The organism is Leptospira fluminis (assembly GCF_004771275.1).
Taxonomy (GTDB): Bacteria; Spirochaetota; Leptospiria; order Leptospirales; family Leptospiraceae; genus Leptospira_B; species Leptospira_B fluminis.
In genome coordinates this window covers 115344-173014 of sequence record NZ_RQEV01000008.1, presented here as the reverse complement: position 1 = coordinate 173014, position 57671 = coordinate 115344, and the positions used below count along the sequence as shown (strand labels likewise).

The 57671-nt window shown below is 47.7% G+C and carries 49 protein-coding genes (2 of these 49 cut by a window edge); 26 read left to right on the top strand and 23 right to left on the bottom strand.

From position 1 onward, the window contains the following. The 5 genes from EHO61_RS07565 to EHO61_RS07545 form a co-directional block, all read left to right on the top strand. Positions 1-1607, top strand: partial view of an ATP-binding protein gene (locus EHO61_RS07565; RefSeq protein WP_135813023.1) — the 3' portion only. It extends 58 nt beyond the left edge of the window; the window shows 1607 of its 1665 coding nt (coding positions 59-1665); the start codon falls outside the window, past its left edge; its stop codon occupies positions 1605-1607. Between the two features lie 2 nt (positions 1608-1609). Further along, the gene (locus tag EHO61_RS07560) at positions 1610-2242 is read left to right on the top strand and encodes a response regulator (protein ID WP_135813022.1); all 633 of its coding nucleotides are present in this window, start codon (positions 1610-1612) and stop codon (positions 2240-2242) included. 207 nt (positions 2243-2449) lie between these two features. Continuing rightward, on the top strand, positions 2450-7450 hold the full coding sequence (locus EHO61_RS07555) for a hybrid sensor histidine kinase/response regulator (RefSeq protein ID WP_135813021.1): 5001 nt from the start codon (positions 2450-2452) through the stop codon (positions 7448-7450). A 10-nt stretch (positions 7451-7460) separates the two neighbouring features. Then, positions 7461-8636, top strand: coding sequence for a histidine kinase dimerization/phosphoacceptor domain -containing protein (locus tag EHO61_RS07550; RefSeq protein WP_135813020.1), 1176 nt, complete (start codon positions 7461-7463; stop codon positions 8634-8636). Beyond that, positions 8633-9394 carry an ATP-binding response regulator gene (locus EHO61_RS07545; protein WP_135813019.1) on the top strand — a complete coding sequence of 254 codons (762 nt, stop codon included), beginning with the start codon at positions 8633-8635 and terminating at the stop codon, positions 9392-9394. Before EHO61_RS07550 ends, EHO61_RS07545 begins: the two co-directional genes overlap by 4 nt. A gap of 70 nt (positions 9395-9464) precedes the next feature. Here EHO61_RS07545 and EHO61_RS07540 read toward each other — a convergent pair whose 3' ends face one another. After that, complete coding sequence (locus EHO61_RS07540) at positions 9465-10514, bottom strand: hypothetical protein (RefSeq protein ID WP_135813018.1); 1050 nt, start codon at positions 10512-10514, stop codon at positions 9465-9467. A gap of 384 nt (positions 10515-10898) precedes the next feature. Here EHO61_RS07540 and EHO61_RS07535 point away from each other — a divergent pair, with 384 nt between their 5' ends. Together EHO61_RS07535 and EHO61_RS07530 are read left to right on the top strand one after the other, a co-directional pair. Then, positions 10899-11600 carry an LBL_2463 family protein gene (locus EHO61_RS07535; RefSeq protein WP_135813017.1) on the top strand — a complete coding sequence of 234 codons (702 nt, stop codon included), beginning with the start codon at positions 10899-10901 and terminating at the stop codon, positions 11598-11600. Continuing rightward, the gene (locus EHO61_RS07530) at positions 11564-12490 is read left to right on the top strand and encodes an LIC10906 family membrane protein (RefSeq protein WP_135813016.1); all 927 of its coding nucleotides are present in this window, start codon (positions 11564-11566) and stop codon (positions 12488-12490) included. Before EHO61_RS07535 ends, EHO61_RS07530 begins: the two co-directional genes overlap by 37 nt. Positions 12491-12495: 5 nt before the next feature. Here the strand turns inward: EHO61_RS07530 and EHO61_RS07525 are convergent, their stop codons facing one another. After that, entirely contained in the window at positions 12496-12891 is a 396-nt protein-coding gene (locus EHO61_RS07525) for a hypothetical protein (RefSeq protein ID WP_135813015.1), read from the bottom strand. Between the two features lie 238 nt (positions 12892-13129). Here EHO61_RS07525 and EHO61_RS07520 point away from each other — a divergent pair, with 238 nt between their 5' ends. The 5 genes from EHO61_RS07520 to EHO61_RS07500 all read left to right on the top strand — a co-directional run bounded on the left by EHO61_RS07520 (position 13130) and on the right by EHO61_RS07500 (position 19450). After that, complete coding sequence (locus tag EHO61_RS07520) at positions 13130-13516, top strand: hypothetical protein (RefSeq protein WP_135813014.1); 387 nt, start codon at positions 13130-13132, stop codon at positions 13514-13516. 293 nt (positions 13517-13809) lie between these two features. After that, complete coding sequence (locus tag EHO61_RS07515; protein WP_135813013.1) at positions 13810-16935, top strand: ATP-binding protein; 3126 nt, start codon at positions 13810-13812, stop codon at positions 16933-16935. A gap of 12 nt (positions 16936-16947) precedes the next feature. Continuing rightward, positions 16948-17352, top strand: coding sequence for a response regulator (locus EHO61_RS07510; RefSeq protein ID WP_135813012.1), 405 nt, complete (start codon positions 16948-16950; stop codon positions 17350-17352). Between the two features lie 25 nt (positions 17353-17377). Further along, positions 17378-18481 carry a helix-turn-helix domain-containing protein gene (locus tag EHO61_RS07505; protein WP_135813011.1) on the top strand — a complete coding sequence of 368 codons (1104 nt, stop codon included), beginning with the start codon at positions 17378-17380 and terminating at the stop codon, positions 18479-18481. A gap of 105 nt (positions 18482-18586) precedes the next feature. Continuing rightward, the gene (locus EHO61_RS07500) at positions 18587-19450 is read left to right on the top strand and encodes a sterol desaturase family protein (protein WP_135813010.1); all 864 of its coding nucleotides are present in this window, start codon (positions 18587-18589) and stop codon (positions 19448-19450) included. A 50-nt stretch (positions 19451-19500) separates the two neighbouring features. Here EHO61_RS07500 and EHO61_RS07495 read toward each other — a convergent pair whose 3' ends face one another. Then, a complete protein-coding gene (locus EHO61_RS07495) occupies positions 19501-22668 on the bottom strand; it encodes a SpoIIE family protein phosphatase (RefSeq protein ID WP_135813009.1) in 3168 nt (1055 codons plus the stop codon). 111 nt (positions 22669-22779) lie between these two features. On the opposite strand from EHO61_RS07495, the gene EHO61_RS07490 reads away from it, so the two are divergent. The 5 genes from EHO61_RS07490 to EHO61_RS07475 all read left to right on the top strand — a co-directional run bounded on the left by EHO61_RS07490 (position 22780) and on the right by EHO61_RS07475 (position 28098). Next, positions 22780-23025, top strand: a complete 246-nt coding sequence (locus tag EHO61_RS07490) for a hypothetical protein (protein WP_135813008.1) — start codon at positions 22780-22782, stop codon at positions 23023-23025. Positions 23026-23270: 245 nt separating this feature from the next. Continuing rightward, positions 23271-23441, top strand: coding sequence for a hypothetical protein (locus EHO61_RS17210; RefSeq protein ID WP_167884828.1), 171 nt, complete (start codon positions 23271-23273; stop codon positions 23439-23441). 226 nt (positions 23442-23667) lie between these two features. Beyond that, positions 23668-25647, top strand: a complete 1980-nt coding sequence (locus tag EHO61_RS07485; RefSeq protein WP_135813007.1) for an LTA synthase family protein — start codon at positions 23668-23670, stop codon at positions 25645-25647. A gap of 82 nt (positions 25648-25729) precedes the next feature. Beyond that, entirely contained in the window at positions 25730-27724 is a 1995-nt protein-coding gene (locus EHO61_RS07480) for an adenylate/guanylate cyclase domain-containing protein (protein ID WP_135813006.1), read from the top strand. 170 nt (positions 27725-27894) lie between these two features. Then, positions 27895-28098: a YgaP family membrane protein gene (locus EHO61_RS07475; RefSeq protein ID WP_135813005.1), complete on the top strand. Its 204-nt coding sequence runs from the start codon at positions 27895-27897 to the stop codon at positions 28096-28098. Between the two features lie 82 nt (positions 28099-28180). Here EHO61_RS07475 and EHO61_RS07470 read toward each other — a convergent pair whose 3' ends face one another. Further along, positions 28181-28987, bottom strand: a complete 807-nt coding sequence (locus EHO61_RS07470) for an enoyl-CoA hydratase-related protein (RefSeq protein WP_135813004.1) — start codon at positions 28985-28987, stop codon at positions 28181-28183. Between the two features lie 212 nt (positions 28988-29199). Here EHO61_RS07470 and EHO61_RS07465 point away from each other — a divergent pair, with 212 nt between their 5' ends. Then, positions 29200-29760 carry a YbhB/YbcL family Raf kinase inhibitor-like protein gene (locus EHO61_RS07465; protein WP_135813003.1) on the top strand — a complete coding sequence of 187 codons (561 nt, stop codon included), beginning with the start codon at positions 29200-29202 and terminating at the stop codon, positions 29758-29760. Positions 29761-29816: 56 nt separating this feature from the next. Here the strand turns inward: EHO61_RS07465 and EHO61_RS07460 are convergent, their stop codons facing one another. Both EHO61_RS07460 and EHO61_RS07455 read right to left on the bottom strand, forming a co-directional pair. Further along, positions 29817-31280, bottom strand: a complete 1464-nt coding sequence (locus tag EHO61_RS07460; RefSeq protein ID WP_135813002.1) for a PilZ domain-containing protein — start codon at positions 31278-31280, stop codon at positions 29817-29819. After that, complete coding sequence (locus EHO61_RS07455; protein WP_135813001.1) at positions 31261-33072, bottom strand: PP2C family protein-serine/threonine phosphatase; 1812 nt, start codon at positions 33070-33072, stop codon at positions 31261-31263. The genes EHO61_RS07460 and EHO61_RS07455 overlap by 20 nt, the downstream gene beginning before the upstream one ends. 335 nt (positions 33073-33407) lie before the next feature. Here EHO61_RS07455 and EHO61_RS07450 point away from each other — a divergent pair, with 335 nt between their 5' ends. Next, complete coding sequence (locus EHO61_RS07450; protein ID WP_135813000.1) at positions 33408-34340, top strand: MBL fold metallo-hydrolase; 933 nt, start codon at positions 33408-33410, stop codon at positions 34338-34340. Between the two features lie 62 nt (positions 34341-34402). Here the strand turns inward: EHO61_RS07450 and EHO61_RS07445 are convergent, their stop codons facing one another. From EHO61_RS07445 to EHO61_RS07425, 5 genes are all read right to left on the bottom strand, one after another. Further along, positions 34403-35368, bottom strand: a complete 966-nt coding sequence (locus EHO61_RS07445) for an NAD-dependent epimerase/dehydratase family protein (protein WP_135812999.1) — start codon at positions 35366-35368, stop codon at positions 34403-34405. A 45-nt stretch (positions 35369-35413) separates the two neighbouring features. Further along, on the bottom strand, positions 35414-36076 hold the full coding sequence (locus EHO61_RS07440) for a dienelactone hydrolase family protein (RefSeq protein ID WP_246032046.1): 663 nt from the start codon (positions 36074-36076) through the stop codon (positions 35414-35416). Between the two features lie 30 nt (positions 36077-36106). After that, positions 36107-36814 carry a Crp/Fnr family transcriptional regulator gene (locus tag EHO61_RS07435; RefSeq protein WP_135812998.1) on the bottom strand — a complete coding sequence of 236 codons (708 nt, stop codon included), beginning with the start codon at positions 36812-36814 and terminating at the stop codon, positions 36107-36109. Positions 36815-36943: 129 nt separating this feature from the next. Beyond that, a complete protein-coding gene (locus EHO61_RS07430; RefSeq protein WP_135812997.1) occupies positions 36944-37675 on the bottom strand; it encodes a LytR/AlgR family response regulator transcription factor in 732 nt (243 codons plus the stop codon). A 1-nt stretch (position 37676) separates the two neighbouring features. Then, entirely contained in the window at positions 37677-39080 is a 1404-nt protein-coding gene (locus EHO61_RS07425; RefSeq protein WP_135812996.1) for a PAS domain S-box protein, read from the bottom strand. Between the two features lie 292 nt (positions 39081-39372). Here EHO61_RS07425 and EHO61_RS07420 point away from each other — a divergent pair, with 292 nt between their 5' ends. Genes EHO61_RS07420 through EHO61_RS07410 form a run of 3 tightly spaced genes read left to right on the top strand, consistent with a single transcriptional unit; the run spans position 39373 to position 42154 of the window. Beyond that, positions 39373-40188: an efflux RND transporter periplasmic adaptor subunit gene (locus EHO61_RS07420; protein WP_135812995.1), complete on the top strand. Its 816-nt coding sequence runs from the start codon at positions 39373-39375 to the stop codon at positions 40186-40188. Positions 40189-40194: 6 nt separating this feature from the next. Continuing rightward, positions 40195-41454, top strand: coding sequence for an ABC transporter permease (locus tag EHO61_RS07415; protein WP_135812994.1), 1260 nt, complete (start codon positions 40195-40197; stop codon positions 41452-41454). Between the two features lies 1 nt (position 41455). Next, entirely contained in the window at positions 41456-42154 is a 699-nt protein-coding gene (locus tag EHO61_RS07410) for an ABC transporter ATP-binding protein (protein WP_135812993.1), read from the top strand. Between the two features lie 25 nt (positions 42155-42179). Here the strand turns inward: EHO61_RS07410 and EHO61_RS07405 are convergent, their stop codons facing one another. Both EHO61_RS07405 and EHO61_RS07400 read right to left on the bottom strand, forming a co-directional pair. Further along, entirely contained in the window at positions 42180-44435 is a 2256-nt protein-coding gene (locus tag EHO61_RS07405) for a hybrid sensor histidine kinase/response regulator (RefSeq protein ID WP_135812992.1), read from the bottom strand. Positions 44436-44613: 178 nt separating this feature from the next. After that, complete coding sequence (locus tag EHO61_RS07400; RefSeq protein ID WP_135812991.1) at positions 44614-44880, bottom strand: helix-turn-helix domain-containing protein; 267 nt, start codon at positions 44878-44880, stop codon at positions 44614-44616. A gap of 278 nt (positions 44881-45158) precedes the next feature. Here EHO61_RS07400 and EHO61_RS07395 point away from each other — a divergent pair, with 278 nt between their 5' ends. Further along, positions 45159-45434: a hypothetical protein gene (locus EHO61_RS07395; protein ID WP_135812990.1), complete on the top strand. Its 276-nt coding sequence runs from the start codon at positions 45159-45161 to the stop codon at positions 45432-45434. 2 nt (positions 45435-45436) lie between these two features. On the opposite strand, the gene EHO61_RS07390 is transcribed toward EHO61_RS07395, so the two are convergent. The 3 genes from EHO61_RS07390 to leuC all read right to left on the bottom strand — a co-directional run bounded on the left by EHO61_RS07390 (position 45437) and on the right by leuC (position 48506). Continuing rightward, on the bottom strand, positions 45437-46369 hold the full coding sequence (locus EHO61_RS07390; protein WP_135812989.1) for a lysophospholipid acyltransferase family protein: 933 nt from the start codon (positions 46367-46369) through the stop codon (positions 45437-45439). A gap of 104 nt (positions 46370-46473) precedes the next feature. Then, complete coding sequence (gene leuD, locus EHO61_RS07385) at positions 46474-47100, bottom strand: 3-isopropylmalate dehydratase small subunit (protein WP_135812988.1); 627 nt, start codon at positions 47098-47100, stop codon at positions 46474-46476. Continuing rightward, positions 47097-48506 (bottom strand): 3-isopropylmalate dehydratase large subunit, encoded by a 1410-nt coding sequence (gene leuC / locus EHO61_RS07380; protein ID WP_135812987.1) that lies wholly within the window; start codon positions 48504-48506, stop codon positions 47097-47099. Before leuC ends, leuD begins: the two co-directional genes overlap by 4 nt. Positions 48507-48611: 105 nt before the next feature. On the opposite strand from leuC, the gene EHO61_RS07375 reads away from it, so the two are divergent. Then, on the top strand, positions 48612-49493 hold the full coding sequence (locus tag EHO61_RS07375) for a LysR family transcriptional regulator (protein ID WP_135812986.1): 882 nt from the start codon (positions 48612-48614) through the stop codon (positions 49491-49493). A gap of 35 nt (positions 49494-49528) precedes the next feature. On the opposite strand, the gene EHO61_RS07370 is transcribed toward EHO61_RS07375, so the two are convergent. From EHO61_RS07370 to EHO61_RS07355, 4 genes are all read right to left on the bottom strand, one after another. Continuing rightward, complete coding sequence (locus EHO61_RS07370; RefSeq protein ID WP_135812985.1) at positions 49529-50527, bottom strand: alpha/beta hydrolase; 999 nt, start codon at positions 50525-50527, stop codon at positions 49529-49531. An 89-nt stretch (positions 50528-50616) separates the two neighbouring features. Further along, positions 50617-51003 (bottom strand): fluoride efflux transporter CrcB, encoded by a 387-nt coding sequence (gene crcB, locus EHO61_RS07365; protein WP_135812984.1) that lies wholly within the window; start codon positions 51001-51003, stop codon positions 50617-50619. 118 nt (positions 51004-51121) lie between these two features. Next, on the bottom strand, positions 51122-51760 hold the full coding sequence (locus EHO61_RS07360) for an NAD(P)-dependent oxidoreductase (protein WP_135812983.1): 639 nt from the start codon (positions 51758-51760) through the stop codon (positions 51122-51124). A gap of 124 nt (positions 51761-51884) precedes the next feature. Then, positions 51885-52316, bottom strand: a complete 432-nt coding sequence (locus tag EHO61_RS07355) for an Rrf2 family transcriptional regulator (protein ID WP_135812982.1) — start codon at positions 52314-52316, stop codon at positions 51885-51887. A 188-nt stretch (positions 52317-52504) separates the two neighbouring features. Here EHO61_RS07355 and EHO61_RS07350 point away from each other — a divergent pair, with 188 nt between their 5' ends. Both EHO61_RS07350 and lsa20 read left to right on the top strand, forming a co-directional pair. After that, a complete protein-coding gene (locus EHO61_RS07350) occupies positions 52505-53992 on the top strand; it encodes a discoidin domain-containing protein (RefSeq protein WP_135812981.1) in 1488 nt (495 codons plus the stop codon). 5 nt (positions 53993-53997) lie between these two features. After that, the gene (gene lsa20, locus EHO61_RS07345; RefSeq protein WP_135812980.1) at positions 53998-54588 is read left to right on the top strand and encodes an LIC11469 family lipoprotein adhesin Lsa20; all 591 of its coding nucleotides are present in this window, start codon (positions 53998-54000) and stop codon (positions 54586-54588) included. 13 nt (positions 54589-54601) lie between these two features. On the opposite strand, the gene EHO61_RS07340 is transcribed toward lsa20, so the two are convergent. The 3 genes in view from EHO61_RS07340 to EHO61_RS07330 are tightly spaced (at most 42 nt apart) and all read right to left on the bottom strand, a layout consistent with a single transcriptional unit that may run on beyond the window. Continuing rightward, on the bottom strand, positions 54602-55198 hold the full coding sequence (locus EHO61_RS07340; protein ID WP_135812979.1) for an MORN repeat-containing protein: 597 nt from the start codon (positions 55196-55198) through the stop codon (positions 54602-54604). Positions 55199-55240: 42 nt separating this feature from the next. Further along, complete coding sequence (locus tag EHO61_RS07335) at positions 55241-56959, bottom strand: glycosyl hydrolase family 67 (RefSeq protein WP_135812978.1); 1719 nt, start codon at positions 56957-56959, stop codon at positions 55241-55243. A gap of 6 nt (positions 56960-56965) precedes the next feature. Continuing rightward, positions 56966-57671, bottom strand: the 3' portion of a protein-coding gene (locus EHO61_RS07330) for a DMT family transporter (protein WP_135812977.1). It continues 161 nt past the right edge of the window; the window shows 706 of its 867 coding nt (coding positions 162-867); the start codon falls outside the window, past its right edge — the gene reads right to left on this strand; its stop codon occupies positions 56966-56968.

Here is a 57671-nt window from a genome sequence, read left to right as displayed (position 1 = left end):
CCTTTGCCGAAGAACTTCTGCATAAGATTTCCCTATTGAATCTACTGCAGCAGGTCGCCACAGCTGCAAACGAGACGTCCGATCCGGAATCCCTACTTCAATTCGCTATAGATCGCATTTGCAGGATCGCTGATTGGGAATTGGGTAGAGGATATTTATTGAATCGGAACGGAGAATTGGAGCCCGTTTCGGTATGGTATTCCCGAGAGAAGGATTTCCCGAACGATTTAAGGGAGGTTCTCGAACTCGACGGGCGTTCGAAATTCGAATCGATTGCAAGGAGAGCGGAGAGGGAAGGAAAACCTCTTTGGGTGGAGGATTTACGGGAAGAACCTCAATTCGATAGGATTTTTTCCGTAGGAAAAACAAGCGTGAAGTCCGCCTATGTGATCCCTATCCGAGTTCGAAAGCGGGTGGTGGGCGTTCTCGAATTTTTGTTTTCGGCTTCCGCTCCGGAGGCCTCCTTAATCGAAGTTCTTTTTAATGTCTGCTCCCAGATCGGGCGGGTTTTCGAAAGATGTGAATCGGAAGAACTGTTAAGAGAAGCGGAATCACATTATAGAAAATTTGTGGAGCAGATACACGCGATTTTCTGGGAGGGTGAACTAAAGCCCTTGCGTGTCGGTTACCTGAGTAGTGAAGCGGAAGGACTCCTCGGTTTCCGGTCAGTACGTTGGACCGGAGACGATCTTTCCTGGCTTTCCCGCCTGCACCCGGCCGATCGGAAAAAAGTCGTTCTCTGTTTGGAATCCCTGTCGGAAGGGGATTCCATCGAAATCATGTTTCGTATTCTCGCACAGGACGGAAGAGTGCTTTGGTTCCGAAATATCGTCCGAGCGGTGAAGGAGAAGGGGATTTTTCCCAAGCTGATCGGAGTGATGATAGATATCACCGAACAAAAGTCTGTTGAGGAGGAACTCCGCAGTTCCAGGGAACAGTTGAGAGCGCTATCTGCGAGATTGCAGGACGCTAGGGAAGATGAGAGGATCAAAATTTCCAGGGAAGTTCACGACGATCTTGGACAATTGCTTACCGCCTTAAAGATAGATATTTCTCTTCTCCGTGGCAATCTATCGAACGACGCGAAAGAAAGCGCCCGTATCTCCCGTGAATTGAAATCCATGGACGGACTCGTCGAGAAGGCGATAGACTCCGTCAGAAGGATAGCGACGGAGTTGCGACCCTTGGTTTTGGAAGACCTCGGATTTTTAGAAGGGATCCGTTGGTTCGGTAGGGATTTTCAGGACAGGACCGGAATTTTTCTAAGCGTCGAGAAGAAGGGAAACGACGAGAAGTTCGGTAAGGATATTTCCGTCGCCCTATTCCGTATTTTTCAGGAAACGCTGACAAACGTTGCACGTCATTCCGGAGCTTCTAACGTAAGAGTATCGGTCGAAGGATCCGAATCCGATGTGGTATTAACGATCAGTGATAATGGAGTAGGTATTTCGGAAACGGATCTTGTAAGCTCGAAATCCTTGGGATTGATCGGGATGAGAGAACGCGCGATCTTTTTGGGTGGGGAATTGAGGATTCGCTCCGAGCAAGGCGGCGGCACTACGATTTCCGCGAAGGTTCCTTTGGAAAAAAGGGGTAGGAGGCTTTAAATATGATTTCTGTGGTTTTGGCGGACGATCATGCATTGATCCGGGAAGGATTGAAAAAAGTATTGGAAAAAGAAAACGACATATCCGTCGTTTTTGAAGCGGAACGCGGACAGCAGGTTTTGGATTTCTTGGATCAAGAGAAACCGAATGTCGTAATTTTGGATATCAACCTGCCTGACATGAGCGGTTTGGATGCGATTCATTCCGTTCAGGATCTTTCTCCTGGCACGTTCGTTCTTGTGCTAAGCGTATATTCCGAGGAAAGATTCGCGGTCAGGGCCTTGAAATCGGGAGCGGCCGGATATCTTTCCAAAGCGAGTGCGGCGGATGAGTTGATCTCGGCGATTCGAAAGGTTTTTTCCGGGGAAAGATACATCAGCCAGGCGACTGCAGAGACCATCATTCGGGAAATGTCCCGGCCTCAGGACAAAATGTCGCACGAATCCCTTTCCAATCGCGAATTTCAGATCATGTTCATGTTGATCAAGGGAAAAAGCGTTCGGGATATCTCCTCCGAGCTGGAGTTGAGCATCAGCACGGTTCATACTTATAGAGGTCGCATCCTTGCCAAAATGAATTTAAAGTCCACGCAGGAATTGGTATTTTACGCCTTCGATCAGGGATTGATCCAATAGTAGGCAAACTGTTCGTTTCGCAGAATTCGGATTTTCGCCAAACCGATATTCGACGCATTGTAGTAATTATTGCGACGTAAAATAAATCATATAACGTATATTAGGCGAAACTACGTTCTTTTTGGATTCCTGATTCTTTTTTTCTTTTCATTTCTCCATTACGGTGTTTAATAGATCTCTCGGTTTCTTCGGATCAACGGAGACTATATGGCTAGTACTAAAACCATCGAAACAACCGGTAATGAAACTCTAAATCTGAAACAATTATTGGAAGTCCTCTCCGCTTTAAAACGAGGGGATCTTTCGAGACGTATGCCCGTAGATAACGTAGGGATAGCGGGTAAGATCGCGGATCTGTTAAACGATATCATAGACCAAAACGACAGGATGGTAAAGGAATTCGAGCGAATCGGAAACGAAGTGGGACAGGAAGGAAAGATTTCCCAGAGGATCAATTCCGTTTCCGCTCGGGGGTCTTGGGCGGCTTGTATGAATTCCGTCAACTTTCTGATCGGCAATTTGGTTCAACCGAATACGGAAGTGACTCGTGTGATCAGTGCCGTGGCCGGTGGGGACCTTTCGCAAAACATGTCGCTTGCGATAGACGGTAAACCTTTAAAAGGGGAATTTTTGAGAACAGCGAAAATCGTGAACACGATGGTGGACCAGTTGAACTCCTTCGCATCTGAGGTGACCCGTGTTGCCCGAGAAGTGGGAACGGAAGGAAAGTTAGGCGGTCAAGCCGACGTTCGCGGAGTTGCTGGGACTTGGAAGGACCTCACGGACAGCGTGAACTCCATGGCTTCCAACTTGACGGGCCAAGTGAGGGATATCGCCGAGGTGACTAAGGCGGTTGCAACGGGAGACCTTTCCAAGAAGATCACAGTGGACGTAAAGGGAGAGATCCTAGAACTCAAAAATACGATCAACACGATGGTAGACCAGTTGAATTCCCTTGCATCCGAAGTGACCCGTGTTGCCCGAGAAGTGGGAACGGAAGGAAAGTTAGGCGGTCAAGCGGACGTTCGCGGAGTTGCGGGAACTTGGAAGGACCTGACGGACAGTGTGAACTCCATGGCCGGAAATTTGACGGGCCAAGTGAGGGATATCGCCGAGGTGACTAAGGCGGTAGCACGCGGGGACTTGTCGAAGAAGATCACTGTGGACGTAAAGGGAGAGATCCTAGAACTCAAAAATACGATCAACACGATGGTGGACCAGCTGAATTCCTTCGCGTCGGAGGTGACCCGTGTTGCCCGAGAAGTGGGAACGGAAGGAAAGTTAGGCGGTCAAGCGGACGTTCGCGGAGTTGCGGGGACTTGGAAGGATCTCACTGACAGCGTGAACTCCATGGCTTCCAACCTGACTGGTCAGGTTCGGAACATTGCGGAAGTGACGACTGCAGTGGCGCGGGGGGATTTGTCGAAAAAGATCACTGTGGACGTAAAGGGAGAGATCCTAGCCTTGAAGGATACGATCAACACGATGGTGGACCAGCTGAACTCCTTCGCATCTGAGGTGACCCGTGTTGCGCGAGAAGTGGGAACGGAGGGGGAACTCGGCGGTCAAGCGGATGTTCGCGGAGTTGCGGGGACTTGGAAGGACCTGACGGACAGTGTGAACTTCATGGCTTCCAACCTGACGGGCCAGGTTCGGAACATTGCGGAAGTGACGACTGCGGTTGCAACGGGAGACCTTTCCAAGAAGATCACCGTGGACGTAAAGGGAGAGATCCTGGAGTTGAAGGATACGATCAACACGATGGTAGATCAATTGAACTCCTTCGCATCCGAGGTGACCCGTGTTGCGCGAGAAGTGGGAACGGAAGGAAAGTTAGGCGGTCAAGCCGACGTTCGCGGAGTTGCGGGGACTTGGAAGGACCTGACGGACAGTGTGAACTTCATGGCAAACAATCTGACCACCCAGGTGAGGGGAATCGCCGAAGTGGTGACTTCCGTAGCAAACGGGGACTTAAAGAAAAAATTATATATGGAGGCCAAAGGGGAAATCGCGGAATTGTCGGATACGATCAACGACATGATCGACACTTTGGGACTGTTCGGAGACCAGGTAACCACAGTCGCCCGGGAAGTGGGTATCGAAGGAAAGCTTGGCGGCCAGGCAAGCGTTCCCGGGGCTGCCGGACTTTGGAGGGACTTGACGGACAACGTGAACCAGCTTGCCAGTAACCTGACCACTCAGGTACGTGCGATCGCGGAAGTGGCCACAGGGGTAACGAAAGGGGATTTGTCCAGATCGGTAACGGTCAAGGCCGCAGGAGAAGTTGCGGCTCTGTCGGATAACATCAATGAAATGATCCGCAACCTAAGAGAGACGACCAGGATCAATACGGAGCAAGACTGGCTGAAGACGAACTTGGCCAAATTTACGCAATTATTGCAAGGGCAAAGAAATTTGGTGAACGTAAGTAAGCTGATTCTATCCGAATTGGCTCCGTTGGTTTCCGTGCAACACGGAGCCTTCTTCATTACGGAAACCATGGAAAGCGAATATTCCCTGAAACTATTGGCCAGTTACGCCTACCAGGAACGGAAATACGTGTCCAATCGATTCAAACCGGGAGAGGGATTGGTCGGTCAATGCTTTTTGGAAAAGGAAAGGATCTTATTGACCCAAGTCCCGGCCGACTATATCAAAGTCAGCTCCGCTTTGGGGGAGTCTTCCCCTTTGAACATCGTAGTTCTGCCGGTATTGTTCGAAGGCGAAGTCAAGGCGATCATCGAGTTAGCGTCCTTCCAAAGTTTTACTCCGATTCACTTGAGCTTTTTGGACCAACTTACGGAGAGTATCGGGATCGTATTGAACACGATAGCGGCGAGTATGAGAACGGAGGAGCTGTTGATCCAGTCCCAAACTCTAACGGAGGAATTGCAGGGACGCCAACAGGAATTGACCAATACGAACGCCCGACTGGAGGATCAGGCAAAATCCTTGAAGGCTTCCGAAGATCTTTTAAAGGAACAACGGGAAAAACTCCAAGAGAAAAACGAAGAACTGGAGGAGAAAGCCCGACTTCTCGCGAATCAAAACGACGAGGTGGAGCAAAAGAACAGCGAGGTGGAACAGGCCCGTTTCTCCCTGGAGGAAAAAGCCAGGCAGTTGGCGCTGACTTCCCGGTACAAGTCCGAATTTTTGGCGAACATGTCCCACGAGCTTAGGACTCCTTTGAATAACATACTCATCCTGTCTAAATTGCTTTCCGACAACGAGTCGGAGAGCCTGTCCACAAAACAGATCGAATTTGCCCGTACGATTCACGCGTCGGGAAACGATCTATTACAACTCATCAACGATATTTTGGATCTTTCCAAGATAGAATCGGGTAAGATGAGCGTGGATCTGGATACGGTTTCCTTTGCGGAATTGGCGGACTATCTCGAGCGTTCTTTCAGCGAGACGGCGAAGAATCGGGGTTTGGAATTTCAGGTGGATCTGAACTCCGAACTGCCCGCCGGAATGATTACGGATTTGCATAAGCTACAGCAAATCTTAAGAAATCTACTCTCTAACGCGTTCAAATTCACTCCTAAAGGAAGCGTAACGCTTCGGATCTTTCCTTCCAAAGTGGGAAGAAAATTCTCCTATGTCAATGCGGCGGAAACTAGAATCGCATTTTCCGTAATCGATACCGGGATTGGTATACCTGCGGAAAAACAAAGCGTCATCTTCGAAGCGTTCCGACAAGCGGACGGAAGCACGAGCCGTAAGTACGGAGGAACAGGGTTGGGACTTTCCATCAGCAAGGAAATCGCGAAACTGCTCGGAGGAGAGTTGAAATTGACGAGTCAGATCGGAATCGGAAGCGCCTTCACCCTGTATCTTCCCGTGGAATACCTCCCGTCCGACGAAGGATTTAACGAATCGGATTATCTGAAGCCGGAAGACGTCTGGGCTATACACGGAAGAGTCGGAGCAAAGGATAAAAAAGGAATTTCCGACGGCTTCTCCAGCGCGATGACTTCGTCTAAGTCCGGTTCTGCGGGAATGCCCGTCCTTTCCGAGGAAAAATCACCGGTGGAAACGGATTCGGAAATTCTGATTTTCTGCGACAAGGAATCTAGTGCGAGCCTACTCTTCGAGTCCGTTTCGGAGAGAGGTTGGAAAGCGATCGTCTGTCCGGACTGGGAAAGCGGACGCGATCTCTTGCATTCCCCCTCGATCTGCGGGATTTTTTTGGATCTACAAAGCGGAGAACTGGACAATTGGATCGTTTTGGACGCGTTAAAGCAAAGGGCCGAGTCGAGGAGAATCCCGGTGTGCGTCGTATCCAATCGATCCGATCGCTGGAAAGGATATAGGATGGGGGCTTTCGTGCAAATCGCAGAACCGCCGGATCCGACTTCCATCGGCGAGGTCTTGGACAAGATCAGGAATTATTCCACGAAAAAATCTAAAACCGTTCTTTTTACAGGAAGGAATGAAGTTTTAGAAGAATGCGGAACTACGTTGGAATCGAGAGGCGTTACCGTAAAATTCGCCGACAATCTCGAGGAGGCGATTCGAACGGGCAGAAGAGAAGATCTGGATTGCCTGGTCGTTCTGTCCGATTTGCTCGACGAAGAATCGAATTCGATTCGCACGATATGGGAGTCCGAAATAAAGCCCGTCCCCGTAATTTTGTACAAAAACGGGAATGCGGATCTCGAGAAAAGGAATTTGATACGGAACCTGAGGGGCCAAACGGCTTTGGTCGAGGTGGAGAGCGGAGGGCAGTTGGATAACGCGCTGCACGTGTTTTTGCATCTCGCTTCTCCTGAACCCGTGGAATCCGAAGGTCTGGAGATATCGAATCGGAAAGATAAAATAAAAGACGTTTTAGAAAATCATAAAGTTTTGATAGTTGACGACGACGTTCGTAATATTTTCGCTTTGACGAGCATGTTGGAGCAAAGCAAGATGAGGATCGTATATGCGGAAAGTGCCAAGAACGGAATAGATATTTTGCAGAGGATGAACGACGTAGAGATCGTGCTTATGGACGTGATGATGCCGGATATGGACGGATACGAAGCGATCCGAACGATCCGTTCCCTACCTACTTTCCGGGATTTGCCCATTTTTGCCCTTACTGCAAAGGCAATGAAAGGAGATAGGGAAAAATGCATGGAAGCGGGGGCGACATACTACGTCACGAAACCGGTGGATGTGAACGGATTATTATCCCTTCTCCGGGTATGTTTTACGTAGGCTTTTCTTTATGGATCCGAATCACAAGGTAGATATCCTGGTGGTGGACGATAATCCCGAGAATCTCAGGATATTGGAGCACATTTTCGCAAATCTTGAAGTAAGGATCGTGAAGGCTCAATCGGGAGTCGAGGCGCTAAAAGCGTTGTTGGAACCGGAAGATTTTGCTTTGATCTTTATGGATGTACGCATGCCCGGACTGGACGGTTTCGAAGTGGCTTCTTTGATCCGCCAGAGGGAGAAATGCGCGCACATTCCTATCATCTTTTTGACCGCCTACGGAGGCAGCGAAACCGGAATGTTCAAAGGATATTCCTTAGGGGCGGTGGATTTTTTGGTCAAACCGATCGCGCCGGAAATCCTAAGATCCAAAGTTTCCGTATTCGTGGAATTGTATAAGAAAAATAAGATGTTAGCCTACCAGGAGGAGATGCTGAGGCAAAGTCGAGACCAACTGGAACTCAGGGTAAAGGAGAGAACGAGGGAACTTCATCGGGTAAACGAGGAACTCGTAAAGGAAATCGCCGAGCGTACGAGAGCCGAGACGGCCTTGAAAGTATCCCTGAGGGAAAAGGAGATATTATTAAGGGAAATCCACCATAGGGTAAAAAATAATCTGCAAGTAGTCTCCAGCATTCTGAGTCTCCAGGGGAATTATATTACGGACCGGAAATCCTACGAGATTTTCGAGGACTCACAGTTCAGAATCAGATCCATCGCACTCATCCACGAACTACTTTATCAAAACGAGGATCTGGCCAGGATGAATTTCCGTCAGTATCTGAATAATCTGGTCTCCAATCTGCTTCGCACGTATAGGATCGATTCCAGAATCTCGTTCGAGATCGATGCGGATCAGGTATATTTGAGTCTGGATTCCGCCATCCATTGCGGATTGATCGTCACGGAACTCGTGACGAATTCCTTAAAATACGGATTTAAGGAACAAGATTTCGGTAAAGTGTCCATTCAAATGAAAGCGTTGGAAAACGAATCTTACGTAATGACCGTAGCCGACGACGGGGTCGGTTTTCCCCAGGACGTCGATTTCAAAAAAACGGATTCCCTAGGGCTCCAACTAGTGAACGCGCTTGCCGAGCAGATAGACGGTACTTTGACTTTGGATAGGGAAGGCGGAACCAAATTCAGACTGGAATTCAGGGATAAAGGGCAAACCGTCGAATGAACAAGTGGCCGCAAATTCTGATCGTTGAAGACGAGAATATCGTCGCAAGAGACTTAAAACATAGGCTCATGAATATCGGATATAAACCTCCGATCATCGCCACCAAAGGGGCGGAAGCCGTGCGGATCGCGAAAGAGGTTCGACCGGACATCATGATTTTCGATATCATGTTATCCAACAGCGTTATCGACGGGATCGAAGCCGCTGCGGAAATCCGTTCCGAGATCGACGTTCCGCTCATTTATCTTACCGCCTATGCGGACGACTATTCCGTGATTCGGTCCAAGGCTACGGAACCTTACGGGTATATTCTTAAACCGTTTCAGACTAGGGAATTGCATATCGCAATAGAGATGGCTCTGTACAAACATTCTTTGGACCAGGAATTGAAGCGGCAACAAAATATGCTATCTTCCATTCTGAACAGTATTCCGGAAGGACTCATCGCCACGGATATTGAGGGAAACGTAACGTTTATGAATCCGTACTCGGAAAAACTGACGGGTTGGACGAGCCTGGAAGCAAAAGGGAAAAACGTCCGGGAACTTTTTCAACTGGTATCGACCGTGGAAAAGGATATAAGTCTGGATCCGATTTCCTCGCTTTTGTCCGGGAACGGATCTCGTATCTATTTTAAAAACGTGATGTTAGTAAATAGACAGGGAAAGAGGAAATGGGTGGATTGCGTTTCGAAGACGATTCTACAGGAAAATAAAGTTTCCGGGATCTTATTTCTCTTTCAAGGTATGACGGATTGACTTTGCGCTTAACTTTTTTCCGAAACGGCGGTCCGCGGGAAAAGGGCTTTCTCGCGGACCCAAGAAGATCTTAATTCATACTACATCCGCGAACGCTGACCGTTCCGGATTCGCTCTTGTCACCGCTTGAAGCAGTGGTCGGAGTATAGGTATATGTCGCCACTCCATTGTTGAACGATACGGTACCGGAACCGTTTCTGTTCCCGCTGACCGTAAAGCTGATCGAACCGCTCGTGGGTTGGCAAGTAGTGTACGAATAAACCACGCTGGAATAGGTGAGCGAGACGGTAAAATTCGCCAAGTTGTGCTTGATCGATTGTACGCCGGAATTGACCGTTCTCGTTCCTGCGCCTTTGTTAAACGACAAATTCAGAGGAGTCGGTGTGGTCACCGTATGAGAGAAGATCACCTTTCCGAAAATGGTTCCGGATCTGGTGATATTGGTGTTGATCGTATATGCAGTCGCGCTTGTAAACGAAAGCACATGTGCCACGTTGATTTGCGGGTTTACGATTCCCGTTCCGAGAGAGTTCGTGCTTGCGGATTCCGTTAAGGACGCTCCTAATGCGGAATCGGAGAGAGTCACGGAAGACGCGACATTCAACACGGTACCGTTTTGGACGGGAGTTGCGGTCGCTGCGAGTCCGGTCCAATCGTTTTCCAAGGTTCCGTTCATGCTGATGCCAAAGCCGAAAGCGCAATTGGAATACGTCCATACCACGTTGACGGTTGCCGCAGCGGTCAAATCGGAGCCTTGCGGCGTGCGGGTCGCAGTTCCGCCTTTCGGACAATTCAACGTATATACCGTCGCTTCCAACGGACTGGAGAATAATCTCGCCAAGTAGGACGAATAATCCTTCTTGTTTTGCGCCACGGCCTCTACGGCGCCGATCGGGGAAAATAAAGCTACTCCGGTTCCGCTTCCGTCCGTAGATCCGGATGTTGCGTTGGTGACCGAATTCATACCGGTGCCGACCGCGTTTCCGATCTGGCTCTGTTCCGCAATCATGGCCAAAAGCGTCCCGGCGTTGTTGCTACTACCGGTCGATTTATGGCATCCTATTCCTGCGACGACCGCCAGAGCCACTGCGAGAATGGAATTGAGTAAGGTTCTGCTCATTCTAGTTTTCCTTCCAGAAATTAGTGTGATGTATCATAGAGTATGACGGATAAAAATGGGATCCAAATTTCTTTCTGACGGATTTTCTTTGCAATTTTTTTCCAATAAAAAGATCGAATCAAGAAAAGTCGTGAAACATAGATTGTTAACCGATCATTCTTACCTAATCGAACGAAGATTCCGACCAACCGAGAACCCGTTCCGATTGCAAAGTTGAAATGTCATAAATCCCCTTTTTGACTGTCTCCCTCATGCGGAATTTCCGGCTTTCGGGACGGAGGAATTTCGTCCCGTACGGATCTGGAAACCAAATCTTACTCTTTCCAAACCGACATGCTCCTGCCATAATTGCCCGAGGGTTTAATATCCCTTTTGGAGGAAAATATGTTTATATCGCAAGAAATAGAAAGAGAAGAATCTCCAGCCGGGGTTTCGATGTATTGGAAAAACGAATCTCTGGAATGTTGGAAGGTGAATGCTTGGTCGGGCGCACCTTTGATTTCGAGAATTAAGGAATTTTTAAAGAAGGCAAACGAAGAAGTAGGCAATCAGGATTCGGAGTGGCGCACCTTCGATCTAGATCCGTGGTCGGTCTGGTTCGTAATGATGAAGGGAGAAGAAATTTTTTCCGTTATGCGAGTCGTCGAAAAGCGCCCGAATAATCTGATTCCTCTCGAAATCGGAGTGATCCCCGGACCGGAGCCTCGCAGATACGCGGTTCTGGATAGAAACGTAGCCGACTGGAATTCCGTCGCTTTTTTAAGAACGCCGAGAGGATCGTATGCCGCTTTTCTGAATTGCGGATGTGTCGCCGACTATTGCGTTAAGCGGAATTATTCCAGGGTTTTCGGAATGTACAGTCCGTTTCGCAAGGGAATCGAAAGGGTGTATCTTGCCTCGGGTGCGATACATTGTGTCGAATATCCGGGACCGATTTACTTTCCGAATTTTCTTTGCAACGGGGAATTAGTACTATTTAAAACGATAGAAATTCCTAAAAAGAGTTTGCTTGAAATCGCCTCTTTTATTAATTTAAATAAGGCTCAAGCATGTCAATTATTGCATCGGATAATGTCGTCGCATTGAATTTATGTGCGGCCCTTTTCTTCGTAGCTTTCGGAGCTTTGATTCTCATTCCGACTCCGAGGAGGGCCGTGCAGATCCAGTTCGGAATGATGACTACGTTTATGGGATTTTGGTTCTCCTCCTTTATCCTAAGAGAAGTGGTTCCTTATTCTTGGTTGAATGCGCTGATCAATTTGGGATTAGCCGCAAGCATTCCCGCACCTTTCCTGATCTATCTGATTTCCTTATCCTATAACTCGAAGTCCTATAAACCGAATTGGAAATGGTTGGCTCCACATCTCGTCCTGATCTCTTTTTTTCTGGAAGAAAGCCTTAGGCTGAACGTACTGACCTTGGTATCCCGACCGGGGGAATCGGTACGGTTTACTGGTACGTTCGTTTATCCGGCGATTCTGCTGCATTCCCTGTTATTATTCGTGATCGCGATTTATAAATTCGGGAGGAACGCGATTCGTTCTCGCGGAAAGACAAGAGCGAGTTCCGTTCTTCTTCTGCTAGGTCTTCTTCCTCCCATTCTTGCCGTAGGCTGGTACATCTGGATCAATCCGACTCGTTATGGAATTTTTTCGGGGGAACAAGCTGCGATCGGTTCCATCTTGGGGATCTTCATTTGGACCGTGGCGATCGTAAATTGTAACGCTTTTAAACTAAGGACTTTTTCCGTATACGAGCCGGACTTACCGCATTTCGTCCGCTTGACCAAACCGATTTACGGATTCTTTTACAAATTGACCGATCCTGCGGATTATGAAGTGCAGGACCACGCCAGAAAGAGACGCTTAACGATGAGTATGATCGCTCATGATTATCGTTTGGGAGAGGCGATGGACCTGCCTTACCGGGAACGTGCCGATATCCTTGTAAAGATTTTCGGCAAACATTTCAAATAGAGAAATTATTGGTTGGTCGGCTTGATCAGACTTTTGATCGCCCGATGGATGGTCTCTAAGTCGTTGGGCGAAAGTTGCATGAGGTCTTCGACTACTTCGACGATTCCGTCCTTCGCGTTGATTTTTTGAATCAACCTTCTGTCAGAATCCTTTTGGTTCAGCGCTTTGATCGGGTTGTTCAAAACGACGGCTTTTTCCATACCGACTCCGCTTAACAACCATTCCTTACTGTATCCGTGGACCAGCTCGATTACGAGGGCAGTCGCCTCAGGAATCGTTCGCTTGCCGGCAGCATACGCGCCGATCAGTTGTCTGGATTTACGAATCGTTCTTCCGAATTCTTCCTGAGTACCGTCGAAATTGTTTAAAATATATTGAAATCGTTCCGCGGGAGTCTTCAAAACTTTTTTATCTACTGAACCTTTTTATTATTGAAAAACGCTACAATGTAGCCGAAAGTTTTCAGGACAAGTCTGGTGCGGTTTTCTTTTACAAACGCAGAATTTCGCACAGAGGCAGCATAGCCACGGCTTATATTTTAAGATTTGCTAAATAGGTCAAGCGGTTCGTTCCGTTCCCGTAGGACTTTTCGATCCGGGTTTTGAACCGCCTTGCATTTCGGATTATTATTAAACGAACATGAGCGTTCCTAATTGGTTTAACCTTCGCTATTTCGAGCAAACGATAGGAGAGTCTTATCGTTCGAGAGGATTACGGAAGTCTTTGGTCATGAAGGAAAAAAATTCCCGATTCTCCGGATCACCTAAGATTTCCAGATCGATAAAGAACGTGATTTTCATATGGAAACTTCTGATCAAAGTTAAAGTTCAAAAGACGGAAACGCTTCACCTTCGGAATAGGACGAAAGAGCTTGCCTCCGAAACCGGTCTTTTGAAATCGGAAATGCGCACGCTAAAATGGGAGCTGGCAAACGCAAAATCGGAATTAGCATTGGCTCGCAATTCCCTTACCTTCTATAAAGAGATACGATCCATCGGAGTGGAAAGTTCTCCGGATCAGTCTTGAAGCAATATTTCGGTTTTTAGGAGACTTCGGACGATTCCTTACGGTCTGATGTACCCTTTTAAGATCGTCCCCGTATTTGCCGATTTGGTGTCCTTAGGATAATCTAAAAGCGCTAGTCCGTCTCTGCACCTTCGAATCGAGACGCGCGATCGGCATTTGGTCGGTTGGGAAAGATTTATTCTGGCTTTTGTTTTCAGTCTTTTGTATTACGGATCGGTTCGGTAGTTCCAGATGGATCTTTGCGGATTTTACCCGATTTTAGTGACTGCTGTTAAAGGAAATATTCTTCCGTTATGAACCTTTTCCTAAAATGGTTGGAAGGAGTTTTCGGTTTTCTGCCTCTTCCGTTACTCGAGGTTTGGGGGCGTTTCGGCTATCTTGTCGGAATTTTATTGATGCTCTGTGCTTACGGAGGACTGACATTCCGTCCGAACGGTAAATGGGGAATCGCCAGAGAAAGACAGATCTGGGATTCCCAGGCATTGTACAGCATGGTGCTGACGTTCGTGAGCGTGTTCGTCACGGGATATCTAGGCTCTTTGATCGTACTCGTTCCCGGCGCGCAGACCTTCGAATCTTTGAAGGATCTTTCCGTTTTTTTGTGCATCGTTCTTTTCGGATACCCTGCGTTGGTCGTCGTTCCATTCGCGTACGGTCTTTCCGATCTGATCGAGGGAGTTCCGCCCGATTTTTTGGCGGATTGGATCCTAGGTTATTTTATCAATCCTTCCTGTTTCTGGGTAGCGTACCAATTCATCGGAAAGAATCCCGATTTTAAGAAGTTACGGACCTGGGGGTGGTATCTAAGTTTCGTGTTTATCTTCATGAGCATCGAGCCTCAACTTTGGGGATACATATGCTCCGATAAGTTTACACCCGAAATCTCCTATCGGAATATTTCGCCTGCCCTTTTTTTTACGACCTCGGTGACCTGGGTTTTTGCTCCCTTTGGCATGCTGGCCTTTCTGCCATTGGCAAGAAAATACTCCCTATATTGGGCGGAAATCCCCGGGCATGTCAGGGAGATTTCCTTGGATGGAAAGGTCCGGATTTGGGAAAGCGGTCGGACGGAGAAGGACGAAGGAAACGTTCGGAGTAACGGCGGCCTGCCTATCAGAATGCTGATCGCTTCTCCCTTTATCGTCCTGGTTTTGGTTATGGTGGGAACGACCGCTTATCTGACTCTTAAAAGTTCGGAAGAATCGGCGAACAAATTAGCGCTACGACTTCATCAGGAGATTTCCGAAAATATCAATCTTCAGCTGGATGATTTTTTGGAAAAAAGATTTGTGACGAACGATCCTCCCACGAAGGAGATCTCCGCACTCCTTCAAAATTCGGGGATCGCTCGGCAAGGACGCGCGTATATTCTGGATAGAAATTCCAACTTGGTTTCTTCTTCTCTTCAGGCAGAGGGGAATCCTTCCGAGTCCGAAAAAAATCTCACTGTGGCCGCCGCATCGGAAGATCCGGTGATCGCCCATTCGGTGCAGTCTTTGGAAAAGAGATTGGGGGACCTTCATCGATTAAGAACTTCCATACAGTTTTATTTCGATGTGATCACTGCAAAGCCTTTGTCCAGGGAAACCTGGTTGGCCCAAGCCACTCCTTATACGGACGGAGAGAATCGGCAGGACTGGATCGTCGTCACCGCATTGCCCGAATCCTATTATCTGGCCGGAGTCAGAACCGGCAACAGCCAATCCGCCATGGTCTTTGCGATCGGACTTCTTCTTTCTTTGTTAGTTGCTGCCTTTCTTTCCGGGATCGTAAGCACTCCGATTGCCCGCATTTCGAATGCGACGGAAGCGTTGGCACGAGGAGAACTTTCCCGAAGAGTGCCCACGAGTAGGTTGGAGGAAGTCGGGTCCCTTTCCTCTTCCTTCAATCGTATGGCGGAGCAACTCCAAGAATTGATTGTCCGTACCAAGTCCAGCGAAGAGCGTTTCAGAGATTTGGTCGAAACGACTCCCGGGATCGTGTGGGAGGCCTCCTCTACGGACTTGGATTTTATTTTCGTAAGTAGCCAAGCGGACTCCTTAGGTTTTGCGGTGGAAGAGTGGACGAAGCCGGGTTTCTGGATTTCGAGAATCCATCCAGAGGATCGGGAGAAAGTGATAGGTCTCTGCAAAGAATCGACCGGAAAATTGGAATCTTTCGAATTCGAATATAGGTTCGTCGGGAAAAACGAAAAAGTGACCTGGTTGAAAAACTTGGTCAAGGTGATTTACGAAAAAGAGGAGCCGAAGTATCTCCGCGGGGTCATGGTCGACGTGACTAAAAACAAACAGGCGGAAGAAACCATCCTGGATTTGAATGCGAATCTGGAAAAAAAGATCGATCAGAGAACGCAGGAACTGCAGAAATCGAACGCGAATTTGGTCGATGCGGTCGAGAATCTGGAAAAGTTAATGCGGGAATTGAAGGATGCGCAGGAGCAACTTCTCTTGTCGGAAAAGCTGGCGGCTCTTGGACAACTCGCGGCAGGTATGACCCACGAATTGAATACTCCGCTCGGAGCGATCGTGTCTTCGAACCGCGCTATTTTGGAGATTTTACAGAACGATCTTAATAAACTTCCCGGATTCTTTTCCGATTTGGGAGAGGAGGATCTGGAGATATTCAGGGTCCTGTTCGAAGAAAGCCTAAGGGACGCGTACCAATCCCAGGAAATCCCGGATCGAGCTACACGAAAAAAACTTCTACAATCGTTAAACGAAGCAGGGATAAGGGATTCGGAAACCATAACGAATCTGATTCTGGACGCGGGATTGTACAAAATCGGAGAAAAAATACTCGATCTCGTCAAGACGGATAAAGTCGTTCCGATTTTATCGGCGGTTTCCACTCTCTCGACGATAGTCCGCTTGAGCCAAGTTATAAAGATCGCGACAGGCAAGGCTTCTCACGTAGTGTTGGCGCTGAGAAATTATCTGAACCCCGGCGCGTTGCCTCCTGAGACGGGGGGAGGACTTTTACCCGTCGATATCAGAAGCGAAATAGAAACCGTACTCACTCTCTATCATAGTAAGATTAAATCCGGAGTCGAGATCGTAAAAAATTTCAGAACCGAAGAGGAATGCATCGGAGACGCGGATAAATTGAACCAGGTATGGATCAATCTTCTGAATAATGGTTTGCAGTCTATGAACTATAAGGGCAGACTGGAAATAGAAATTCGAAAGGAAAATCCCTGGATCGTCACTTCGTTTATCGATTCCGGCGACGGGATCCCGATGGAGATCCAAGGAAAAATTTTCGATCCCTTCTTTACCACGAAAAGGCACGGGGAAGGCATTGGTCTCGGATTGGATATCTGTAAGAAGATCATAGAGAAAATGGGTGGGAAGATAGAATTCGAGAGCGTGCCGGGGAGAACCAGATTCAGCGTCTGGCTCAAATCCGCGACCGCTATTTAAAGGAGATATTGAATGGTGACGGCCCAAAGAAGCGCGATTTTATGTGTAGATGACGAACCGATCATTTTGATCACTCTCAAGCAGGAATTACGAAAACGATTTGGGGACGAATACCAATACGAAACGGCATTGAACGCTAAGGAAGCGCTCGAAGTGGTGGATGAACTTGCAAATACCGGAATCAATGTGATCCTGATCCTATCGGACTGGCTGATGCCCGGTCTGAAAGGGGACGAGTTCCTGATATTGATCCATGCAAAATATCCGGAAATTCGCTCGATCCTGATCACGGGACATGTGGATGAAACCGCGGTTCGTAGGGTCAAAAACGAAGCGGGGACCTACGCCGTTTTTTCGAAACCCTGGGACGCGAAACAATTGATGGATGCCGTTCAGATCTGTTGTAATCGAGGGTAGGTCTCTTATCGAGGATCGTTAAAGGGTGGCGGATTCGTTTCTATCGTTTTTCCTTCTTTTCTCCTCGCTTCTTGCCTTGTTGTATGCGGTGGGAGAGGTATTCGCTTTTTCGAGAGGGAATAGAAGGACCGTATTGTTCGGAATTTTTCTGCTACTCTCATATTTTTTGTTTCACGCGTATCTGGTTTCGTCCCACAATATTTTACATTTTCCTTATTTATTTTTGACTCATTTACCTTGTTCGGCTTTGTTGGGAGCGTTGTTGGAAAGGTATCTCCTTCTAGCATGGGGAAATCCTTCGGAAAAGCCGGGTCGGTTCGTTCTGAAAATCCTTCCCGCCGTCGGGATCGCGCTTTGGTTGGTCCCTTTTTACTTTCAGGATGCGGATAGGAAGAGGGAGTTACTTCTTAAGGTCTTTGATCAGGGTTCCGATTGGAACGTCAAAGGTCCGGTGCTCTTTACCATGTGCATCCTGCTCTTCTTCTTGCTTTCCTTTTTGATACGCCTTTTCCGAACGGTCCGGGTCTCGGTGATTCGAAAAGAAATCAACCTGATGACCATTCTCCTTTTTTCAGGCTTTGCGATTTTGAGCACCTTTCTCGGCGCATTTTCGGTGCTGACGGGTAGGCCCGATCCGTTGGGAAAAATCGGAACTTGGATCGGTTTGTTTCTACTCTTCATTTACGTTTATCGGCAGAGATACCCGGAATTTTTTCTGGAAGTTCGAAAGGTGGTGGAAGAGGAAAAGCGGGTTAGAGCTTCCCAACTCGCGAAGCTGAACCTGAACGAGATACGGGAGAACCTTCGGAATCTGTTCGAAACGGAAAAAATCTACCGAGAGGAGGAACTGACACTTACTCTTCTGGCGGGAAGGTTGAGTCTCACCCCGCACCAGTTATCCGAATACCTGAATACGGAAGAAGGGAAGACTTTCTTTCAGATATTAAACGAATACCGGGTCGAAGAAGCTAAACATAGGATCCGGACTCAGCCTGAGGAGACTCTTTTGACAATTGCCTATTCCTCGGGCTTCCGATCCAAGTCTACCTTTAACGAAGTCTTTCGGAAGGAAACCGGTCTGACTCCGTCCGCTTACAGAAAGAGGAGCCTTCAAAAATCTAAAAAATAGGTCCGGAAGGATCGGATCGGACCCTTTTTTTCACCCATTCCGATCGGGCCGGTCGCAAATAACGATCACCTGTCGTAGTATGGAAGCGATTTAGGAGATATTTCGATGCCGTCTTGCCAGTTTAGCCTAGAATGCGTGGAGTCGTTCGCACTTTTTCAGCTCAGTATGAATTTTCTGCGTTACTATCCTCTTGCGGGTCTGGTTTTCCTCGTTTTTTGGATCTGGAAAAAGGGATCCTTCCAAAAATTCAGAATCCAGCAGTCATTTCCTAAGTCGGAAAAGATTTGGTCCGAGATCAAACAGTCCGCGGTGACCTTATTCATGTTCAGCGGGATCGCGATTTCCGTTTACATTCTTTCCGGGTTCGGGATTTTGAATCGTAAAATTTATTTCAACTTGTCGGAGCACGGCGGATGGGCTTACGGATTCTTCAGCCTTTTTTTGATTACGGTTTGGCATGAGACTTGGTTTTATTGGTTCCACAGATTGATGCACCATAGGAAAGTCTATTCTTTGGTCCATTCTCTCCATCATAAATCCGTAAACCCTTCTCCTTTTGCCGCGTATAATTTTCATTGGATCGAGGCTTTTTTGGAGGCTTTCTACGTGGTTCCCTTTATCTGTCTGGTTCCCTTTCATTTCGGCTTCTTTTTGGCGCATACCGTTTACGCTATGGTGATGAATATCTGGTGGCACACCGGTTACGAACTTTTTCCCAGAGGCTGGGCAAAGCATCCGATTTTGAAATGGATCAATACTTCCACCCATCACAATATGCACCACCAACGTTTTCACGGGAATTACAGTCTTTATTTCAATTTTTGGGACAGAGTGATGAAGACGAATTTCGAGGATTACGAAACGACTTTCGAAACCGTCGCGAAAGGAAGGGGAGAAGAAAGAAATGCCGATAGGAACTCGCGCGGAGATTTGGTGGATTCTCTAGCCTTCGCTTTGGAAGAAAGATAGGCGGATAAAAAAGGCCCGCAGCGGAGAGTCCCCCCGTTTCCGAATTCGGTTTATATCCGCTCTTCGTCGGTCTGTCTATCAGCCAATTTTCCCAGGAAGTCCTTGAGTTTCAGGATGGCATTGCTGTCAGGAGAGATTGCGGAGGCTTCTTGGGTAACGGACGCAGCTTGGTCGAATTTTTTTAGGATGATGAAAACCTGCGCAAGGTTCATCAGGTTTTTGAGATGGTTCGGATCTCTTAACCGTAATCGTTCCCCGAACTCCAGCGCCTTACGCAACATTCCGGCTTTTCTCGCCGCAAAGGAGGCTATATAAAGGATTTCGTTGTCAATCGGTCGTAAATCTAGATAATCTTCCGCGTACTTTGCCGCTTCCCGATAATTTTTCAGTTTGAGGTGGAGACGGACGAAATTTCTTTTTACCTCGGGAATCCGACTGTTCAAAGTTTCCGCCTCCTGGAGGAAGGAGATTGCCTCGGAAATATCCGATTCGTTCGTGGTCGCTTTTGCTCGCCGAAGCAATTCCAGGATTTTCCGCTTATCACTTTCCTCTTCCGGGGAGGTTCGGTTCGGTTCCAGATAGGAAAGTCGGATCAGGGAAAGATCGTCGGTAAGTTTTCCTCTCTTCAGAATTCCTTCGTAAATACCCGACAGTTCTCCGTCGGCCTCTTCGACGATTTTCAAGAAGAGGTGTTCATCGTCGTTTAATAACCGTCCCCCTGTCGCATCCATGCCGATCAGTATATCGTCCCTACCGTCGGATCCGGCTATGATCACGTCTCCGGGTTCCAATTGAAAGGTCTTGATCGAGATTCTACCTTCCAGCCCCGTAGTCCCTAATTTACGAAATAATAATTCGTTTTCTATAAACGAAGATATGCCGTCCCTGTACAGAACGGTCCAAGGATGCTCCGCGTTGATATAATAAAGGATTCCGGCATGATCGTCGATCAGACCCATGACTAAAGATACTAGCATGGAACCGTCAAAGCTTTCGAAAACTTTATGTAGCTCCGTGAACGCGCCCTTGAGCCAATGTTCGGGGGAAAGATTGCGCATCGATTCCACCAGTCTGGTCCTCTCTATGATGGACTCGAAGACGGAACCTAAAACCAAGGCCCCTCCCGCTCCCTGCATGGATTTTCCCATGGCATCCGCGTTCAGAAATACGGTGAACGTTCTTCGTTTCAACTCGATGTGATTCGCGATATTCATATCGCCGCCGATCTCGTCCTCGTAATTCCTAAAGGTGAATTTTTTCTTCTGTTCCAATAGAAAATCCACTTTTACCGTATCCTGAACGGCTTTGTTTTCCCCTAACGGCCGGATTAAAAGCGAAGTAAGGAAATAATCTCCGTCCTGCTGCTGTTTTAGTTCCTTGATCTCTTCCAAGGATAACTCGAGTTCTTTAGTGCGCTCTTTGACCTTATCCTCCAGTTCGGCCGCGTATTGCTCCAACCGTTTTCTCGCAGCCTGGATCGATCTGGTCATCCGGTTAAACGATCTCGCTATGAAACCGATCTCGTCCTCGACTCTCGGTGTCAGTCTGTAATCCAGATTCCCCGAATTTACTTCCCTTAGTCCGGTCACTACTTCGTTTAACGGCGTAAGAAGAGCACCATCGAAGAAGAGTCGGAATCCGATCGCAGTCACAAAAAAGATGGATAAAAGGGAAACGGCGAGTATCCAAGAGGGAGGGTGGAGGAATTGCCTTAGGGTTCTGTAGTCGAATCCGGCCTCGTAGATTTTTCCCGTTTTAGGATGTTGGTATATATAGGAAACATAATAATTGGGTTTAGGATCCCCCGGGTGAAAGGTTCTGACTCCCCTGTATATGCGTTCTTCTTCCTTTCTCAACGGGACCGCGATCGAAAGAAAAAGCTGGTTCAATTCCTCGCCGCTCATGCCTTCGCGGACACTTCCCTTAAATCTCTCCGTAAGGGATTTCATCGTTGCGGAAACGCCGACTTCCTCAGAGCGGAAAAGTTTGTCCGCGAGGGTATCATCGTTTTTATTAGGAGCGTTATAAAATTTATTCCGAATGACCGAAAATCTTTTTTCCATATCGCCGAAAAAGCGTTCCACATCCGGATCAGAAACCTGTCCGTTCCCTTTGGATTCCAGAAATTCCCAAAGGCCGCTCCTATATATTCCGAATGCTTCCGGCGATTCTTCCAGGATCTTTTCGGATCTTTTTCGCCTTTGTTTCGCATCCATACTTCCTAGGTTTAACAGTTTTTTGGTATAATAAAAAAATCGTAATTCTTCGCCGTCGCTTTTTCCGGTCCTCGGATCTTTGGATCCATATTCCGTTTTTATTTTGGAATTTTCCGGATCGAATGATAAGAGATATAGGAGATCTTTAGGTCTTTCTTCGTTCAAAACGGCCGATCTTGTGACGTGAGTCTGGATCGTATCGAAAGAAGAATCGTAGCCGTTCAAGATCGCATAGCCGACCAATTGAAACGTCAAGAGGAAGGTCGCCATTGCGATTCCTATAATGCGACTCAGGATGGTGGTTCTTTCCTTCGTTATATTCACGTACAGGACTATCATCAGAAAATATCCCGCCACCAAGGTAAGGTCGGCGCATTGTTGGTAAGCCGCTCGGGATACCGTTCCGTCCCTACTCAGCGCGTTCATAATCCCGGAAAAAATGCTTAAAAAACAGTACGTCAGAAGGAGATAGATCACCGCTCTCCTTTGCTTTCCTTTTTCCACATAAGCTCGCCAGATCCCGGCGGCGATTAGACATAGAATGTAGAATAAGACCAGGATGGAAAATATTTTATAAAAAAGTTGTGTTTGGAAATCCCAGTGGTGGCTTCCGAAAACGAAGGTCCTCGGAGCTTGTAAGGAAACCATAATGTAGAAGGCTGTGATGACGATGATTCCCGCATACAATGCAAAGAAAATCCCAAGTCCCAATTTCACCCTTTTAGGTTCGGGGAAATAGAAGAAGAATAGAAATAGGTGGATCAAGCTGATCAGAGGAACGGGAATCATGAACCATCTGTGATAAATCGTCCATTCGTCGTACGAGGAAAACCCGACCGCGTAAGCGGAGTGATACAAAATCGTTATGCATGTTGCCAACCCGATGTTTAGGGCTGCCTTGCTTCTATCCTTAATCCTAAGGAAAAAGAAAGCGGCGTAAGCGGAAAACAGCGCTGCTAATAATGATCCAAAGGAATAAAAATTTAGAAAAAAAGATTCCATATCGGGATTCAGAAAAATCTCCAAAAAAAACGGAACGTCAAGGAAAATAGCGTATTTTTTTCGTCATATTAATCCTAAAGGCGCGGAATTTCGCAGTGGAAGGGAAAAATCATGAGGGGCACTATCGCCGGACTAAACGAAAAGGACAATAAGATCATAATTCGTACGGACTTCGGATATACATACGGTATAGCCGACGTTTCTTATATGAAAGTCAATCAGTTGGTTTCCGGAGATCTTCGCAGTAACGGGTTTGAGATTCTGACGAACCTGAATTCCGGTGACGATTTTGTAGTAGAAATAGAAGCGTACGATTGTTCCCATGAAGCGGCAATACTTCTTTTAGATCGCGGTTGATCGAATCGAAATACCCGCTTCGGATCGTAAAATTGAAGTCGGAAGAATTTTACGACTCCTGGAAGGCGAATTTCAGTTGCGATTTTATCGTATCGGACGTCGGCGGGAAGTAAAATCAAGAGGCTAAGTTTTGTAGCTCGATGAATTTAATTAAAAGATAAATTCGTCATATACGATAGACGCTAAATACTTGACGGGGAATGTCGGAAAGTTGGAAAATATTCGGGGGAATTGGGGGGAAGCTGATGAACAGGACGATTTTAATTGCCGGCCTCTGGATTTTATGGCTTTATTCGGCCAGAGGAAACGTACAACTGGGCAGTTATAATTCTATCGAAGAATGCAAGTCGGCAAAGGAAGCCGATCATACCGGCATTATGTTCTGGAAGACCTATTGCGTGGAATCCAAACAGTAAGTCTTAAGAAGCAAAGAATTCGCTAGAAGGAGCTCGGAGTCGGGGACGATCCGGGCTCTTTTTCGTTTTGTGGGGTCGTTAGAGAATGAAGAGTGCGGCTTTCCAGGCTGACTTTTTAGACCTTCGTTTTAAACTAGGCTTTTCGGGCCCGAAAATTCGGAACGAGCCCTTTCCTTTATCCTTGAAATTCGCTTGCCTTGTGATTTGATTCGTTGATTTTGCTTTTGTGGAAAAAAAAACATCCTTTAATATTAGATTAATATTATTCTATTTTCTCCTTTTCTACATTATCTTACTTCTCTATAAAATAGCGTTCGTATGGATCTACTCCTACCGTCTGGACGGGGTGGGGGTGAAGGCGTTTCTACTGGCTTCGGCGGTCGGCCTCAGGTTCGATCTGGCGACTATCTCCATGCTTTTGGCTCTTTTTGCAGTACCATTGATGGTGCCGGTGTTGGGAAGGATCCGATTCTACAGATTGTTTTGGGGATACTCCGCCATATTAATAACGCTCTGGATGATCGGGCATTTAAGCGCGGATCTGATTTATTATGAAAACGGAAATAAGCACTTAGGCTACGAAGGATTCGTATTTTTCGGAAACGGTTTCTGGGTGATTTTTAAATCCGCTCTGACGGAAAGCCCTAGGTTCCTGACTTTTATGATTTGCTCCGCGGTCGTTTTCCTTCTTATCGCGGGTTTCGTTTTCTGGAGAAGGGTGCCTAAAAATTCCGAACAGGGCAACTGGATTTACGAGTCTCTGCGTTTGTTTTTCATCGTGGCGTTTTTGGTGATCGCCATCCGAGGGGGTATTCAGGAGACTCCGCTTCGCCCCGCGTACGCGGCAACTTCTACGAATCCTTTTTTAAACGATCTTCCCTTAAACGGGATCTACACGTCCATTATAGATTTGAAAAGTCAGAATCTGAATCCGAATCTGGTGATGAAGAAAGCGGATGCGGTGCGGATCGTGCGTAAGGAGATAGAGTATCAGAACGCCGGTTTCGTAAGCGACAAATATCCGCTGTTGCGTTTTCAGAAAGGAACGAACGAGGGAACTCCGCCGAATATCGTCATAGTAATGCTGGAAAGTTGGACCGGTAAATTTATCCGACCCATATCCGACGGGATCGTGGAAGGCAGGGAGCTGACCCCTTATTTCAATCGATTGGTTAGAGAGGGGAGATTCTTTACGCATTTTTTCGCATCGGGTGGAAGGACTACGAACGGAATGATGTCCGTTTTGACGGGGATACCGGATCGCCCCGGGCTGACCGTGGTTCGTACCCACCAAGTCCTCGGCAATTTTTCCGGCATCGGATCCATATTTAAGAACCTGGGTTACGAAACCTATTTCGTAACCGGAGGGGACTTAACCTTCGATAACGAATCCGTCTTAATGCCTCATTGGGGGTTCCAAACGGTCGTGGGAGAAGCGGAGATCCGGAGTCTTGGACGTTTTAAGAAAGGAGCTTGGGGTTACGACGACGCGGATGTTCTGCAACTATTACACGAGAAAATCAGCTCTTCTTCCAAACCCTTTTTAGGGGTGGCCTTGACTTTGACCACGCACTACCCTTATAAAACCCCGGAAAAGCGGTTCGATATTTTCGATTCTTCCATTAGGGATTATGAATATTTAAACGTGTATCATTACTCCGATTGGGCCATCGGTCAATTTATAGAGAAGGCTAAGAAATTCCCATATTTCAAAAACACGGTCTTTGTCTTTGTTGCGGATCATACTCATCACCGTTATCTGAATTATTACGAGGACAGGAATATCCCGTTTCTGATTTACGCTCCGGGTAGAATTAGACCGGGAAAAGACGATAAATTCGCCTCTCAATTGGATATCATTCCGACCGTTCTCGGGATCGTAGGGAAACCGGCGTATTTTTCCGCTATGGGCCGGGATTTATTTTCCTTTAACCGTACGGAAAGCGCCTACTTCGCCTATGGGACTCTTTTCGGATGGATCGAAAAGGATTTATTTCATCTGGAATATGCGGATGGAAAAGGGGGAGCGGAATATTCGGTTTCTACCCCTTCGGGGCCGACGGAATTCTGCAAAAAGGACCCGGCCTTTTGTCGCCAAGCCTCCGATAAGGCGCGCGCATTCTTAAATCTGAGTTATCAATTATTGAATAGCAACTCGATTTTTCCGTCCGAGAAGGAGATGAAGTCCGGATCGTTTGCCGATTGAGGCAGGATCTTGCTGCGGCTCCGACAAAAAAGGACCGGTTAAAACGGTCGATTCTGCTCGTTTTTTATCGTCATCTTATCTCATGTTTGGCGAAAGTGGAAGCCGGTCACAAACGACTCGCTCTTTTTACGATCCTTTTTTTTTACTTTGGACTTTAAGAACTGCTAAATTTCTAAGGATCGGAAAATTTTCCGGAATCGGTCTGTTCTTCCTTTTCTCCTTCTCAGCCTGCATCGGATCCCCTTCCTCTAAAATCGCTCCGTTGGCGGAGAAGGGAGTCTTGGATTTAAGGGAGTGGAATTTTTCCGAGGACGGAATCGTTAAGTTGGATGGAGAGTGGAAGTTCCAATGGAAAGAACTGACTCTTTCCCGTCCTTCCGAAACGAGTTCCGAACGATCCATATTGACCGTCGTACCGGGAAACTGGAATCAAATCTCGGGCATAGAGGGATTGAATTCCTTCCAAGCCTACGGCTATGGTACGTATTCTTTGAAGGTCTTGCTCGGAAAGGATACGGAAAGATTGATGTTGCGTTTTCAGGATGCGGGAACCGCGGCTTCGGTTTTTGTGGACGGAAAAAAAATCGCACGTAACGGAGTCGTGGGAATCGATTCCAATTCCTCCAGGCCTCAATACCTTCCGCAATACAATTCTCTTTCTTTTCCAAAAAACGAATTTACCATTACGGTGGAGGTTTCCAACTTTCATCACTTTAAGGGAGGACTTTGGGAATCGATACGGCTCGGAACCGAATCAGAGATGCAAATCTTCCGCGAAGATCACGCCAACAGCGAAATGTTTCTTTTCGGAAGCATCATGATTATGGCGTTCTATCATTTCGGTCTTTTTTCGCTTAGGAGAAGGGACTTGAGCGGACTATATTTCGGGGCTTTCTGTTTTTCCATCGGTATGCGTTTGCTGGTGACTGGGGAAAGGTTTTTGATCAGAAAAATCCCCGACCTTCCTTGGGAGTTCTGGAACAAAATAGAATACTTATCCATATACGTCTCCGTTCCTCTTTTCGTGAATTATATGGACGCTCTCTTTCCGGGTGCCATTTCCGGTAGGATCCGAAAATCTACGCAGTGGTTCTATTCTCTTTTATCGATTTTCGTGATTCTCACTCCGGCGAGCGTTTATTCCCATTCGATGATTCCGTTCGAGTTACTAATGCTCCTATATATCGGGTGGTTGATTTTTATACTCGCGAGGTTGCTCTATAGGAGAGCGGAAGGGGCGTCGATGGCCTTGGGAGGACTGTTAGCTCTTACCGCGAGTTCCATAAACGATATACTGTATTCCCAAGCGCTCGTCAGTACGGGGTATTATCTTCCTTTCGGCCTCTTCGCGTTCATATTCGCCCAGTCGTACCTGCTTTCCTTCAGGTTTTCCCAAGCGTTCCTGTACATAGAGCGCTTGTCGGATAACCTTCTGGAAGTGAATAGGGCTTACAGTAGATTCGTTCCTTTGGAATTTTTGAAATTTCTAAATAAGGAAAACATAACGGAAATAGGATTGGGAAACCAGGTCCAAAGGGAAATGACCATCCTTTTTTCCGATATCCGGGATTTTACTCATCTTTCCGAAAAGATGAGTCCGAAAGACAATTTCGATTTTTTGAATTCTTACATGAGAAAAATGGGACCCGTCATCCGGAAGAACCACGGTTTTGTGGATAAGTATCTAGGCGACGGTATTATGGCCTTATTTCCCGATAGCGCAGATGACGCTTTGCAGGCGGCGATGGAAATGCTTAAGGAGCTCGAAGATCTGAACCAGAGCAGAAAGGAGAAAAAGTTCGAGCCGATCCGTATCGGAATCGGGCTTCACACCGGGACCTTGATGTTAGGAACCATCGGAGAAGACCAACGCATGGATGGTACCGTGATTTCTGATGCCGTCAACTTAGCCTCCAGGATAGAAGGGTTGACCAAGCAATTCCAGACGAATCTTCTGTTAAGCGAAAATACGTATAAAAAGATCCGCAACAAAAGAAAATTCAGATTCAAGAGACTAGGAAAAGTCGCAGTAAAGGGAAAGTCCAAATCCAGTCAGGTATACGAAGTCGTCTGTTAGGCGGAAAAAAATAGAGAGAAAATTCCTATCTTTGCGGTTCCCGAATTATAAACTTAGACGCTTTTATGATGAAAGAAGATCGTGTTTCAAGGTTTTCTTTCCTTCGGCATATTGACATAACGAATTTTTGATGGATACTGAGACCCGGATGGCTTGCATCCGGAGGTACTATGAAAGTCAATGAAGGAACGCTGGATAGAATTCTACGCGTTGTCATAGGAATGACTCTGGTCGGAGTGGGCTTTTGGTCTAAAACTTGGACGGGAGGATTCCTGGTCATCATCGGATGGATTCCGGTGCTGACGGGTTTAATCGGATGGTGCCCGTTTTATGCACTGTTCGGCTTCCACAGTTATCGGGTTAAGAGATCTTAACCGAAGAAAAGAAAACGAAAACCCCGGCGATTCCGGAGAAATTTCGAGATCGTCCCGGGGTGATTTTAGATCAAGGTAAGGATCATCTGAACCAAAATCGATCTCCCTTTTGGAAGCCGGCAACACCTTCCCGGAAAGATTCGCTAGTCACTACCGGATAAATTCCTTTCGCTTCCGTTTCCAGCGCCTCCTCCAAGGGGCGTCCGTATCCGTCGATTGCGGAAGTGAGATCCGCCATCAAAGCGTCTCTAGGAACGGCGCAGATTTGCTCGGCGTATCTCCTTGCTCTCGCGATTCCTCTGCCTTTGGGAGTGACTTCCCATACGAGCCCGATCGCATACGCACGGTCGGCACGAATTCTCTGACCCGTAATGATCAACGGAAGGGCGGAGCCGGGACCGATCAGCCAAGGCAAATAGACGGTTCCTCCGTCCGCTAACGGAACGCCCCAGCGTCTGCATGCTACGGAAAACATTGCCTGCTTTTCCGCGATCCGGATATGGCCGTGGCAGAAAAGTTCCAACCCACCTGCGTATGTGTAACCTTGGGAAACCGTGATGACGGGTTTTCTCTGAACCACTCTGGTTCCTCCCATGGGGCCTGTGGAGTTTTTGATCCAGTGCCTGACTTCATCGTTCGTTCCGTTAATTTTCATCAAAGTGTTCAGTGCGTTTAGATCCGCGCCTGCACAAAAGGATTTTTCCCCGGTTCCTCTCAAGATTGCCACGGTCAGGTCCGGGTCGTCGCGAAATTTCGTCCAAGCGGAAAGTAGTAAGTCCGCGGTTTCTCCGTTAACGCAATTGTGTACCTCCGGACGGTTGATTACGATTTCGAAAATGTTTCCGTTTTTCACGGGAATGATTTCCGTAAGAACTGTTTTCTGATTCATACCGTTTTTCTCCTGTCCTAGATGTCCCGACCTACGTTCTACTCGCGCCCAAGAATACAGTCATTTCGGCTTCTGAAAAGAAGAAAAGAAATCCGGTATGCCAAATCTTCATCGATGTTTCGTTTAGCGAACATCGTTATTTTATATAAAAAGGATGCGGATCCGACTATCGCGTCTAAGATTTGTATTACAGTAGATACTGGGAGGTTTTTATGATTCGATCTAAAGTCGGGTTTGCCCTCGGGGCGTTGGTCTTTTTCCTTTCGACAGCATCGGCGTTCGCTGCGGATCTGAAAGTGAGCAGTAAGTCCTTGAAGGAAGGGGGAAACATTACCAACGAACAGGTGTTCAACGGATTCGGCTGTTCGGGAGAAAACGTTTCACCCGATCTAGAATGGTCGGGCGCACCTAAAGACACGAAATATTTCGCGGTTACTATGTACGATCCCGATGCGCCTACTGGAAGCGGGTGGTGGCATTGGGTCGTATTTAATATTCCGGCTAATGTTACCAGTCTTGCCGCAAAAGCAGGAAACGAAAAGGGACCTCTGCCCGCCGGAGCGATCCAAAGTCGTACGGACTTCGGCAAGCCGGGATACGGCGGACCTTGCCCACCGCAAGGACATAAACCCCACCAGTACATTTTCCGTGTGATCGCGCTCAAAGATAAGGTTCCTTTGGACCAGGATGCACCCGGAGCGATGGCCGGATACTATATCAATTCTCTAAAATTAGCGGAAGGGAAGCTGACCGCGAAATTCGGAAGAAAGTAGAGGTTTGTAGGAACTTGCCGGAGGAGATCGTTTCGGATCACTCCGGCTTTTCGAAATCAATTTTTACTGGGCGAGTTTTTAGTCAGATAAAAGAATTTCTGCGGAAAAGCGTCGTCTATCACTCCTACCGTCTTAGGACCCGTAATCGTATCCGCAAAGGCTACCAATTCCTCGTCGCTCCGATAGATCAGACTCCAATCCATCACTTCCATGATCCCGATTTCATCGGAATCCGCCGAAAAGTTTCCTAGGAAAATCTCTCCCGTCGGATTCAAGATGGAATACAAATGAGAACAGATCTTCTGGGCGGTGCGGGTTTTAATATAATCGAAAAGTCCAGCAGAATAGATCATGTCCATTTCGGAAACCGGCACGTATTTTTTGGGATTGGCCGCAAATCTGGAAATCTCTATATTCAAACAATGGAAATCCAGTTTCTTTTTGCTGCGTAAAAGAGCGATTCGTATTCCATGTTTCGCTTCCGTGATCGCTCTCGGATCCTGATCCAACAGAAAAATGCTTAATTTATCCAATAATGATTGGTCGGCATTCCGAACAAGAGTGACGACTTCTCTAGCGGGACCGCAAGCCACCGATAATACGTGGATTTTGCCTTCGGCCTTTTTCAAGCGATCCAGTATGGTTCTATAAAAGAAATTCTGTCTATGAAAGACCGCCTGCGCCGATTTCAAATTTAAGGTACACTTGTGTAGGCTCTTTCCCAAAAGGTTCGTGCCTTCGTTCGTGTTCCTATAGATGGCGTCCATCATCTCAAAATCGCCGGCATAACCTAACGGCTTTACCGTAGCTCTTTTGACGAAAGGATCTAAGAACAGGAATTCCCGCAATTCCTGGCGGATGTACTGGAAATTGTATCCGATCTCGTTCGGAGGCAACTCGTGGTAAAGATCGTTGGATTTCTTCTTTAAAAATTCATAAATCGGTTGGAGGAGCATATAAGTAGCTTCGTAAATTTCCTCCTTCAGATTGTACCCCACCGCGTATTCATAATCGTTCAGACTGGATTCCAATTGGGCCAATAGGGGAGCGATCGCCTGGATTTTTTCCTTTGCTTGGAACACGATGGATAGGGAACCGCTGTGAGGATTTTTGGGTTCATCCGATTCGATCTTGTTCTTAATCCCTAACAGGGAATCATGGAGAGTCCGAAACAGTTCCAAGTGAATCGGTTCGTCGAATTGTACGCCATATTCGTAACCGGATTCCGATTCTTTTTCCCAACGGATTACTCCGCTCAGCTTTCTGCTGTAATGGATCACATCCGTATAGATACTCATTTCAAGAGCGGATCCGATCGCTTCGGACACGGTGATCGGATCGGTATGAAAGATTCTCGTGCCGTGTTTCGATACGTCCCGAAGAACCGCGTTTAAGGAGCATTCCTGTCCGTTTAAGGAATGGATTCGGTATTGGCAGCGGTACGTAGGAACGAAAACTTCCTCTTTCGGGAGCTGCTTTTCGATTTCTTCCGCGATTTGGTTAGACGAGGTTTTTTCCATTTACGTGTTTCAGCCTTCCTAAAAGATTTAGCGCGATCGGATTTTCGGGCTCGTGAGAAAAGACGTCCCGAAGAAGCAATTCCGCCCTCTTCGAGTCGCCTATTCGTCTATAAGAATCCGATAATACGATTAGATTGTTCACATGATTGGGATTCCGATTCCGGAATCTTTCCCCGTATTCTATGGAATCCTTGTAATTTTTGTTTTTGTTCAGATTTTTGGATAGAAAATACAGATAGTGGGATTCGATGGGAAAAGCTTCCACGATTTCCTTTGCGGCTTCGATCGCTTTATCCATACTTCCGCTTTTGAGTCCGTCAGCTACGATCTGCTTTAAGTGATCCAGTCTAGGAGAGGAGGAGTCCTGTCCCGATCCATTTTTGAGGGAGGCCGGAGCCTTGGGAGGGTTGAACGTGATTTTTACAAGCGAAAGGTCGTCTATGATGTCTCCGGATTCCTGGAGAGCGGTTACGATTCCTTCCAGCTTGCCTTTTCCTCTCTCCACTTTCTCCAAAAAGAAGTTTTCGTCCTCCACCATTCCCTTGGCGTTGACGGCGGGGTCGAAGACCATCAGGTCTTCCCGGCCGTCCGAACCTAAAATGATCGCATCTCCCGAATGCATCTGGAATAGGCTTACGAATAATTTGCTCCTCAATTCCAGCATTCCCACTTTTCGGAAATAAATCTGGGAATCGATGAACGTGGCCTTTCCGTCCCGGTAGAGGACGGGGAAGGGATGCTCCGCATTTATGTAATATACGAGTCCTAACTCCTCGTCGATCAATCCGATCACCATGGAGATCATCATCGCGCCGTCAAAACTCTCGAACGTCTTTTGCAATTCTATGACGGCGTTTTTTAGCCAGCGCTCGGGGTATTGGTTCTGTAGAACCTCCATCATCTTGGTTCTTTGGACCATAGCGTGGAATACCGCGCCGAATACGATCGCTCCTCCTGCTCCCTGTAGGGATTTTCCCATCGCGTCCGCGTTTACGAAAACCGCGTAACTTCTTCCTTTTAAGGTGATCACGTTAGAGACGCTGATATCCCCTCCGATCTCCTGGCGCCAAGTCTTGAATACGAATTTCTTTTTCTGACTGGTAAAGAATTCGATATTCACCGAATTGCTTTTGGCTAGGTTCAAGCTCAACGGCTGCAATACCAAAGAGGTGAGAAAGTAATCCCCATCCTGCTGGGACTTTAAATTGCTGATCATGTCCATCTTTTCGAATTCGGATTTGGTCAGAGAGAATTTAAAGTGCGCAATCGTCACCGAGATCACGATGGTTCCCAACATAAAATAGAGATTGTTGATGATTGAAATAACCTGGTATTCCGGATCCAACAGCAGGTTGAGGATCACATACTGGGCGACGATGATGAGACTGTTCAGCGCTCCCTTCCATGCGTTCCAAGGTAGGAAGAGATTTACCGCGATAAGAACCAGATTCAGTCCGGCGTAATAGGAAGATTCGAATCCACCGAGACGGGTCGTCATCAGGGAAATGATTCCCCCTACGATGAAAGTGAACACATACGCATGAATCGCATTCCAAGGATTCGGAGGGGAATATTTTAAAATAATGAATTGGACGAGAACGATCAGGCTAGCGGCGGCTCTTAGAGTGAAAAAATACGTCAGGTTTTGGTCCAGGTAATTTTTCGGGATGATGAAATAATCCAATCCGCCGAAAATCGGGACCAAAGTGAATCCGAGTACGCAAACGATCTGAATCCATTTCTTTTCCAAAGTCCAAACGAATTTTTGAAAACTCTGTTCTTGAGCGAGCATGTATATGTCCTTAAAAGAAAGTGAGTTTAAGATCGGATTCTTCTTTTCTTATGCAAAAAAGACTAACGTTTTCGAACATCGACTCGAATGAAGCGAGAGGGTGTGAAAATTTCAGCTATTCTAATCAAGGATAAAGCAACGTCAATAAATAATTAATTCGAACAAACACAATGTTTTCTTTTAAAACGTTTATTTTGAATAGCGATTCCGAAATGTTACGAGATTGAAAAGGTCCCGTCTTTCGTTGCGGTGCACCAGTCTCAGGTTTGGCGAAAGGGTCTTCCAGATGAACGAAATTCCCTTGCTTTCTAAGCGAATTTTTCCAATCTGTTCGTATGAAATTTTTCGGACTCTCCGTCTTTTTGGCACTGCTTTCTTGTTCCGTAACATCGCATTCTTCCTTCCAAGTGGTTCGGGGAAAACCGGGAACGTTGGCGGATGTGCCTCTTGCGGAAAGAGGACCGATCGTTTTTCAGAAGATCGTTTCCGCGGATTGGGCCGTGGATCGTGGCGGTCTGATCAATTTGAAAGATCAGAAGGCCAGGGATGCCAAATTGGAACCGGGAAAGGAACCCATTCAAATCTATTTTTACGTGATCGATCATCCCAAGTTCGGCCGGTATGTGATCGATACGGGAGTCGCGGAAGTATTCAGAAAGGATCCTAAAGAATGGCCGATTTCCTCGATGGTGGCCTCCGCAATGAATACCGCCGATCTGAAAATCCACGTCACTTCCGAAGAATGGTTGAAGAAAGAGAACAAGAACGTGAACGGCGTCTTCTTAACCCATATGCACATGGACCATATCATGGGCACCTTGGATTTTCCTTCCGGAACTCCGATTTTCACCGGAAAACGGGAAAGCACGAAGAGAAATTTCCTAAATATGTTCGTTCAAGGAACCACGGATCGGCTATTAGGTCCTGCTCCCGCTTTGGAAGAATTGACTTTTACCGAGACGGAAACGGCTGCCGCAAGAGTCTTGGACTTTTTCGGAGACCAATCCTTTTACATCCTGCAAGTGCCGGGACATACCGTGGGGAGTTTGGCATTTTTAGTACGCAGCAGTAACGGTCTGCAATTGGTAACAGGGGATACCTGCCATACTCGCTGGGGTTGGGAAAATTCGGTGATTCCGGGAAGTTATACGGAGGATCCGGAACGAAACCGGGAAAGTTTGGATTTCCTAAAGGCTCTCGCCGCGAAATATCCGAAAATCCAGGTTCATCCGGGCCACCAATCCATTCCGGTGGAACAGAAAAAGTAGAAGTCGACAACGGATCGGGCCACCGAAGAATGTCGGAGCCGCGATCCGGCGGAATTCTAACGTTAGGCGGGCGCTTTCATCGCCTTTAAACCGGAGGCAACGTCTACGATCGGTTCGTAACCTAGTTCTTTCCGGGCCTTATCGATCCTGATCGTACATTCTCTTCCCATAATATCCGTTGCAAAACGCATTAGAGGAGGTTCCTTCCGGATTCCGAAAAGACGCCAAACACCTTCCACGATCCAGGCCAGGGTTCCCGCTATTGAAGAAGGAACGGAACCGCTCGGCAATTCCACTCCTTGCGTTCGCATCATCTCCGTCAAAAAAGAGCGGAAAGGTTGGTCAAAACCGTCCGTGACGAAATAGGCGTTCCCTCCGTTTCCTTTCGTAAGCGCAAGTTCCGTAGCGTGGACCAGGTTTCCGATGTAAGTGGTAGAAGTCTTGGCCTTGCCTCCGTCGATCCATAGAAATTTTCCTTCGGAAACCATCTTCAGGAGTACCGGCAAAATCGACGTATCTCCGGGCCCCCATACGAATCTAGGTCTTAAAGAGAGGGTTTGAAACGTTTTTGAATTCGCCGCTAGGACGGCCCGTTCTGCTGCCCCTTTCGTTTCGCTGTACAGATACGGAGTGGATTTCGGATAAGGGTAGGTCTCGTCGATTCCGATCATGTTTTGGCCGTTGAACAAGGCGGCTTCCGTACCCATGTGAACGAATCTCTTGACGCCCGCGGTTTCGGCCGCCTTCAATAATTGGCGGGTTCCTTCCACATTCGCATCCCAAAAATCCTTCCTCGTTCCCCAAGGTCCTACAAAGGCGGCGCAATGTACTATGGCGTCCACTTCTTGCAGAAGGGAAGGATCGACGGAACCTAGACTTCCTCGAACGATTTGCGCTCCCAGTGATCGCAAAGCTTGGTCGCTAGTTTCGGAACGGGAAAGGGCTAAAACGGTGTGCTTTTTGGAGATGAGTTCTTTTGCGATCGCACCTCCGACGAATCCGGAAGCTCCGGTGACAAATATTTTCATAGATTCTCGTTAGACTGCGAGAATCCGAAAAAGTACGTAAGATTGTTACGGATCTATGTGATCCAGCCAGAGTTGGATTTTATCCATCGCCTGTTCCCATTTTTTCTCTTCCGTAAAAGAACCGGAGGACAATTGCACGATTTCCAAGTCGCGTTCGTTCCGGACGGGTCGAAGAAGAGATTTCTCCATTTTTTTGATCCGCCGTACGTCGAATCCTCCGTAGATCAGAAGTACGGGCATCGCCAACCGGATCGAACCGTCCCCGTCCAAGCCGTCGGGATTTCCGGAAACGGAAATAATTCCGTCCAGATCCATCTTCTTCTCCAAGACGGCTTTGACGACGTAGGCGACCGCGTCGTAGGAGGCGCAACAAAAAAGGCGGAAGTTCTTTGTCTTATTCTGGGCGCGTAACCAGGCCACCACCGAGAAGAGTCTGTCCCTGAGTAGAATCGTGTCCACTCGATTGAAAGAGATCGATCTTTCCTGAATCGTAAGTAGACTTTCGACCTGAAGAGTCGCTATATTTCTGGAATGTAATTTTTCGCACAACTTGCTGAAGTGAACGTTGGCTAGATTGCCCAATCTTTCGGATACACCTTCGACAAGAAGTACCAATTTCTTCGCGCCGACGGGTAAATCTAACCTTGCGGAAATGGATACCAAATGAACGGGAATAGTTAATTGGGAAGATTCGACTTTCGTTTTCACGTCCAATGTTTTCCACCAGATCAATCGGTATTAGATTTCCATCAATTTTAGGAGGGCGTCTTCGTTTCGAATCGCTATGAAATTCTTATCTATTTCGATCCATCCTTTCGCCTTCAAATCGGCAAGAGCCCGGACCAGGGTTTCCGTTTTGGATCCTATCGTCGTAGCCATGACTTCGCGGCTAAATTTTACGTTGATTTCTGAGCCGTATTTTTCCTTCAGGGAGAGTAGAAATTCCGCGAGTTTGGAATGCACTTGTTTCGTTCCCATAGAGTAGATCCGATTTTCGGCGGATTTGCATTCTTTGGAGATGTATTTCAGAATCGCATTTTGAAAGCGATAATCTTGGTTGAATAACTGTCTGGTGTCCTCTCCGTTGATGTAGATTACGACGGTGTCTTCGAGGCATTCCGCGGTTTTATTGTACGAATCCTCGGAAATCGCGTCTCTTAATCCTACCCAACTTTCCGGAGAGTAGATTTTCAAAGTCTGCTGTCTTTGGCCGTTCGGAGAGTCTTTGAATGTCCGGACGGTACCACTTAAAATCAGGTAAAACCCTTTTGTTCCTTCTCCTTCGGAAAATAGGATGCTTTTTCTGGGAAGTTTTAGGGTCCGTTTTCCGAATTTCTGCTCCAAAAGATAGTTATATAGATCTTTCGAACAAACCGGAAACGTAGACCAGGCAGAAACGGAAGGGGTTTTCTCTTCTTCGATTTTATATGCCAAGGCGGTAGCCATAAATCAATACCTCGTTTGTCCTTTGTTGCTTGGACAGGTATTTTATACGGCAATCCGTTTCGATAGTCAACGGGCAGGGGGCCATTCGATCAATCCGGAGGGTTTTCGGCGGAAATACAGGGGCAAAATCTAGAGGAGTTCCTTGATTTTGGAGATGTATTTTCGACCCACAGGAAGTTGGGTTTCCTCCTCGTCTTTGAGAAATACGGTGTAATTTCCGGTACTGTCGCTTTGGAGTCGAATCAGGTATTCCAGATTGATGACGAATTGTTTGAAGATTCGCAGGAACTGTCTCGGAGGCAGCTTCGTTTCCAGGGCCTTCAGGGATTTGTACGTCACGTATTCTTTGCTTTCCGTGTGGATAATGCTGAAATTATCTCTCGAAGAAATGTACACGATGTCTTTGTACGGAATCAGGAAATAATTTTCCTTTTCTAAAATGAATAGACCGTGCTCGTTAAAGGCATTCTGACTCTCGGCACCCTGCTTTCCGATGAATTCCAGGGCCCTGTCCACCGCCTTGTTGAATCTTTCCCGCGAAAACGGTTTAAGCAAGTAATCGATCGCTCCGAACTCGAACGCTTCTATCGCCTTATCCCGGAGAGAAGTGATGAACACTATGTAGGGGATTTTTTCCAGTTTTTCCAATACCTCCAATCCCGAAAGCTTCGGGAGATTGATATCCAGAAAAACGAGATCGTACCAGTTGGTCTGAAGGGAATTCAGGGCTTCCAACCCGTCCTTCGCAAGTCCGGTAAGTTTGAGTTCGGAGCGACTCAGACAATAGTTCACGAGCAATTCCCGAGTCGGGGCTTCGTCCTCTACGATCAATATTTTCAATTCTTGGGCCGGCTGGGACATTCTACCTCCGGAACTCCGAACGGTTCGGCTCTTCAAAAAGCACCGTGACTACGGCGCCTCCGTCCGGATGGTTGTCTATTTTCAGTTCGGATCCGATCAGGTAATATTTCAAACGCTCCGAGATATTTCCCAAGGTTCGAGAATGGTTGACGGTGGATTTGAGTCCTTCTCCGTTGTCGCGGATCGTAATCACCGTCTTTTTACCTTGGATTTTTGCGTTCACCCAGATTTTTCCGCGTCCTTCTTTGTCCCGGATTCCGTGTATATAGGAATTTTCCACAAGGGGCTGTAGGATCAAAGGGGGGAGTACGCATCTGCTGAAATCCCCTTCTTTCGTGAGTTCCACATCCATAAAATCCTGGAATCTCAATTTCAACAGATTGATATAATTTTCCATAAATTGCCATTCCACATCGAAGGGAACCAATTGTTTATTCGCGTTATCGATTAAAAATCTGTAATTTTCCGCCAACATCAGAATGGCGGAATCCGCCAGAGAGGAATTCGTTTCGAGGTAGGAGTGGATGATGCTCAAAGTGTTGAATAGAAAGTGAGGGCTCATCCTATCCTGGAAGGTTTTGAGCGTGTTTTCCGCTTGGCGGGCCTTTTCCTCGGCCTCTTTTTGTTCCGTAATTTCATTTCGTATAACAAGGTACTGGATCGGCTTGCCATTTTCATCGAAGATGGGAGAGATCGTGGTATCCACCCAGTAGATTCTACCGTCCTTGGCCCTGTTTCGAATCTCCCCTTTCCATATTTTTCCGCGGGAGATGGTCTGCCATAAATTCCGGAAAAACTCCTGATCGTGAAAGCCAGAGTTGACGATGCGGTGGTTTTGCCCCAACAATTCCTCTTTACTGTACCCGCTGATTTTGCAGAAATTGTCGTTCGAGTAAATGATCGTTCCTTTTTTATCGGTGATCGCCACGATGGATACGGCGTTGAGGGCGGTCTGGAAATCTGAAAGGATCTTTACGGATTTCTGCAGGCTTCCTTCCACTTCCACTCGTTGGGTGACATCGACTCCTACGATCCAGTTTCTCCAGCCGGGAATATGAGCCCGGGAAGGAATCCTGGACCAGGAGACCGTTTTGGATTCCTGAGTTTTGGTCTGGAGCTCGATTTCCCAATTTTCAAAATGACTATCGGATTTCAGAAAGATGTCGGTGACCGTTTTTCGATATTCGGTATTGGGCAAAAGAGAGGCAAAGAGGGCTTCCGAATCGGAGACAGCTTCCTGGAAGGTGAAACCCGTGATTTTTTCCAACTCCCGGTTCCAAAATACGATTCCGGAGTTTTCGTCCATGGCCATGATGAGGACAGGGATATTCTCCAATACGCTTTGGATCGCAACGCCGCTTTCGAGGGTTCTTTGGTCGGTATTTCCGTTTTCTTTTTCCGGCATTTTGAAAAAATCGCTTTTGCTGCGAATTCGTTTCCGAAACGGTTCCATACTATCATTTCGGGCAGACAATTGTCAATATTCAATTTGGCGTTTTTTCGTTTTCCGTATTTCGTCGAATCCGTATATATTCGATATATTGATAGAAAAGTTCCGTAGTGCCGGAACCCATCGGACGAAGATTTCGGTGAGAAGGGAGTTCGTCCGATGAATGATTCGTATTTCATTCTATTCTAAATTATGTATTGGAATATTCGGTATTTTGAATCTGATTTTATTTTGCGACGGTAGGAGAATGGATCGAATCTTTAGTTTTTTTAGGTTTTTTTCTTCCTCTAAAAAGGGGAAGGCCTTGTTGGGCGCCGTTATAGTACTCGTTTTGGTTTTTTTGTCCACCCTTGTCTGGAAGCTGGGGTTCCGCGGCGATACGGTCCGCCCCAAAAAAGGTCCGATTGTGGAGTTGGTATACGCGTTGGGGACAGTCAAATCGGATCGCGTATACCACCTGAAGTTCGGGATCGCCTCCTCCGTACAAAAGTTATTCGTGAAGGAAGGCGATATCGTATCGCAGGGGGCAAAGCTTCTCGTTTCGGATTCGGGAACCCTTTTTCAGGCTCCCTTTACCGGTACCATCACCACGTTTCCGTTTCAGGAAGCGGAGGTCGTCATGCCGGGGATTTCCGTACTGACGATGATGGATCTGAAAAAGATCTACGTTTTGCTATCCTTAGACCAGGATTCCATGCTTCGCATCAAGGTGGGACAACCCGCGCAATTGAGTTTCGAGACTTTACGTGGAATCAAATTGGCGGGCAAGGTCACGAAGGTGTATCCTTCGGACGGACAGTTTTTTGTCAGAGTGGATGTGGATGAAATGCCGGACGGAGTTCTTCCCGAGATGACGGCAGACGTGGCGGTGGAAGTCGCAAAAAAAGAAGAAGCGCTATTGATTCCAGTTTCGGCCATCCAGAAGGGGCGGATCAAAATCAAACGGAGCGGGGATACGATTTGGGTTCCTGCAAAAGTGGGAGCTGTGGACGGCGAGTGGTGCGAGGTGCTGGAAAATTCCGTTCTTTCCACGGATACCGTGTACGTCCAAGAGGAGAAATAAGGGGTCGTGTGGTTTTTAGCGATTCGTCAACTGCTCAATCGCCCTCAGCAAACCGTGCTGACTTTCGTCGGCATCCTCCTAGGCACGGCGGCGTACTGCGTTTTTTCGGGGATCATGGTCGGATTCCAGGAATACATCACGGACCAGCTCGTCAATAACGACGCTCAGATCCGGATTTCTCCGAGAGACGAGGTGATCCGTGAACAATCGTTTTATGGACTTTTTTATCCCGAGACGACCTTTTTAAAATGGGTGAAGCCTCCTTCCGGAAAGTTGGACAACACTCAGCTGACCAACGTGAACGGATGGTTCCGAAAATTGGACCGGGACGAAAGGGTGGAAGCCTACGCCCCGCAGTTGAACCGGCAATTGATCTTTAAGTTCGGAAAGCAAAGCCTTCCCGGCAAATTACAGGGAGTGGATCCGATCCGACAGATGAGGGTCACGACCATCGGAAATTACGTGGAATCCGGAAACTTCAAGGATTTGGATCGAGGTGGGGACATGATCTTTGCCGGTTCGGGTCTTTTGGAAAAGCTGGGCGCGACCTTGGGAGATACCGTTCATATCGTTACCGACGACGGAAGAACGGCGAACGTAAAAGTGGGCGGAGTGATTCACGTGGGCAATCGTATGATAGACGACACTGCCGCGTATGCTTCTCTTCGGACAGTTCAGAGGATCACGCTCTCCACCGGGGTCGTCTCGGAAATCGCGATCCGTCTGAAACGGCTGGATATAGCCGCCGATATGGCGACGGAATGGGCTTTCTTTACCAGGGATAAGGTGGAGAGTTGGGACCAGACCTATGAGAACGTCCTCGCGGTATTTAAAACTCAGAATATAGTACGGAATACCACGACTTTTACGATCATGTTGGTAGTTGCATTCGGAATATATAATATATTGAACATGGTGGTAAATCAGAAGAAAAGGGAGATCGCCATTCTGAGGTCGATAGGATTCGACGAGAACGACACGATCCGCCTTTTCATCATCCAGGGATTGCTTCTGGGAATCGTGGGTTCATTGGCGGGCTTAGTACTCGGCGCCATTGTATGTTTCTTTTTGGACGGATACCCTATAGGGAATACTTCCTCTTCCAAGACGCAAATGATGTCGAACGTGATGCGAATTTCCTGGGACTGGACGATTTATCTGAAAGCGTTCGGATTGTCGGTAGGATGCTCCGGGATCGCGGCCTATATTCCCGCCAGGTCCGCTTCCAAACTTTCTCCGGTGGAGATCATCCGAGGAAGTGCCTGATATGAATCTGGAGAAAACGGAATATTCCATTTCCTGCAAGAATCTTCGCAAGAGTTTCGGAGAGCCTCCGATCGAAGTGATCCGGGGAGTGGAGTTCGGTCTGAAAAAAGGGGAGTTCGTTTCCCTAACCGGAAGATCGGGATCGGGGAAGTCCACGCTTTTGTACATGCTCAGCGGTTTGGACGAGCCTAGCGACGGTCAGGTGATCCTGGACGGAAGGAATCTTTTCCAGATGAAGAGTCTGGAGGCCCACCAATTCCGGAACGAGCGCATCGGGTTCGTGTTTCAGTTCCATTATCTTTTACCGGAATTGACCGCGATGGAAAACGTTCTCATGCCGGCGCGTAAAGTGAATCAACAAGGTCTTAAAAAGGAATATGCCAGGCAGCTCTTCAGCGAATTCGATTTGGAGAATTGTAAGGATAAATTTCCTTCACAAATGTCCGGAGGAGAGCAGCAAAGAACGGCAATCGCAAGAGCGCTCATCATGAATCCGAGCTTTCTTTTTGCCGACGAACCGACCGGAAATTTGGATACGGCTAACGGAGACAAGGCGATGGAAATCTTCGGAAGAGTCAATAGGGAAAACAATACCACGATTCTCTTCGTAACCCATGATCCGGATTATGCCGCGCTTGCACACCGGCAAATTCGCCTGGTCGACGGAAAAGTGGAGTCGGATACGGTGCAAAAGCACTGAAATCCGACCGTACGGTAGAGCGGATCTATACCGTCTTTTTGAATCTGGATTTTCCCAGGACCTCTCCGATTTCCGAGGCTTTGTAAGGTTTATCCAAAAAACCCTGCACTCCTTTCAGTTGCAGCGACTTCTTTTTTTCTCTTTCGATGTTTCCGGAGGTGACTATAATGGAGGCTTGCGGATTAAAGTCGAACAATTGGCAAATCAGAGCTTCTCCGCCCATTCCCGGCATTTCCAGATCCGTGATCACTACGTCGAATTTTTCCGGGGTTTTTTTGTACAAGAGAATCGCTTCCTCGGCGGTTTTACAGGTTCGGACCTCCGCGCCCATGAGTCTCAAGAGTTCTCCGAGCGCTTCCAAAACCAACTCCTCGTCGTCCACCAATAGGGCGCTCAAATTTAAATGATTCGATTTTTCTAATGTATTATTTTCCTCTTTCGATTTCGAATGTACGATCGGAAAATACAGCGAAAATCTAGTTCCTTTCCCTTTTTCGGATTCCACCGAGATAAAGCCGGAATGTTCCGTGACGATTCCGCGAACGATGGAAAGTCCTAATCCGGTCCCGTTCTTTCCTTTCGTGGTATAAAAAGGTTCGAAAATCCTGTCCTTGTATTCGTCCTCTATACCGACGCCGGTATCCGCTATGTCCAGTTCCACATAATTCGTTTCGTTAGCGCCGGGAAATTTGCGACTTAGGGTCTTCCCGTCCACGATGCCGCCCTGAACGGAGATCCTACCTCCGTTCGGAAGCGCGTCTCTCGCATTCAGGATCAGATTCATCACGGCTTGGTGCAAGTGACCCGAGTCCGCTAAAATAACCCTATCGAGAGAGGAAAAGTTCGTTTGGAGCGATATGTTCTTGGGTAAGGAGAAGCGCATCATATCCGTCACTTCCTTTAACAAGGGCGGGAGAGAGGTCGGTTTCATTTCCGCAGAGACGGGGCTCGAAAAAAGAAGTAGTTGTTTCGTAATACCTTTCCCGCGGCTACAGGCCTCTATGATTCTTTCCGAATGCCTTTTGAGCTCAGGATTCGAAGACGATAATGTTCGTAGGACTTCCGCAGTCCCTAGAATCATCGTTAATAAATTGTTGAAATCGTGCGCGATCCCTCCGGCCAAGAGCCCGATACTTTCCATTTTTTGCGCTTGTCTGAGAGTTCGTTCCGCGGCCGTTCTCTCCGATACGTCCCGTACGATCCCTTGCAAAAGGCCGGAGTCTAGATATTTTGCGCTGATCTCGACCGTGACTGTGGTCTTATCTTTTCGGACCAGACGGCGCTCCAGGATCATCATTTTCCTATCCTGCAAATCGAAGAAACGGAAAGGCATTCCCGAAAGGTCCTCCGCCTGTACCAAATCCGTTAAATTCAATTTCAGTAATTCTTCCCGTTTGTAGCCCAGCATCCTGCATCCGCTAGGATTGACTTCCAAAAGTTTTCCTTCGGAGTCCGCGACGAAAATTCCGTCGGAAGCGTTCTCCACCAGATCGCGGTATTTGTTTTCGCTCTTTCTTCTCCCTTCCTCCGATCGTTGGTACTGTAGAGAAAGCTGGACTAGGTAGGCCGCAAAAAAGATCAGTCTCAGATCCCGTTCTAAAGGAGCCCGTACTGTCTTATAGTAAATTGCGAACGTTCCTATGATCTTTCCTTCAGGCGATCGGATCGGCGTGGACCAGCACGCGCGGAGACAATGCTTGACCGCCAGATGTTTGTAATCCGCCCAAAGCGGGTTCGTCCGAATATCCTCTACGATCACCGTTTTTCCGGTATACGCGGAGGTGCCGCAGGAGCCGGCCTTCGGTCCGATTGGAAATTTTTCCAAAGAGTGTAGGTATTCCTGCGGAAGGCTGGGAGAGAGCACGTTTTCGATCCGGGCTCCGAGCGGATCCAGAAGTACGACGGAAGTAAATGTATCCGGGGAAAATCGTTCCACCGTTTCCATCAATTTGATCAACAATTGGTGAAGTGGAAGGGAAGTTCCGAGTCCGTCAAAGAGGCATTGCAACAGGGCTTCCGCACGCTTCTTTTCCTCCAGGGACCGGCGTAGTTCGCCGGGGTGAGAAAAAGTTTTGGCTCTGAAAAAAAAGGAATTTTCTTTAAAACCGACCTCTAATCCGGCCCAAAGTCCTAGATGCAAAAACAGGACTGCATAAGCGCCGGAAGAAAGGATGTCGGTAATCTTGGGAGAAAAAGGGGGATCAAGAAAGTGCAAGTAGAGAAGGAAACATATCGTAAAAGAGATGATTCCGAGCACCAATTTGATTCCAAATTTAGCCATTGCTGATACAGTAACATATCAGAATCGGCTAAGCAATCTTTAGGTTAGAAATTTAGATGATAAAATCCCAGTTCTTGGACCGATTGGAGACATTTCCTCTCGGGGTGGGTGGCCTTTTCCGGTTTTCTAAGAGGGTCGAAAAAGATCTGAACGAGCGTTTGGAATTGTGATTCCGGCTTTAAATAAATATTTCCGCCGAGGTCTCAAAAATTTCTGCGAGTTTTCTCGCCAAATCTTTTCCGATAATCAGTGTTCCTTTTTCAAGGGAGGTAACGTATTCCACGCCTACATTTCCTAGTTTCTCCGAAAGTTCTTTCCGGGAATATCCGTGTATCCTTCTCAGAGCACGGACGAAAAGGCCCGGATACACGTATTTAAGATTTGGTCTAGTGCCAAGGTAGTTTCTCTCTTCCGTCTCCCATTCCAGCAATTCTTCGTTTTCCATGAGATTTCCTCCCTCCCATCTCGGGTACAAATATGACCACGACATAAGCCTGAGCGCGTTACAGTTCCGCTACATTCGCGTTTGAATTCGGAATCCGAAAGATTTGCAAGCGATTGCCCATTTTATTGCGTTTCGTTTAGCGTTCGTTCCCTCTTTCGATTCCTAGGGAGAAAGAGATTTGCGTCGGTCGATCAGAATCGTTGATTTGAAAGGGAAAGAATAGTAGAATGAACGGATCTCTCTAGCTTTCGATACGTTTTAAGTTTGGAATTTGGTTTATGAACACGATATGGAAGAGTAAAAGCGTACTTGCGTGCATTCTGTTGCTTCTAGGGTCGCTAGGTGCTTGCAGCAATTTGGATGATTTGTACGGAACGGGAAAAAATAAGAAACACAATAAAGACAATTGTAATGCTGCGACCGGAATTTACCTGGCCTGCCTGAATACGAACGGGGGAGCGTACGCGAGTTCGAATTGCAATTCCCAATATCTATTGGTCCTGGGCGCGTGCAGTTCCGGGTCGGGCTCGGGAGGCGGAGGGGGCGGTTACTGATCCTACTCGGATTCTCCCCCGGACTCCTTGATTTCGACTCCCCATCCTTTCAAGGTTTTTAATACGAATTCCAAGAGGACTTCCTGATTTTTTCGGGAGTCCTGTTCGGGAGAAAGCGGGGGATCGAATTTGAAATGAATGACTCTGTCCCGGTATAGGCTGCCTATGTCCTTGATCCATTTTCCGTTTTCCCAAAAATCGGTTTTTACGGCGAACGGAACCACAGGGACTCCGGCGCGAGAGGCGAGTTTTACTGCTATGGAATTGAATTCGTTCGGATGAAAGGTTCTGGTTCTCGTGCTCTGGGGAAAGACAACGATCGAAGTTCCGCTTTTTAGGATTTTGGTTCCTTGTTCTAGGACTTTTACCAGGTCTTCCCTTGGATTGACTCTGCCCACGGCGATGGGATCTCTGGATCTCATGATCGGTCCGAACAAGTTGCCCTTGACCAGGCTTTCCTTTACGACGTAGGTGACCGGGCGATGCGGAACTAGAAAGAACGGAAATACGAACGTTTCCAAAACGCTCATATGATTTCCCGCGAAGACCACGGGGCCTTTCGGAGAGATCGCGTGTTCGAGTCCTTCGATCACGAATTTTCCCTGGCAGCCTTCCAGCACATCCAGGATTCTCCCCGAGGACTCCAACCAAACTTCGTCCGTGTATCTATTCTCCAGAGACTGTTTCCTGCTGGCAAAAATCTCTCCGAAGTAGCCGATCAAAAACGCGAGGTCGGTCCCGAATAAGAGCCGATCCAGAAGACTTCGTTTCCGGTCCGGAGGAGTTTCGTATCGCAACGTGACTCCTTCCTTTAGGTGGATGGGCGAACCCAGAGATTGCCGATCCAACCGAAAAATTCCGCTTCGAACCGATTCCGGAGGGATTTCCACGAACGGTTTTTTGATTCTAAGTTCCGGCTCATTCGATTCGTTCATTCCAGATTCGCTCCAGGCCTGGTATAAGGAAGAAATTAGACGGATAGGATAATTTTACCTCGTTTCCTTGTCACCATTAAATCCCGAGCTTTCGTCCTGACAATTTACCGAACCGCATTCGGAATCTGAAAGGATCTGTCCTTGAAATATCGATTCTCGAATTCTTCGATCGTTTCGGATTTGTCCAAGGTCAAGTCCACGTCGTCCCATCCGTTCCGGATTCTTTTGATCGAATCTTCGCCCAAGTCGAATCCGAATTTGGACCGATTCGTTCCTATGGTTCTATCGGAGAGATCGATCTCTACTTCCAGAGCGGAATCTAGATCAATTTCTTTCCGAAGTATTTCCATTTCCGGCTCGCCTATCTTTAATAAGGCGATTCCGTTTTTAGGACAATTGATCGAAAAGATATCCGCAAAGGAAGGCGCGATGATGGCACGTATTCCGAAATCGGCAAGCGCCCAGGGTGCGTGCTCTCTGCTGGAACCGCACCCGAAATTCGACCCCGTCAATAATATGCTCGCGGAAGCATAGCCGGATCGATTCAGGATGAAATTCGGATTCGGGATTCTTCCTTCCTCGTCGGAGTATCTCCAGTCGTGAAAGAGATGTTTTCCGAAACCGGTGCGTTCTATCTTTTTCATGAATTGCTTCGGCAGAATTTGGTCCGTATCTATATCCGCTCTAAGTAAAGGAGCCACGATCCCCTTGTGTTTCGTCCAACCGCTCATAATTCTTTCCATCCTCTTACGTCCGTAAATTTTCCATGAATCGCGGCACCCACGGCCATAGCAGGGCTCACTAAGTGTGTACGGCCGCCGCGTCCCTGCCTCCCTTCAAAATTCCGGTTGGAGGTGGAAGCGGAGCGCTCGCCGGGAAGAAGAACGTCGTCGTTCATCGCCAGGCAAAGAGAACAACCGGGTTCTCTCCATTCAAAGCCCGCCTCCAAAAAGATTTTGTCTATTCCTTCCGATTCCGCCTGACGTTTGACTCGGCCGGATCCGGGAACCACGATCGCTTGGACGTTCGGATGGACGTTTCTTCCTTTTGCAAGTTTCGCCGCCGAGCGCAAGTCCTCAATCCTGGAGTTCGTGCAGGAGCCGATGAAAACCTTGTCCACTCCGATGTCCTCCATCTTTGTGCCCGCCGTCAGCCCCATGTACTGCAAGGCTTTTTGCGCGGTTTCTTTCCGGAAGGGATCGTCCAAGTCGTCGGGAAGGGGAACTCTGCCCAGGACGGATACGGTCTGGGAAGGATTCGTTCCCCAGGTCACCTGGGGTTCCACTTCGGACAAATCCAGGGACACGGTCTTGTCATACGTCGCATCCGGATCGGAACGGAGGCTTGACCAGAAGGAAACCGCTTCCTCGAACAACATTCCTTTCGGGGATAGTTCCGTTTTTTGCAAATATGCGAAGGTCTTTTCATCCGGCGCGACCAGTCCGGCTCTCGCCCCCGCTTCGATGCTCATATTGCAGAGAGTCATCCGTTCCTCCATCGAAAACTCCCGTACAGCTTCGCCGGAATATTCCATCACGTAGCCCTGTCCTCCGTCGGTTCCGATTTTTCCGATCAGGGTTAAGGCTACGTCTTTGGCGGTTACTCCCACTTTCAATTTTCCGACGAGAGAAACCAGCATGGATTTGGATTTTCTTTGTTTCAGAGTTTGAGTCGCGAACACGTGCTCCACTTCGCTCGTACCGATACCGAAGGCCAAGGCCCCGAAAGCGCCGTGAGTCGCCGTATGAGAATCTCCGCATACGATCAGATTTCCTGGTAGGGTAAATCCTAACTCGGGGGCCAGTACATGTCCGATTCCTCGGTCCGCATGGTCCCATCCGAAAAGTCGGATTCCGAACTCCTCACAATTCCGCTCTATCGCTTCGATTTGGCGTCTCGACACGGGCCCGGCGGCGTTTTTATCGTTCCGGTTCCGTGTGGAAACGTTATGATCCACGACCGCAAGAGTCAACTCAGGGTGTTTGACCTTTCTATTCTTCCGCCTTAATCCCTCGAAGGCTTGTGGGGAAGTGACTTCGTGGACCAGATGTCTATCAACGAAGAGGAGATTTTCCCCGTTTTCCTCGCGGAGGACGGAATGTTCCTCCCAGATCTTGTCGTACAGAGTTTTCGGCATGATATATTCCTCCTGACGTATTGAATGATAACAAAATACATAATATAACTCAAATAGATTAGACTAATATAAACTATAAGTAAAAGTTATATATAGGAGAGAGGGATGGAATTCAGACAGATCGGTTACTTTCTCGAAATCGTAAAGAGCGGGACGTTTCAAAAGGCGGCGGACCGTCTCGGTCTCACCCAGCCTGCCTTGTCGAGACAAATGGCTCTCTTGGAAAGGGAGCTGGGTTGTATCCTTTTGCATCGAGGTTCTAGAGCGGTGAGGACGACCGCTAAAGGGGAATTGTTTTTGGCCTATGCGGAACGGATGAAGGATTTGTGGGCCGAACTTAAGGAAGGCATGAAGGAATCCGGAAGGGAATTGAGCGGAACGTTTTCGATATCCGCCGGTGGAACGGTTTCCGCATGGATCCTTCCGCAGATCATCAAGAGAATTTTGGCGGAATATCCAGGATTGTCCCTGTCGGTGAGAGAAGGGGATGCTCAGGAAACCAAGGAAGCCTTGCTCGGGGGAGACGCGGATCTCGGGATTTTGACGGGCCCGGTAAACGAACCCGGTTTGGTGGAGATGGAATTCCTTTCCGACAGGATCGTGCCGGTCGCTTCATCGGGGCATGAAATCTTCCGTCGGAAAAGGATCCGTCTTTCGGATCTGGAAAATCAGCCTTTCGTTTATTTCCATCCGGCCTCTGCGGTCCGGCGAGCCGTGGAAAAGAAGACCAGAAAATTGGGAAAGAAGTTTCGCCCTAGGATCGTTATGGAATTGAGGAGCGTGGAATCGGTGGTCAAGGCTTTGGAGACGGGGTTGGGAATCGGTTTCTTATCTGAATATTCGGTCAGTGAAAAACTAAAGAGATTGGAACTTCCCGAGCTCTTTGCGGAAAGAAAGTTTTATCTCTGTCACAGAAAATTCGCACGTTCCGGATTATCCTTGCTCATGGACAAAATCCGGTCCGCAGCTTCCGTAATCGGTCGGTAGAGGGACGGAAGTTCCCGAAAATGAAACCGGACTTCCTATTTTAAATCCGTCTTTTTCAGAAAATCCAGTACGGCGGTTTCGACAGCTTCCTTGTCCGAGGAAACGTGCTTGGAAGTCAGAACGTGATGTCCTTCTCCGATCGCTACGGAACGGTTTAACGGACTCTTACTGGAGCCCCCGAACTTGGAAAAACCGTCCAACATGGCGGGAACGCTCGCGACCTTGTCCTGTTTATTTTCGTCCTTATAATAATATACTAATAAAGTCGGTTCCGTTATCTTCTCGAATGTGCGGCTCGAAACGATCATTTTTTTGGCGTTTGCGATATGAGTTAAGGAATCCAGGTACTGGTCCTTGTACCAAAAATCGTAATATTTGTCCCCGATTCCGTCACCCGCAACTCTGGTGGGAGATTTACGGATTTTTCCGTTGATTGCACGGCCTAAAAAAGGTCCGCCCGGGTAGTAAAAGATTTTGGCCAGAGGAGCGGCGAAGTCGTAAAAAGGGGAGAATAGAACCAGGGCGTGGATTTTGTCCGGATACTTCGCGGCTAAATAGGTGGAAATCAATCCTCCCATACTGGTTCCAACGAGGACGATTCTGTCTCCGAGTTTGTCCATCATAAGTAGACTTTCTTCGGCAGTTTTCAAATATTCCCGAAAATCCGTATCGCGGTGATCCTCGTTGTTGGTGCCGTGTCCGGGGAGCCTCAAATAATAGAGGTTTGCCTTCAATTTTGCCGCGACTCTGTCCATGGATTCTTCCCCTTCGGCTCTAGACGCTCCGAATCCGTGAACATACAGGATCGCCGTTTTCGTTTTTCCCGGAGAATAACGGACCAATCTTTCTTCATTTCCGGGTTTCCCGCCTTTGCCTTTCGTTTCCGCCAGTTTGCTTTGATAAAAAGAATCGAAGTCGGAGGGAAGGGAATGCTGGGGATATTCGTAACTGGGAACGCTGGAATAATAAGCGCCTGTGTATGAAACTCCAGTAACGACAAGGATCGCGATCGTGATTTTAAGCCAACGTTTCAAGTTCTCTTCCTAAACCGATTTAAGTTTTCGAAGTTTCCCTTTTTCGAGTCGGATGGCAAGCGTTTTCGCCCGCTGTTCTATTGCAAAAATCAGAAAGATTTGAGTAGGGAACCTAACCAAGCTCCGAGCGCGGTGCCGATGAGGCAAACTGCAAAGGTCGAGGAAGAATAAAGTAGAAAGGAATGAAATTCCCCGGCCTTGAGGAAAGCCAAGGACTCGTGACTAAAGGCGGAAAAAGTGGTAAAACCCCCGCAAAATCCCGTCGCGAGAAAAATACGCAACTCTGGCGAAAGGAGCCCGGCTTTTTCCGAAACGGAATAGACCCAACCGATGAGAAAACTGCCGAGTACATTGACGGCGAAGGTTGCCAACGGAAAAGCGGCCTGACCCTGCCTCGTTGCGTTCAATTGGATGGAGTATCGAAGCACGCTACCGATCGCTCCGCCGAACGCTACACTGAGATAAGGCAAAATCATAAGAAAAGAATCTCCGGGAAGGCGATGCGGAAAAGAACTTTTTCCCGAAGCGTTTTCGGGAAAAAGTTTCGCAATTCCGAAGGTTCCGCGGAAAATTCGGTTTCGAAAACCGTAGTCTTTAGTAGGCGAGAGTGAATCTTTTGCCCTGGTGCTTAGGAGATTCGATTTCGTCTAGCAGGGCAACGGCAAAGTCTTCGGCGGAAATTTTGCTGTTTCCTTCCGAATCCGTCACCAATTCCTCCAAGCCCAATCTGAATTTTCCCGTACGTTCGCCGGGAGAGATGAAGGCTGCAGGACTCAGGTAGGTCCAGTGAGTGGTCCCGGAGTTCTTTAGGATTTCTAAAAATTTCCTATGTTCTAGTGCGACCGATTTGTAGGCTTCGGGAAAATTGGGAGTATCGACCAATTGTACATTCGGAGCGATGTGCAGACTTCCGGCGCCTCCTACTACGTACATCGGGGTTTTTCCCGCTTTGGAAGTACCTTCTAAAAGAGATTTGGCAACTGTGCTGAACCAGGACGGATCGACTCCTTCCGGCGCGTTGACGGAGCATACGATCGCATCGGAGTCTTTTGCAAGATACGCGACAGAATCGGGGTTTGCAATATCTCCGGGTTGTTTTTTCAATTTCGCGTGTTCCAATTTCAGGTTTTCGGGACGTCTCGCTACCGCGATCACCTCGTGTCCTCTTGTGAGAGCTTCGTTTACGATCCTTTGTCCGATCATTCCCGTCGCTCCATAAACGGTGATTTTCATTCTTTCCTCCGACCTCCTGGATTCTAAGATCCGAAATTACTTGTAATATATATTATTACAAGTAATTTTAAAAAAACCAAAGAGAAAAATCGTTTGTTGCGGGGAAAGCGGAGAGGGCGCTCTTTTAGGCGCCTTTTTTCTTCTCTTCTTCGATATTGAGGAGTACGTGAGCCAAGGTAAAATCGTTCAATTTTTCCTCTAGAGCCTTTTGGGCATCCTGAAAGATCCGCACAAGAGCTCCTTGGATTCTCTTGCCGACTTCGCATTTCGGATCCGCTTTTGCGTGAATGGAAAAAAGTTCTTCGGAAGATTCCACGGCTTTGTAGACTTCCAGTAAGCGAATCTCTTCCGGACACCTTGCCAATTTAGCGCCGGGTACTCCCTGACGGGTCTTTACGAGACCTGCCTTTTTTAATTTTCCTAAAATTCCTCGGATCACGACAGCATTCGTTCCGATGCTGTTGGCCATCAATTGGGACGTAACGTCTTCTCCTCCCTCGGTTCGTATCAGGGAAAGAACGTGAATGGCGATGGAATATCTGCTTGGGATGGACATGGAAAGGAGTCCTACACGAAATCCTGGCGTTGCCGGTCTAGAATGCAAGGACAATTTTAAGTCCAAACTAGGACTCTTTTCCTTTCGAGAAATCGGAGCGACGTTTTCCGATCCGTTCTTTCGTTTTGGATTTGCAAATTGGTCTATGAAAAATATTATTTTGCAATGAAAATCGGAGGTTGTTCCGGATGAGATGGAAATTTCCGGCCCTGTTGCCCTTTTTGCTAATTTGTGTCTTCTGCGGGAAGAAATTGCCCGTGTCCATGATCACGGCCACCTCCATGGAAAGCGGTCTTCCGTTCGATATTCTTGACGGAAAGAAGTGGCGACCGGAAAAAGGTGCGAATTTCGTCAAACTGCACGTTTATCCGGACGAGGCCTTTCTTTTATCGAAAATAGAAATCGAATCCTGCGGCGAAGCGTTTACGGATCCGATCACGGCCTATATTAATTTTGACGAATATAATCAGGATTTGGCGCCTAAAGGATCTTCGGCGATCGTGGAATTTCCTTCCCCCAAAAACGCGAGATCCGTCACCTTCAACTTCCATAAGAACGCGAACCTCTGCGTGGACAAGGTCTCCTTTTACGACGAAAAAGGGAGTAAGATGAAATGGAAGGGACCGAAAATAGTGGAAGCTTCGGTCAAAGCATCCGAAACCGCAAAGCCGGTTCTGTCCTACGACGTTATGAATCTATTCGATTCCAGGTACGAGTATGCCTGGGCATCGGATAAGAAAGGCGCCGGGGTCGTTTTGGATTTCGAATTCAAGGATAAGCAGAAAATCAAATCCTTGAAGATCTGGAACGGTTACCAACGATCCGATAGTCATTGCCAAACCAACGGTAGGCTGAAGACGGCTACCTTAACCGGAGACGACGGAAGCACGAACAAAATAGAAGTGCAGGATGTGATGGGACCTCAAACCATCTCCCTATCCAAACCGTTCGAAGGAAGGAAACTTAGGCTCACCGTCGATTCCATTTACGGGGGAAAAACCTACAAAGGGTTGATCATCAGCGAATTGAGGTTTTCCGACGGGGAGGAATGGATTCTCCCCAATCCGATAGAACAGGTACGTAAGATCGCGAAGGAAAACGCCCTCCAGTTCGCCGCGGCAAATATTACGAACGTATTGAATTGGAGCTATGTGGGAGGCGAGTATTCGGGGGAAATTCCGGTGGCCGCTTCCGTAGCGGAAGAGACAAAGGCCACGAATTCCAACCCTCCTCCGGCCGAGAACGACAATGCAGGAGAGGAGGTCTCGAAACTATATTTGGAATCCTCGAATTGGACCCTCCGCCTGAGATCCGACGGGAGCATGTTTTTGGAAGGAAACACCACCGATACTGGATGGGGGAACAGGATGGCCAAAAGTTTCTTCGCATTGGGAAATTATGAAATTAAGGAAGCGACTCCGGAAGGTTTGAAACTCAGGATTTTCGGACTGGTCCGCCAAAAAACCTCCAGAGAACAGGAACAGGAGGAATATTTCGGAGGAGATTGCAACGGTTGCGGTCGGGATTGCAATATGGGAAATTCGGATCCGGATGACACCGAAAAGATTTTCCAGGAAACGATACGCATCCGGAAATTCGGGGATAAGATTTACGTTCAAAACGAAAACCCGGACAAGGTGTTTCATTTTAAACTTCTGGAATTGGGGCAGGAATAAATTCGTTGGACAAATTCGGTACGCCGCTCCTCGCCCTTTTCGTATCCGCCGCGGTTCTTTTAGGCTGCGGTAAGGAGGAAAAGAAGGATTCCTTTTCCTTGAATCTCGCCGGAAAAAAAGGGGTGGTTCCCGTTCATATTCTCTGGAACTCCCGCGGTTTTCCGGGAAAGATTCGGTTGTACGAACTTGCCGCAGGGCGTCCGGTATCGCTTTGGGAAACCGAAACGGTTTCCTCTTTGGAAAAAGCCCCCGTTTCCGGAGAAATCGACGGTTCGACTCTTTTACTTAGTCCCGGAGAACTCAGACGTTTCGCACTGGTATACAAAAACGAAACGTCCGAGGATCTTTTCTTCTTTGCCGCTCCGCATTCCGTGACTCCTCCCGAGTTCGGGTTCGGTTTCAAGTTCAAATGCCTTTGCGTAAATCACCTATTCAAAGTGGAAGCCGGAAAGATCTGGTACAGGATCGTAGAATTTAGAACCATGCCGAATTGGGCGAGCGGAGAGTTCGAGGTATCTCACACTTTGGTAAGAGTGGATCCTACCCAGGCGAAGGAATGGGAGACTCAGAAGTCCAGATCCTCTTCGGAGGACTAGAGGAAACTCTTCGTTATTCTTTCGGGCAGAATAACGTTTTGGATTGGATGGAGCATTCTTCGGATTCCGTTCCGTCCGAGCGAGTGAATTTTCCCGGTCCGGAGTTATTGTCGTCGGTGAATTCCACCTCGAGTACGCTTCCGTCGGAAAAAGTGAGTTTGGATTTTCCTTTCAGCGCCCCGCCGGAAAAAATCCCTTCCAGTACGGTTCCGTTCGCAAACACGTAAGTCCCGAATCCGTCCTTTTTGTCTTCCGCGAAATTTCCTTCGTATTGGTCTCCGTTTTTATAAGCGAATTTCCCATGTCCGTCGCGGAGGCCGTTCTTAAACGTTCCGTCATACTTGTCGCCGTTGGCATACGCGTACGTTCCGGAGCCGTTTTCACAATCTCCTTTTTCGCATTTGCCGTCTTCCACGGTCTGTGCGGGGAGATCCAGATCCGCGGATCGGGAGGCTGGGGTTTCCGCGGAAGTTCCGGCGGAATTTCGTTCGGAGTTGGAGTTGTTTTGCGGTCCGTCCTCTTTTCCCTGTGTGCTCGAACAATCGATCAGAATTGAACAGAAAGAAATTCCGAAAATGAGAGGGAGAAGGCGGAGACGGAAAGAGAGCATGGGGAAAGACTGTTCGGTTTTCGGGAGTCCGTCAATCCGATTTCACCTCAATAGTTCCCGAACCGGCATGGCTTGTTGGTTCAAAAAACTGGGCAATCTACGTCTGATCCTGAGGTAGACCAAATAATATACGAATCGTAAGGCTGGGTGAAACAGGACTCTGTCCAGGATCCTATACCGACTCCGGCCCCGTACGAACAAACGCAGCAGGAATTTCGGAACAGGACCGGGGAGATTTTTGCGGGGAAGAATATGGAATCGGTACGTATCGGGGTATTTTTCATGGTATTCTTTCGACTTTTCCAGCGCTTCTTCGAGTAGACTCTCTTCTTTAGAGAGATCGCGGTTGTACAAAAGTTTTCTGCAGAGTAGTAGCAGATAAAAAGTGTCTTTTTGGAATTCGTGATCGTAGGGAAGGCCCAATTTTTCCGCTAAACGATTCATTTCGTCCAGCAATTGAAAGGCGGATTCTCCGGAGCGGACGGATAGCTTCGGATTTCCGGAGAGCGCGGAATATAAGAACCGAAACGGATCGGAGACGGTCACTCGATCCCAGGTGACGTGCAATAAAGGAGGGAGACGGACTCTATGAAGATAATAGGTTTTGCCGGCGAATTCGGGATCGTAGAGCAGGTCCTCTATCACTCGATCGCTTAATTTCAAGAATCTGTAAAATTCCTCCTTTGGTCCTTGGTAGAATTTGGAAACGCATTTTTCCACGGACCAATCTTTCGTAAAAAGTTTCAGGGAGACGAAGGCATTCAATTCGTTCCAAAAGGAGGAATTTTTCAGGAAGGTGAAATTGCGGAAGGAGGACCAGCCGCCCGTCTGGGTCCAAACGCTTAAGCCAACAAGGTTCTTGGCGTGTCGTAGCTGGGTCCGATAACGTTCGTAAAGCCATCCCACGAAGGAAGGGTATTCTCCGAATCCCTCATATTCTCTTCTGGCTTGCAACTCCAGCAATTTGGGGCGATCGTCCTGCAAGAACAGAGGATTCAACCGGAGATATCGGAAAAAATCCCCTTCTCCGTATTTCATGGAAATCACCAAGGAATCGCTGCGGATATTTCGGAAAACCTTGCGGTAAGTCTCCGGATTCCAAATCAGATCCCCCACCTCGTAGGCGCCTAAGGTCCAGGTGCGGAAGATCATTAATTTATTATGTTTTTCAAATATGGGAAGGGATCTTTTTAGGAAATAATTCGTCTGTTCGGGCGTTTTTAGAAGCAGTTTGCTTTTGAAATCGGCACGAACATCGACTCCGTCGGATTCCCCGATTCTCAGCACGATTCCGTCCACTTCGGGGAAATCGGTAAAGAAACCGTCCAGTCCGATCAGAAAGAGATCGATGCAAGCGTCTAAATCCCCTTTGGTCTTCTCCGTCATCGTAGGATGAAAGGAAAGGAAATCCGCCGTGAGAAAAATCCTCAATTTTTGCGCCCGGGCGATCTTGAATAATTTCTTATATTTCTTTCGATAGGATCTGATCTTAGCGTTCAGTTCTTCGGGAAAGAAAGGATGAGGGATGAGATAGCACAATTCATCCACCGTAACCGAATTGAATCCTATCTTCGCGATTCTCTTCGTATATTTGCCGAAGGATTCGCGGACCCTTCGGTGTTTCTTTTTGGAAGGAATCGCGTTCTTTCTTTTTTCCAGGGCGGCAAGAGGGGCTTTGGACCAATTGACGGAGCCTTCCGAGTGCTCCAGAAAGAAAGGAGCCGAAGTGTCTGCGATCGTGAGAAAGAATTGCTTGGACATGACTTGCTATTCGGATCTTTTCCTGTACCTGAGTGATTCGACGAGAGCGGCGGTCAGAATCAAGGCGCCTCCCAAGAATTCCTCCCGCCTCGGAAATTCTCCGAGGATCAACCAGGCAAGTAGTGCGGAGTAAACCGGTTGTACCGTGGAAAGAAGGCCCGCAGTTTTGACCTTCATTTTAAATACCGCCTTTACGTACATGGTATGGCCCAAGGCGGTAAAAAAGGTTCCGAGTAGAAACACGGATGCCCATTCTTTTCCGGTACGGAAGACGGATTCTTGCGTTAAGACGGGAGAAAGAAGAATGCAGGTAGCGAGACTTTGGTGGAACATTACCTGGGAAGAACCGTGACTGGAAAGGTATTTCTTCGTCAAAAGATTTCGGAGCGCCAGTGTTAAGGCGGAAATTAACCCGATCCCCACTCCGAGCAGATATTCGTTTCCTAATTCGAATTTCGGTACCAGGATCCACATTCCGAAGCAGACCAGGCCTGCCATGGCCAAATCTGCAATTTTGATTTTTACCGGAAAATAGATCGGCTCCAGAAAAACGGTCCAGATCGGATGAGTAAACAGGGTCAGCACCGCCACGGCGACGGTGGAAATTTGGGCCGATGCAAAGAACGTGACCCAATGTACGGCGAGGAGGATTCCGAGTGCGAAAGAAATCGAATTCTCCCTCGGAGAGGAAAAGAAAAGAGGTCTCTTTCTG

Excerpts from the sequence above, each read along its gene's own strand:
- EHO61_RS07535 (WP_135813017.1), top strand. The coding sequence starts at position 10,899 with ATGTTTATATCGCAAGAAATAGAAAGAGAAGAATCTCCAGCCGGGGTT.
- EHO61_RS07460 (WP_135813002.1), bottom strand. The coding sequence starts at position 31,280 with ATGGAAAAAACCTCGTCTAACCAAATCGCGGAAGAAATCGAAAAGCAG.
- EHO61_RS07355 (WP_135812982.1), bottom strand. The coding sequence starts at position 52,316 with ATGTCCATCCCAAGCAGATATTCCATCGCCATTCACGTTCTTTCCCTG.
- EHO61_RS07400 (WP_135812991.1), bottom strand. The coding sequence starts at position 44,880 with ATGGAAAACGAAGAATTGCTGGAATGGGAGACGGAAGAGAGAAACTAC.
- leuD (WP_135812988.1), bottom strand. The coding sequence starts at position 47,100 with ATGAGCGGTTGGACGAAACACAAGGGGATCGTGGCTCCTTTACTTAGA.
- EHO61_RS07510 (WP_135813012.1), top strand. The coding sequence starts at position 16,948 with ATGGTGACGGCCCAAAGAAGCGCGATTTTATGTGTAGATGACGAACCG.
- EHO61_RS07435 (WP_135812998.1), bottom strand. The coding sequence starts at position 36,814 with ATGGCTACCGCCTTGGCATATAAAATCGAAGAAGAGAAAACCCCTTCC.
- EHO61_RS07530 (WP_135813016.1), top strand. The coding sequence starts at position 11,564 with ATGTCAATTATTGCATCGGATAATGTCGTCGCATTGAATTTATGTGCG.
- EHO61_RS07515 (WP_135813013.1), top strand. The coding sequence starts at position 13,810 with ATGAACCTTTTCCTAAAATGGTTGGAAGGAGTTTTCGGTTTTCTGCCT.
- EHO61_RS07490 (WP_135813008.1), top strand. The coding sequence starts at position 22,780 with ATGAGGGGCACTATCGCCGGACTAAACGAAAAGGACAATAAGATCATA.
- EHO61_RS07470 (WP_135813004.1), bottom strand. The coding sequence starts at position 28,987 with ATGAATCAGAAAACAGTTCTTACGGAAATCATTCCCGTGAAAAACGGA.
- EHO61_RS07430 (WP_135812997.1), bottom strand. The coding sequence starts at position 37,675 with ATGTCCCAGCCGGCCCAAGAATTGAAAATATTGATCGTAGAGGACGAA.
- leuC (WP_135812987.1), bottom strand. The coding sequence starts at position 48,506 with ATGCCGAAAACTCTGTACGACAAGATCTGGGAGGAACATTCCGTCCTC.
- EHO61_RS07555 (WP_135813021.1), top strand. The coding sequence starts at position 2,450 with ATGGCTAGTACTAAAACCATCGAAACAACCGGTAATGAAACTCTAAAT.
- EHO61_RS07455 (WP_135813001.1), bottom strand. The coding sequence starts at position 33,072 with ATGCTCGCTCAAGAACAGAGTTTTCAAAAATTCGTTTGGACTTTGGAA.
- EHO61_RS07340 (WP_135812979.1), bottom strand. The coding sequence starts at position 55,198 with ATGCTCTCTTTCCGTCTCCGCCTTCTCCCTCTCATTTTCGGAATTTCT.
- EHO61_RS07445 (WP_135812999.1), bottom strand. The coding sequence starts at position 35,368 with ATGAAAATATTTGTCACCGGAGCTTCCGGATTCGTCGGAGGTGCGATC.
- EHO61_RS07405 (WP_135812992.1), bottom strand. The coding sequence starts at position 44,435 with ATGGCTAAATTTGGAATCAAATTGGTGCTCGGAATCATCTCTTTTACG.
- EHO61_RS07425 (WP_135812996.1), bottom strand. The coding sequence starts at position 39,080 with ATGCCGGAAAAAGAAAACGGAAATACCGACCAAAGAACCCTCGAAAGC.
- EHO61_RS07420 (WP_135812995.1), top strand. The coding sequence starts at position 39,373 with ATGGATCGAATCTTTAGTTTTTTTAGGTTTTTTTCTTCCTCTAAAAAG.
- EHO61_RS07545 (WP_135813019.1), top strand. The coding sequence starts at position 8,633 with ATGAACAAGTGGCCGCAAATTCTGATCGTTGAAGACGAGAATATCGTC.
- EHO61_RS07550 (WP_135813020.1), top strand. The coding sequence starts at position 7,461 with ATGGATCCGAATCACAAGGTAGATATCCTGGTGGTGGACGATAATCCC.
- EHO61_RS07500 (WP_135813010.1), top strand. The coding sequence starts at position 18,587 with ATGCCGTCTTGCCAGTTTAGCCTAGAATGCGTGGAGTCGTTCGCACTT.
- EHO61_RS07375 (WP_135812986.1), top strand. The coding sequence starts at position 48,612 with ATGGAATTCAGACAGATCGGTTACTTTCTCGAAATCGTAAAGAGCGGG.
- EHO61_RS07480 (WP_135813006.1), top strand. The coding sequence starts at position 25,730 with ATGTTTGGCGAAAGTGGAAGCCGGTCACAAACGACTCGCTCTTTTTAC.
- EHO61_RS07395 (WP_135812990.1), top strand. The coding sequence starts at position 45,159 with ATGAACACGATATGGAAGAGTAAAAGCGTACTTGCGTGCATTCTGTTG.
- EHO61_RS07495 (WP_135813009.1), bottom strand. The coding sequence starts at position 22,668 with ATGGAATCTTTTTTTCTAAATTTTTATTCCTTTGGATCATTATTAGCA.
- EHO61_RS17210 (WP_167884828.1), top strand. The coding sequence starts at position 23,271 with ATGAACAGGACGATTTTAATTGCCGGCCTCTGGATTTTATGGCTTTAT.
- crcB (WP_135812984.1), bottom strand. The coding sequence starts at position 51,003 with ATGATTTTGCCTTATCTCAGTGTAGCGTTCGGCGGAGCGATCGGTAGC.
- EHO61_RS07350 (WP_135812981.1), top strand. The coding sequence starts at position 52,505 with ATGAGATGGAAATTTCCGGCCCTGTTGCCCTTTTTGCTAATTTGTGTC.
- EHO61_RS07360 (WP_135812983.1), bottom strand. The coding sequence starts at position 51,760 with ATGAAAATCACCGTTTATGGAGCGACGGGAATGATCGGACAAAGGATC.
- EHO61_RS07475 (WP_135813005.1), top strand. The coding sequence starts at position 27,895 with ATGAAAGTCAATGAAGGAACGCTGGATAGAATTCTACGCGTTGTCATA.
- EHO61_RS07465 (WP_135813003.1), top strand. The coding sequence starts at position 29,200 with ATGATTCGATCTAAAGTCGGGTTTGCCCTCGGGGCGTTGGTCTTTTTC.
- EHO61_RS07520 (WP_135813014.1), top strand. The coding sequence starts at position 13,130 with ATGAGCGTTCCTAATTGGTTTAACCTTCGCTATTTCGAGCAAACGATA.
- EHO61_RS07540 (WP_135813018.1), bottom strand. The coding sequence starts at position 10,514 with ATGAGCAGAACCTTACTCAATTCCATTCTCGCAGTGGCTCTGGCGGTC.
- EHO61_RS07390 (WP_135812989.1), bottom strand. The coding sequence starts at position 46,369 with ATGAACGAATCGAATGAGCCGGAACTTAGAATCAAAAAACCGTTCGTG.
- EHO61_RS07410 (WP_135812993.1), top strand. The coding sequence starts at position 41,456 with ATGAATCTGGAGAAAACGGAATATTCCATTTCCTGCAAGAATCTTCGC.
- EHO61_RS07335 (WP_135812978.1), bottom strand. The coding sequence starts at position 56,959 with ATGTCCAAGCAATTCTTTCTCACGATCGCAGACACTTCGGCTCCTTTC.
- EHO61_RS07560 (WP_135813022.1), top strand. The coding sequence starts at position 1,610 with ATGATTTCTGTGGTTTTGGCGGACGATCATGCATTGATCCGGGAAGGA.
- EHO61_RS07450 (WP_135813000.1), top strand. The coding sequence starts at position 33,408 with ATGAAATTTTTCGGACTCTCCGTCTTTTTGGCACTGCTTTCTTGTTCC.